The sequence below is a fragment of the Candidatus Pristimantibacillus lignocellulolyticus genome (assembly GCA_023639215.1).
GTDB classification, from domain to species: domain Bacteria; phylum Bacillota; class Bacilli; order Paenibacillales; family Paenibacillaceae; genus Pristimantibacillus; species Pristimantibacillus lignocellulolyticus.
On record CP097899.1, the window covers coordinates 2677059 to 2734729 of the forward strand.

A 57671-nucleotide genomic window follows, 5' to 3' on the forward strand; every position below is an offset into this window, starting at 1 on the left:
GAGATTTAATGTACCTGTCAGAATAGGAAATGATGCTAATGTGGCTGCGGTAGCAGAATATGTCTGGGGTGCTAAGAAAGAAATGAAAGATCTTATTTATATTACGGTGAGCACTGGTATTGGAGCTGGTATTATTAATGGTGGTCAACTCTTGAAGGGCGAGTCATATAGTGCTGGAGAATTTGGACATATAACGATAGACGTAATGGGTCAACAGTGCCGATGTGGAAACTATGGTTGTCTTGAAAATTATTGTTCAGGTACAGCTATCGCTAATATCGCGAACAGACGATTAGGTAAACTTAAAGGTCGTTCTTGGACTACGAAAGATGTATTTGATGCTGCGCGTAATGGAAATGGAATAGCACTTGATATCGTAAAAGTAGCTGGAATATATCTTGGCAATTCGATAGTTTCATTAATTCATTTATTTAATCCTACTAAGGTTATATTAGGTGGCGGAATAATAAATAATGATAATTTACTATTCGAGGAAGCTTATAAGACGATCAATAATCGATGCTTACCGACGATGCGCAATCAAGTTACAGTACAAAAAACATCGTTTGGTAGAGAGATCGGAGTACTTGGTGCAGCAGGTATTTTCTTTATGGACGCAGCAAATTCTCAATGATTAGGATGTATTTATTAGTTACGATGTTTAAGGATTATTCTATTCTTTAAAATACACCACCAATGGTTAGAATTAACTAACATTGGTGGTGTATTTATTAGTTATTTATTTCAGCATAATCTTTTAATTGTTGTTCATAATCATAGATCACCATCTCAAAATCAGGTGCCCAATCTTTAAGCGCTTTATCAAGGATACGTTGCTGCACATCGTTGGATGGCTTAATCTTGATCATTTTGTTATATGCTTCAAGTTGATAAGTATACTCATATTCAACCATGTCTAATTCATACTGCCAATTGTCAAATGCATTTTTCATAATGATATTTTTAACTTCAGAGTCGATGACAACAGTTAATAAGTTTTGATAACTTTCAGTTTGTTCATCGATGATGTACTTTTGCATAGAATAGTCGTCTTCCCATTCTTGAATTGCGTAGTCTTTTATTTTGTTTGCTACTACTATTGGATCTAGTTCAGAAATAATATTAATATATTCGTTGTTAGTTTTGTCTTTAATAGGTTTGGGTTTAATTGATGGTTTTGGTTTGTCAATGTTACTTTCAAATTCTGTAGTTGTATCTTGTGTCTCAATCTCTGGTGTTGGCTTCGCTGTTTCTATAGGAATATCAGCTCTAGAGGATTCATCTCGATCAACCTTTTTGGGAGTTCTAGTAGGCGTAACGATTTCATCGATGGTATTATTCTTGGATGGTAATGGAGAAGGTAATAAGCTACTACATGCGATAAGTAAAGTAAGTGCTAATAACATAATACTAGTGAATAATGTCTTTTTCATATTCGCCTCCAAATTCATATAATTAAACTATTATATATTAAAATTAACAATAATTGTATACCTACAATAATAATACAATTTATGGTGCGCTCACGTAAAATCCACTTCTTACAAAAAGAGGTGTATTTTTTTGTTGTGCCTATTTACAAACTGGAAATACTAGTGTACTATTTAACTCATACAGCGGTACACGAAAGGTGGTATATTGTGAGTCAGACTCCAAACAACAAAGACAATATTATATTATCGTTAGATCAATTGACTAAGAAAATTGGTCAACAAACATTGGTAGATCAGTTGAGTTTTCAAGTTCGTAAAGGTGAAATTGTAGGGTTACTTGGTCCGAATGGTGCAGGTAAAACGACGACGATTCGAATGATCGTTGGATTGATCAAAATGACAAGTGGAGATGTATTCATTCAAGGTAAAAGTATTCGCAGTCAATTTACAGAAGCGATTAGACATGTTGGAGCAATCGTTGAGAATCCAGAATTCTATTCGTTCATGACAGGACTAGATAACTTGAAGCAATACCAAAGAATGTCTGAAGGTGTTACCGAAGAAAGATTGCAACAGGTCGTTAAGTTAGTTGGTCTATCGGATGCGATGAACAAGAAAGTAAAAGCATATTCATTAGGGATGCGACAACGTCTCGGTATTGCACAAGCGTTATTGCATAATCCAAGTATTCTTATCCTTGATGAACCAACGAATGGCCTTGACCCAGCAGGTATTCGTGAAATGCGTGATTATTTGAAGAAAATTGCAACTGTCGAAGGCATCGCAATTCTCGTATCCAGTCATCTGCTTTCTGAGATGGAGCTTATGTGTAGTCGTGTTGTAGTAATTCAACAAGGAAAATTTGTAACTGAGCAATTACTAGGTGATAGTGCGAGTAATATTGCAACTAATGAGGGTGTTAAGCTAATGTTTATTGTTGATAACGCACAATTAGCTGCTTCAACGATTCAGACTTTACCATCGGTTAATGTTTTAACTGTTAATGTCGAAGCAAAACGTGTAATTTTACAAACGAAGAATGAGGATGTGCCAAGTATCGTAAGTGCTCTGAGTAAGCAAGGTGTGGGGATATATCGGATCGTTGAAGAAAAACAAACACTTGAAGATGAGTTCTTGAAATGGACTGGAGGTGGCCAAATTGTCTAATTTCATGAAATTGGTACAAAATGAAGCGCAGAAGCTGTATAAGAAAAAAAGCTTTTTCATCGCTTATGCGATTATGGCAATTATGGCAATCGCAGCAGCAATTATCATTAATCAGACCGTATTGCGTGAAAATATGGGTGCAACCGATTATGTGAATCTCATATTAGGTCTAGATGGATTTGGCTCAATTTTTGTATTGATTGCTATTATTTTTACGGCAAGTATTGTAACGATAGAGCATCAACTTGGTACGATTAAGTTTCTATTAATACGTGCACATTCACGCTCTACCATTCTTGCTTCAAAATATGTCACATTAATTTTGTATATTATTGCACTGATGCTGTTTACTGCAATCATTGCATTAGTGATGGGGGTATTGCTACTTGATACGTCCAATCTTTCTATGACGCTTGTTTTGAAAAATATCGGAAATACATTACTATACACCACTGTATATGCAACGCTGATGTTTATGTTTGGGGTGTTAACAAGATCGATGGGTGCTACGATTGGTATTGGTCTAGTACTCAACTTCACAGAAGGAATTTTCGTTATGTTGTTATCACGATATGAATGGGCAAAGTATACGTTATTTCTAAATACTAATTTATCAGCTTATAGTAATGGCGGAGCACCTATGGAAGGTATGACAATAGGTTTTTCAAGTATTATGATTGTATTGTATATGGCTCTGTTCCTAGCCATTTCATTCACTGTATTCAACAAACGTGATATTTAATCAATGACGGCTTTCCATAAGCAGAGAAGGGAGTGCGACGTATATGGCAATCGAATTTGATAATAATTTACCCATTTACATCCAGATCATGAATTATATTAAGAAGCAAATAATTACTGGACATCTAAAACCAGGCGATAAAATTTTGTCTGTTCGTGAATTGGCTACGGAGTTGCAAATTAACCCAAATACGATCCAAAGGACATTTCAAGAACTTGAACGAGAAATGATTGTTGAGACGAAGCGTGGATTAGGTAGATATGTGACAAGTGAGGAGACGAAAATTATGGAGATCAAAAAAGATATGGCACGAGATCTTTTAGATCATTTCATTCAAGGCATGCAAGAGTTAGGGTTTGATAATGTAGATATTGTTAAGATTGTAACCCATGCAGTGGATGAGTCCAAAGAAGAACAGGAGTGAGATACTAATGGAACCTTTATTAGAGTTTCGTGATGTCGTGAAGAAATATGGAGCGAAGTCGGCAGTAGATCATGTTTCTTTTCAAATACAACCTGGGAAAATTGTTGGACTTCTCGGTAGTAATGGTAGTGGAAAAAGCACGATAATGAAGATTGCTGCAGGAATTACTCATCCTACTTCAGGTCAAGTCCTCATTGATGGCACAGGTGTTGGTATTAAGACGAAGGCGATCACTTCTTTCATGCCTGACAGTACGCTTACAGATGAATGGATGAGGGTAAAAGATGCGATTGCTTTCTACCAAGATAACTATGCTGATTTTGATTCTTCAAAAGCTAAAGATATGTTAGATTTTATGAAATTGAACAATCAAGATCGAGTAAATACATTATCCAAAGGGATGAAAGAACGTTTGCAATTGACATTAACTTTATCCCGTAATGCAAAGTTGTATATGCTCGATGAACCAATTGGTGGGGTTGATCCTGTCGCAAGAGGAAAAATATTAGATGCAATCGTGGAATATTATAATGAAGAGAGCAGTATTATTGTTTCTACGCACTTACTCCAAGATATTGAACGGATATTTGATGAAGTGATTCTTGTGAAGAACGGTAAGCTTCTATTGCAAGATGAAGTTGAGAACATTCGCATCAATAAGAAGAAAAGTATTGATGAACTGTTCAAGGAGGTGTACGCTGAATGTTAAAACTGTTTAAGTATAATTGGTTACGAAACAGTACGATTTTCTATGCGACGATCACCGTACTTCTTCTATTGCAAGTAGCATTAATTATTGCCGATAGCTACTGGGAAAATATTGATGGATTAATACTAGGCTTAAGTGTTTTTGTCTTTTCTATTGGGGCCTTAATTCTGTTCACGCAAATTTGTAGTACGTACAATAACAATTTAAAATCATATAATCGAAGATTGTTGCCTGTCGCACCAATTAAAGAAATAGGAGCATTAGTGTTATTACAGATCATCTATGTTCTGATCATGACAGCTCTAATTGTTATAGTGAACTTGATTCTACTTCCGAAGATATCATTTGTCGATATGGAACTTATTCATACTTTCTTTGACAGACCTTCCCTTGTTATATTCACGTTTGTCTCTGGACTATGGTTTGCAGTAAGTATGCTAATATTTATTATGCTTTCTATCGCTATCGCTGCCTGCTTTAAGGTAAAAAATCGTGTCTGGATCGGAATAGCTTCGGCTATAATCATTACTATTGTCATTGCTTATATTTCTGAGTTGCTCTTTGGTGCTGGTGTTAGTGCGGGAATTGAAATGACTACTGGAGAAGAAGGATTTCGTTTGCTAGTACCTAGTAATAAATTAATGGGTTTATCCGGAGAAATAGCTTTTGATGTCATAACGGTATTGTTAGCATTATTCGCTATGACCTATCTAATGAACAAGAAAATAGAACTATAAACTCTAATCCTTCCATTAAAATGAAATGCCCCCCATAGAATATTATTGGAATTATCCAATGAAATTCTATGGGGGGCATTAATAATAATTATAATTGTGAGTAATAAGAAGTATCTCACTTTAATTCATCGGGAAACAGTAACTCTGTTTCTGCACTATTCATTAATTCGGATACGGTAACGAGCTCGAATCCACGTTCGATTAAAGCAGGCAAAATAATTTTAAGTGCATTAACCGTTTGCTTCGTTCCAGGATTGAAATCATGCATTAAGACAATATCGCCATTCCTCGCATTTGTAAGTACTTTATTAATAATTTTTTGTGTTCCTGGATGTCTCCAATCATTTGTATCTTGATGCCAAGACCAGAGAATGGTTTTGTAGCCAAGTTGTTTTACTAATTGCACGCTGTTTTCGGTATAGACCCCTCCAGGAGGACGGAATAGTGTAGGGTACTGACCGGTAATATTCATAATTTCATTTCCTGTTTGTTCGATTTCTTCTTGTATAGCGTCTAAGCTAACTTGTCGATTCATGTGGAGATGTTTATATGTATGATTACCAATTTCATGCCCCTCATTGTATTCTCGTCTTAATAGCTCAGGGTTATTTTTCACTTTGTTACCAACGACAAAAAAAGTTGCCTTTGCCCCATATTGTTCTAATAGATCTAATATCTCAGAAGTCGAATTCTGATCAGGACCATCATCAAAGGTAAGAGCAATTTTCTTCTGGTCTGTTTTTACTTCCCAAATAATATAACCTGTTTTCTCATAGTAGGCTCGATCTTTTCGATCGATTGTTTCAAACGCTGTTAATACATTTGAACATAGAAAAGCTAGTAGTAATAATGACCACTTTTTCATGATGTACCACCTTTCATTCATAATATCTTTTACGAAAAACATTCATTTTATGTAAATAGGGAAAGGAAATAAAGATATAAATTGGAGAAGTGACACATAAAGTGTGAATTGCTAAAACAATTAAAGCCTCCAAGGTATGCTATCGCATACCTTGGAGGCTTTAATATATGTTTCTTATAAAAGTTTTCTGGTTAGTTTTTTAATGTTGGTAAAGGCAGGAACAGAAGATTTAGTGGCATATTACTGCCTGGTGACACTAAGAACATTAAATTTACCGTTTCTTGAGTATTACCAGTGCGGTGTAAGAAACCAGCTTCTGTAGGTCCTTGAATAATACTATTGCTTAGTAGCTCTACCACTTTATCGTTAACGATAAAGGATCCACCATAATGTCCACCACGAGGGTTTAATACAATGGCAGTGTTTGGAGCAACTTCAAGCTGAAGTTTGTATAATACGCCACCATTACCCCAGTTCGTTACAGCTTCGCCTGTAATAGCGTCAATTCCTTGTAGCAACTGATCATATGCTTTCTCACCTTTGTCACCCAAGATCAATTTATCAGCAACACCATCAGCACCTAATACTTTATCTGTTGTAATCATACGGTTACCATGTGCAAAAGTACCACGAACATGCTTTGTATCATGTTCACTTTGTTGCAATGTAGGAAGTGTAGCGATTGGATCAGCATCTTTTTCAGTAACTATTAAATTGAATTTAAGTGGAAGTTCTTCAGCAACTGTATATTCAGCGAAAATAGTTCTTGTTTGATTCGTTTTCAACGCTTTTGATCCATCATCAAAAAGATCGTAAGATTCGCCTGGTTGAAGAGCAATTCGTTGTACAGGTTCATTGTCTAATAATTGTTGAAGATAGCGTTTAACTGCTGTTTTACCACTTGTCGTAACATAAGTTGCAGGTCCAGCTGCTGCGTAATTATTAATATCGATATAGGCAGTTTCGGAATTTTCATTCGTTACGATTAGGTGTAATTCAAGTTCTTGTTGTGCGCCACTTTGCTTGTGTACATTAAATCTCACTTTCCCACTAAGAGTATCCGTATAATCGATAGCTGGCCCCAAAAGTTTCTCAGGACTATTTGTACGCGTAATTGTAATATCTTCAGGTGTTATCGTATAAGGATTCGCAGGTATTTGTAAAGCTAGACTAGAATCGATAGGGAACTTGTTACCGATACTTGTGAAATTTAGATAGAATTGATCTTTTGTATACAATACTTCATCTAAAACTGTAATTTCTTTGCTAGTCGTGGAAGTAAGACCTCCGCCGTCTAGAACAGTTAACGTTACTGTATATTTACCTGGAGTAAAGAAAGCAGGCTCGTTGCCAGTCCAAGTGTTACGAGTAATTCCTGCATCGTCAGTACTTAGATTCGTATATACAACAGGTTCACCTAATTTATACGTATCTTTATCGGTTGTGAAAGCTGCAATAGGTGCTTCATTTGCTTTTAATACGTTAATTGTTACAGTGTACGGATCACTCCAAACGCCGCGTTCATCTTTAACTTTATGTGAGACATTGTATTGACCAGGCTCGTTATAGATCGATTGTTTACCAATCCATTCCTCGGCTACAATTTTAAAACCTAATTTGCTCGAAGATCGATCAGTTGTTGTAATTGTCGTTTCGCCAGCGATAATTTTCTTTTCATTAACTACAAAAGTAGCTGATGGTGCAGAATTCCAGTCCAGTGTAACTTGTTTTCCTTTTACTGATATTTTACTACCAGTCATATCAGCCCAAGTTCTAATAGGGACCATTAAGTTACCACTCTTTGTGTATGTAGCTCCAGTAGCTCTAATATTTTTACCGTTAAAATTAACAATAGCAGAATCTTGTTTGAATGAAATCTTGTTGTTTTTGAGAGAAGCAACAGAAGATTTTGTTGTTGAATCGTAACTTACACTGAAACCGTATAACTTGGCAATTGTTTTGAACTGAATATAAGATACACCTTTAACGACAGATATAGGAACGTCAGTCGTGCTCTTCGCACCATTAAAGGTAATTACTTTACTATCCATCGTGAAAACAATTTTGTCTTTTCCAGTAACTGTAAAATTACTACTAGCATTAACTACCTGTGGGTTTAACCAACTTGTAGCGCCTGTTAACATTAGTGATATCATGCCGAGTAGTGCTAATCGTGTTGTCATTGCTTTGAGGAATTTTCTCATATAGTTTCTCCTTTGTGTTGGGCTAGCAGAATATATCTATCTACCAAATTTTTCATCCATAAAGTATAACGCCATTAACTAACAAATAGTTGCGGTTTGAGTTCATAAATTTTAGAAGTAAAGTATAATATTCGTGAAACATCAATTGAGATAGGTAAATAACACAAATAGAGCCTGAATAGTTAGCTAATGCTAACCATTCAGGCTTTAATAATCTGTCCACTAAACATAGAAGATTAACTGCTTGTTAGTTGAGGTATAGGAATGAATAAAAGATTAAGTGGCATATTACTACCAGGTGGCGCTAGAAACATTAAAAACACTGATTCTTGCTTACTACCAGTACGGTACAGAATACTTGCTTCTGTTGGGCCTTCTAAATAACTATTCCTCGGCATTATATCTACTATTTCATCGTTAACGAGAAAGGCTCCACCATATTGACCACCTCGAGGATTCAATACAATAGCAGTATTTGGAGCAACTTGAAGCTGGAGTTTATATAATACCCCACCATTATCCGAATTAGTTACCGCGTTATCCGTTACAGCGTCAATTCCTTGTAGCAACTGATCAAAAGCTTTGTCACCTTTGTCGCCAAAAATTAGTTTGTCAGAACCTTTTGCACCTAACACTTTATTTGTTGTAATGTTGCGGTTACCATTTTCAAATGTCCCACGAACCTGTTTCGGATCATTAGCACTTTGTTGTAATATTTTAATTGCAGCGAGTTCATCTGTGCGTTGTTCAGTAACCATCAATGTGAATTTCAATGGAAGATCTTCAGGTATCGTATATTCAGCATAAAAGGACATCGTTTGATTTGTATGCATTGCACTATTTCCGGCACCAACAAGTTCGTAAGTTTTTCCAGGTAAAAGTGCTATTTGAGTTGGAGTTAAATTATTCGCTATACTTTGTAGGTAGGATTTAGTAGCTTGTTTACCACCTATTGATACATAAGATGAGGGACCGGCTCCAGCGTAATAATTTTGATCCATATAAACAGTTTCTTTATTTTCATTCGTTACCATGAGATGCAACTCTAGATCTTGCTTTGCACCATTTTGCTTGTGAACATTAAACCTAACTCTCCCACTGAGTGTATCTGAATAATCAATTGCTGGTCCCATAACAAGCCCTGGACTATTCGTGCGTACAATCGTAACATCTTCTGGCGTTATCGTATAAGAAGTAGGAGCAATACGTAAAGCAAGAGCCGAATCGATAGGGAACTTGTTACCGATATCCGTGAAATTTAGATAGAATTGATCTTTTGTATACAATACTTCATCCAATACAGTAATTTCTTTACTAGCTGTGGAAGTAACGCCGTCTTCATCTACAACGGTTAAAGTAACTGTTTTTTCACCAGGAGTAAAGAAAGCGGGCTCGTTACCGGTCCAATTGTTAACTTTAATGGGCGTATCGTCTTTACTTTTATTCGTATATATGACAGGTTCCCCTAGTTTATAAGTGTTTTTATCTGTCGTGAAAGCAGCGATAGGAGCTTCATTAGGTTTAACTACATATATTTGCACAGAATATGGAAGACTCCAAACTCCACGCTCATCTTTTACCCTGCGAGTAAGTGTGTGAAATCCTAGTTCATTATATACCGTTTGTTTGCCAATCCATTCTTCAGCGACAATATCAAAACCATAAAGGCTTGATGATAGATCAGAGATTGTGACTACTGTTTGCCCTGCAACGATTTTTTGTTCATTAACTCTGAAATAAGCTTGTGGTGCTGTATCCCACGTAAGTGTTATAGTATTTCCACTCACTGATACTTTACTATATGTCATCTCTGCCCAGGTTTTAATAGGTACCATTAAGCTCCCGTCTTTCATGTAGGGCGCTTCAGGATAATATGTGCGATTGTTTACTGTAGCCTCAGTGGATCCTTGCTTGAATATAATCTTATTACTTTTATTAGAAGCAACAGAAGATTTCGACTTCGAATCATAACTTACTTTGAAACCGTATAATGTGGCAATAGTTTTGAACGGAATGTAAGAGGTACCCTTAACAACGGTAATAGGTTCTTTGGTTGTTGTCTTCTCACCATTAAAGAATATATCTTTATTACCTACAGTAAGTACAATTTTGTTTTTTCCTGTTATTACATTATTGGTATCAGCGATAGCTAGCTGAGGATTCAACCAACTTGTTGAGCTAGTAAACATTAAGAATATGATTCCGAATAATACTAATCGCCTTGCGCTAGCTTTGAGGGATTTCTTCATACTGTCACTCCTTTTTCATACAGTTAGGAATTATATAAATTTACCAATTAACCTTTATCCTTACAGTAAGACGATTCAATCTACACAATAGTTGCGGCGTTATGACTTCAATACAAAAAATATAATATTGGTCTGAATATTGCTGACGTTGAAGGCGGATTCTTGTAGACTAAACAATAACGACTTTCTGTAGAGTGGATTGCACTCAAATAAATATTGATCTATACTGTGTTATTAGTGATGATGTGAAGGGAAAGAGGTACTAGATGATTAGACGATTTTTCAGTTACTATAAGCCTTATACCCGTCTATTTCTAATCGATTTTGGATGTGCAGTTATAGCAGGTTTACTAGAGTTAGCTTTTCCGCTAGCGATTAATGTATTTATTGATGAATTATTGCCCAATGAAGACTGGAATCTCATAGTCTGGGTTTCTATTGCGTTATTATTGCTTTATGCACTTAATACGTTTTTAAATTATATTGTGAATTATTGGGGACACATGCTTGGCATTAGCATTGAAACGGATATGAGGCGAAAGTTATTTGCTCATATTCAGAAATTATCATTCCGCTTTTTTGATAATACGAAGACAGGTCATCTGATTGGAAGATTGACCAACGATATGAACATGATTGGTGAAGTCGCCCATCATGGACCTGAGGATTTATTTATTGCTGTGATGACACTAGTAGGTGCATTTATTTTTATGCTATTTCTTAACTGGAAACTAGCGTTGCTTACCTTTATTATTGTGCCATTTATTATTGTTGTTGTGATCTATTTCAATAAGAAAATGACAAAAGCAATTCAGCAACTCTATAACGATATTGGTGACTTTAATGCGCGCATTGAAGAAAATGTAGGTGGTATACGAGTAGTTAAAGCTTTCTCCAATGAGAAGTTTGAAGAAGAACAATTTGAAGTAAATAATAAGCGTTTCCGGTTGACAAAATTATCGTCGTACAAGCTTATTGCCAAAAATGGTTCTATTAGTTATATGATGATGAGATTAGTTACATTATTCGTTTTGGTGTTTGGAACTTGGTTTGTTTTAAGGGGAGAAATGTCCAATGGTGATTTTGTTGGATTTATTTTATTGACAAATGTATTCTTCAAACCTATTGAAAAAATTAATGCTATTATCGAGAGTTATCCGCAAGGAATAGCTGGATTCAAGCGGTATATCGAACTACTAGATACGAATCCCGATGTAGCAGATGCACCTGATGCCATAACACTCTACAAGATGAACGAGAAAATAGAATTCAATGATGTGTCATTTGGTTACGATGGGAAGCAAACGATACTTAACCATATAGATCTAACGATCACTAAAGGAGAGACGATCGCTTTTGTTGGACCATCTGGCGCAGGGAAAACAACAATCTGTAGCTTACTTCCGAGATTCTACGATGTAGATAATGGTTCAATTTGTATCGATGGAATAGATATTCGTCAGTTTACACAAGATTCATTACGCAAACAAATCGGAATTGTACAACAAGACGTATTTCTATTTTCAGGTACGATTAGGGAAAATATTAAGTATGGTCAATTAGATGCTGATGATGATGCAGTGTGGGAAGCGGCGCGTCGTGCTAAGTTAGAACAATTGATCGAAGGACAAGAGCATGGATTAGATACTATTATTGGTGAACGTGGAGTGAAACTTTCAGGTGGTCAGAAGCAAAGATTAGCGATTGCACGTATGTTCCTCAAAAATCCACCAATATTAATATTAGATGAAGCAACGTCGGCGCTAGATACGGAAACCGAATTAGCAATTCAAGAATCGTTAGCGGAGTTATCGAAAGGTAGAACGACGCTTATTATTGCTCATAGATTAGCTACCATTAAGGATGCAGACCGTATTGTTGTTGTAACGGAAGAAGGAATAACTGAACAAGGTAGTCATGAGGCACTTGTTGCTCAAGATGGAGTATATCGTCGCTTGCATCTCGCTCAATTCGGTGGATAATATCAAACTAATAAAAGGCTGTTACTTAGTAGTTATTTGCTACTAGATAACAGCCTTTTATATTAATAAATATGATTCAAAAAGTGCTAATTTCTTTTTAATTGGACCCTTACTGTCTCTTAATAAGTTTCAACAAATCTTCGCCACTAATTCTAGATAAACCAGCGTTAACGCGATGATATACAGCTGTTTCTTCCTGTTTAGAGCCCTTAGATTGATTGATGCCCTTTTTAATATTGAATGTGTGATCAATTCCAAGTTCTTTGGTTATTACAAGTAATTCATCGTCGTAGCGTCCGTAAGGGAATGCGACAATATTGGGTTGTTCACCTAATTCTTTTACAAGTAGTTTATGTGCAGCGGTTAGATCACTTTTTATGCGACCGATATATTGTTCTTCGGTTTCATTTTCCTTCAAACTAGTTAAAGCTGCGTGATTATTCTCTCCCGGATCAAGATAGAGGTGATGATTATATGTATGGCTATAGAAACTTTGGCCATATTGCTCCATCTCACGCATTTGATCCCAAGTGAGATGTGGAAGTGCTCGTTCATTTGGTTCGTCTGTTAGTTTTACAATAATAAAGTTAGTAGCAGGCAAGTTGTGTTTCTTCAATATAGGATATGCGATGCTATAATAATCCTCATATCCATCATCAAAGGTAATGAGGACGGATTTCTTATCAAGTACAAGATTACCTTCCATGTAATCTACATACTGGTCCATTGATATGACATCATAATCTGAAGCGGCTAATGCTGCCATCTGCTCTTCGAATACTTCTGCATTAATAATTTTCGGGTCCTTACTATAACCAAAATCATGATACATTAAGACGACGACACCTTCATCATGCCCCCGGAAATATTTATAAACTGATATTGCTGAAATGGCTACGAAAATAAGCAATAAAATAATGATATATCTGTACTTTCTCAACGGTCTTCCCCCATACATATGATGATTTATAGATAAGTAAGTTAGTAAATAAAATACATATACACTATAAGACGATTAAAGCTATAAAAAAGTTACATTGCTATTGTACTACAGTTAGATTGCGATTCAATATAGAAATAAGGAAAATTATGCACAAAATATAGAATATGATTTTAACAAACAAAAAGGTAAGTTTTGGTGCTACACCCCAAAACTTACCTTTTTGTTTACTTACTAATGACTCCACATGCAATACGAGCTCCAGAATTACCTGCTGGATCGGTAACATAGTCATCTGCATCTGCATGTATAACAAGTGAAGTGCCTTTCTTTTTAAGTAAGGAGTTGGCTTCGCCTTTTTTTAATGTAACAACGCTAGTAACGAGTTCTACATCGATTGTGCCATCGCTGGATACTTCGATATTTGGTAAATCACCATTATGAAATCCTTTTGGATTGTCGAATCCATGTTGATGATTAATCGGATTGAAGTGTCCTCCAGCAGATTTGAAGTCAGGCGGATCACATTGTCCATTTTCATGAATATGAATACCATGTACACCAGGAGTTAATTGAGTTGCTTGTACATGAATTCTTACGTTTTCATTATCTTGAACAAAGCTTGCTGTCCCGATATTCTTTCCTTCTGTATTAATGATGGATACGATAATTTTTTTATCCTTCGCACTGACGATTGTGGCATTGAGATTCAGACTCATCATAAGAAATGAGAGCCCAATTAATAGCATTTTCATATAACCCTCCATGTATATAGAAAATCTTAAGTTGTTTACTTATTTTACCCAATGAGACAACTAATATTCGTAATAGACTTGGAATGATGACTCGGAATGATTAGCTATGAATATTATGTTATAAACAGGTAGTTTTAATGATTAATAACTTGTGAATGTCAGTAAATTAATAATCTGAACAAGTTGTATTTCAACTTACTCCCCTCTATTTACTTTGTGTTAGATAATTTGACGATGTAAGCGCTAAAACGAACGTTTTTTCTGAAGTTGATTGGAATATTCGGGAATTAGCAGGAATAAAGTAAGATTAGTTGACATACTTTGGTTAAAAGTAGTAAAATCTAGGTAATTAATTAAATGATCTGAATATTTTGTTAAGTTAAATAACATAAAACTTACATGTTAAGGATCGTTCAGGTTGGAAACTTCAGGAGGTGGTCGATATGTCGATGGCCAAAAAGCAAGATCAGTTTTCTTATGATGCAAAATCGTTTTATGATGAGATGTTCGAAGCCAATGGAAAGGTGAGATCACATTATAAATCCATCTTCGAGCAGTTTTCGAGTATGAGCTTAACCAATCAAGCTGCTAGACAGCAAGCATTACAACAACGAATGGTTGAGGAAGGAATCACTTTCACACTGTATCAAACTGATCAGAAAGAACCTCTTGAACGAACGATTCCATTTGATTATATTCCCAGAGTTATTGCAAAATCAGAGTGGGATGTTGTAGATCGAGGATTACGTCAAAGAGTGCAGGCATTAAATGCATTCATTCACGATATATATCACGATATGAACATTATTAAAGATGGTATTATCCCACGTCGATTAGTTGTATCGAATACGTATTATCGTCCTGAGATGGTTGGAATAGATGTGCCAGGAGGAGTATATATTACTTCATCAGGCATTGATCTCATTCGAGATGAAAAGGGAGAATATTTTGTGCTTGAGGATAATCTACGATCTCCATCGGGCTTTTCTTACTTGTTCAAAGGCAGAGCATTAATGAGAGAATTATTTCATGATCTCTACTTGAAAAATTCGGTGGTCGATATTGAGCGAAGCTTAAATGCTTTTCTTAGCTCACTTCGTAGTATCTCGCCTAATGGTAAGAAGGATCCCGTTATTGCCTTGCTAAGTCCAGGAGCATTCAATTCAGCATACTTTGAACATACCTTTCTAGCTCAGCAAATGGGTATTCATCTTGTCGAAGGTCGCGATCTAGTTTACAAAGATCATAAGATCTATATTAGAAATCTAGATGGATTGAAGCAAGTTGACGTCATCTATAGACGCATTGATGATGATTATCTTGATCCGCTTGCATTCAATGCTGATTCTGTCCTTGGCGTACCTGGATTGATGAATGCTTACCGCGCAGGGAACATAGGTATAGCCAATGCACCAGGCACAGGGGTTGCAGATGATAAGGCGATATACGCTTATGTACCTGATATGATTCGCTATTACCTACATGAAGAGCCGATCATTCGCAATGTACCTACGTATATATTAAGCCGTAAAGAAGACCGAGAGTATGTGTTGGATCATTTGAAAGAGCTTGTCGTAAAAGAAACTTCACTCTCAGGTGGTTATGGCATGTTGATCGGTCCTGCGGCGAGTCAATCAGAGATCGACTGTTTTGCTAAAGCGATCAAAGAAAATCCAGATCGATATGTTGCACAAACGACAATGAATCTATCTCGATCGCCCATTATGAAAGATGGCATCATGACTCCGAGACACATTGATTTGCGAGGATTCGTGTTGAAAGGAACGGAGTCACATGTTATACCAGGTGGATTGACGAGGGTGGCGCTAGTAGAAGGCTCATTGGTCGTTAACTCTTCGCAAGGAGGAGGAGTCAAGGATACATGGGTACTCAGCAAGTAGGCTTACGATGTAACTTTTCATTGCGGGGAAGTACATCTAAAAAGTCATGAAAAGTTAGGTTAATGCTTACGATGTAACTTTTCATTGCGGGGAAGTACATCTAAAAAGTCATGAAAAGTTAGGTTAATGCTTTCGATGTAACTTTTCATTGCGGGGAAGTACATCTAAGCAGTTATGAAAAGTTTTGGGAGGGATTATTATGCTTAATCGGACGGCAGAGGCTTTGTTTTGGATTGGAAGATATATGGAGCGGGTAGAAAATCATGCGAGGCTGATTGATGTTTACTACCATCTGCAACAAGATGAATTTAATAAGGGAAGTAATCACTCCAACGATAATGATAAATGGATGCGTATTGTTGATGCATTAGGTAGCCGCACTATGTATGAGCAAAGTTATAAGGAATACAATGAGCAACTTGTGCTGTTCTATGCAACATTGGATCGCGACAACATGAATTCATTAGTTTCATGTGTTAGTCATGCACGTAACAATTTACGGACATTACGTGAGCAAGCTCCAACAGAAATGTGGGATGTCATGAATAGCTTCTATTTGTGGCTAAGGGAACAGCAAGCGGATGGTTTATTGCATGAGTCCCCTCATCAATTTCTTGGACAAATCAAAAATTGGAGCAATATGTTCGCTGGCTGTATTCACTCCGTAATGTCGAGACAGAATGAATGGTACTTTATTGAGTGCGGCCGCTATTTGGAACGTTCAGAAAATACGCTTCGTATTCTTTGTACAGTTGAAGGATACGCATGTAAAGCAAACGCCCTCCAAACAGATAGTTATTCTTATTTACAAGCAGTATTAAAATCAGTAAGTGGGTATCAGACTTATAGACGTCAATATGCAGATCGAATTACTGTACCTGAAATATTTGAATTCGTCATTATGAACCCAACTTTCCCACGCTCCATACACTTCGCTTTTCATCAACTAGTGTTAAATATTCGTTCGTTGGAACTATACGATAAGCCATTAAAGGTAGCGCACGATCGAATCGTTAGAAAGTTAAGTAAGATGATAGCAGAACTTGATTGTCTAGAAGTGAATGAAATATACAATGAGGATGAAGAGAAGCTAACAGCACAATTATTGCAATCCTGTCAGTGGATTGGTGATGAATTTGCGCAAACCTTTTTTCTTATTGGGGAGGTCAGTGCATGAAGCTACGTATCAGCCATATAACGACCTATTATTACGCTCAGCCAGTTACGGACAGTGTCAATGAGATTAGACTTACTCCAGTAACGAATGAACGACAATCATGCTATAACCACAGTATTTCAGTAGAGCCCAATGCACCTTTATTTGCATACGAGGATAGTTTCGGAAATCGTGTGCATGCTTTTTCGGTTAATCAGGCACATAATCATCTTACTATTCGTACTTCTATGACCGTCGTAACGACGGAAGCTTTTCAACCTGAGAGCAAACGTAAAATGCAAAACTTAAAACCTGCGGAAGCTTGGGATCTTTTACAATCTGATGCGATTATTGATCGCTTTATCGAATTTCTTCTACCAACGGCCTATACAGAGGCTACGAAAGAAATCATTCAATTTATGAATGAAGTTCCGAGTATAGGCATTGTTAATGATAATGCAGAGGAGATAGTTCCAATCTATTCTGTCTATGATTGGCTTAAATCGTTAAGCAATCATATTCATACGAATTTCGTCTATGATCCTGAGGCGACAACAGTTAGTACGAAAGCCTTTGAGTTGATAGAGAAACAGCGTGGTGTTTGTCAAGATTTTGCCCATCTAATGATTGCGATATGCCGAGCAAAAGGAATACCTGCACGTTATGTAAGTGGATATCATTTTGTTGGCGATTTGCATGGAGGTACTGCTGATTTTGAGCAAGCATCGCATGCATGGGTAGAAGCGTATATACCTGAATTAGGTTGGTACTCCTTCGATCCGACGAATAAAACAGCATTTGATGATCGGTATGTAAAGCTAGGTCATGGTCGGGATTATATAGACATCGTACCTGTAAAGGGGATATACCGCGGAACTAGTGAACAGAAATTAGTAGTTACAGTCGATGTTCAAAAACTTCAAACGAGATAAGTATTTCTTAATTGCAAATCAGCAATATCACTACAGAGGTAGCGATATTGCTGATTTTTTAGGTAACTTTATTATTTTTATTTCAACTATGGATAATTATATTGTATGTATATTTATGGCAAATTGTAAACGCTATCGAATTTTAGTATGATAGGAGAAATGAATAAGAGAAAGAGGAGACAACTATTCTTAAACATCGAGTTATTTCACACAGTACGGCAAAAGAATGGATCATTTTACTACATGGTATTGGTGGAAGCTCAGCAATATGGTATAAACAAATTCGAGATTTTAAGAGAGAATATAATTTATTATTAATAGACTTACCAGGGCATGGTGGTAATACGGAAGGCTTATTACATATGCCTGATCATAATAGTCATGCATTGTATGAAACTGCTGGTCAAATATTACATGTACTAGACCACTATAAGATTCAACGTGCACATTTTTTAGGACTATCTCTCGGTACCATTGTCATTCATGTTATAGAAGAGATTGAGCCAGATCGTATTATGTCTAAAGTGCTTGGCGGTTCGGTTGAGTATCTCTATATACCTATCGTAAAATTTTTCAAAAGCTTGCGTGGAATATTATCTCTGATGCCTTATATGTGGTTATATAAAATCGTAGCTTTATGTCTTATGCCTCGCAAACGAAACAAAGAGGCAAGATTTTTATTTGTTAATGAAGCAGTGAAACTTGGTAAGCAAGAATTTTTTAAGTGGTATGAGTTGTTGTATGCAGAGGTTAATCGCTTTTATGATAATCGTAAGTCGACATGCACAAAGCCAGTTTTATTTATTATGGGGGATGAAGACTATGTGTTTCTTCCCATATTGAGAAATAGAATTCATCGCTATAAAAATGGTACGTTGCATGTGCTAGAGCAGTGTGGGCATGTATGTAATATAGAGAAACATGAACAATTTAACGAATTAGCTTTAGATTTTTTGAAGTCTAATATTAATGTTGAACATACTTACTATGCAACTGAAAAAGTAGTTTAGTCATTATGACTAGAAATGAGTAGAATATTAAACAACTAGGCACGTACACTATTAATAGTGAAGGTATGTCGATATATATTACTTCCGATACAACTTTTCATATGCGAGAAGTTACATTGTGAAGTATATGAAAAGGTTGAGGAGGGAAAATGGTTATGAACCGAATATTGGACGATGATGCAACTGAATTAGCTGAAAAAATCAGAAATGGTCAGTATAGTTCACTAGAAGTTACAAACACGTATATCGAGCATCTGCAGCGAGCGAACAGAAGTGTCAATTGTATTTCCGTTGACCGCTATGATATTGCGAGACAAGAAGCAATAGACGCAGATATAAAATTGAAAAATAATGAACCAGTTGGCAGAATGCATGGTGTCCCGATTAGTATTAAAGACTGTTTCCATGTAGCAGGAATGGCAACAACAGGAGGATTAATACATAGAAAAGACAATATTGAACCTGAAGATGCAGAGGCAGTTGCTTTATTGAAGCGGGAAGGTGCAATTGTCATCGGTAAGACGAATACGCCGACACTTTGTTTCTGTCAGGAAACAGATAATAAGCTACATGGTCGCACGAACAATCCTTGGGATCTTTCGCGTTCTGTAGGTGGTTCCAGTGGTGGAGAGGGTGCGTTAATTGCCCTTGGTGGAGCAGCTGTAGGTTTAGGCGCAGATATTGGTGGCTCTATTCGGTTTCCTAGTCATAACAATGGAATTGTTGGATTCAAATCGGGCAATAAGCAGGTTAGTGCGATCGGTAATTTCCCACATATAACAATTCCAGAACAGGATCGGATGCTAGGAATTGGTGCGATGAGCAAATCAGTACGTGATGCCAGGTTAATGAATGAAATTTTAACGGGGAGTAAGCGTAAATTCGTTGATCTTAATGCTTATGAAATTATTATGCCGCAAAAACAAGAAGGCATTCCACTTCATGAAGCGACAATTGGGCTTATGGAGCAATTACGTGTAAAATTAACTGCTGACTATAAACTAAGTGATGAATTGCCACCGCATTTTGAAGAAGCGGCACTCATTTGGCAAGAGTTAATGAGTATTAATGGGGCGAAACACGTCGTGAAATTATTGACCGATAACGGTGCGAAGAAAAATCCGACATGGGAGTTTGTAAAAGAGAAAGTAACGCGGAAATCGGATTTTCATTCTAATCTTTCATGGGCGTTAATTGGCGCGAGAATGTTCCAACCTTCGGAAGTTCGATTGGCGGAGATTCGTAATCTTCTTGCTGTAGGAGACCAACAGATCGCCCAATATTTCAGCAACAAGTTACTTATTATTCCGGTATATCATGAAGCGGCTCAAAAGCATGGTAAGTTATATAGTGAGATATTCTCGATTCGTAAAACTTATAAGCAATATATGCCATACATCGCCTATGCTAATGTGTGGGGACTTCCATCGCTTACATTGCCAATCGGTACGGATGAAGCGGGTATGCCGATTGGCGTACAGATTATTTGCAATGTAGGTAATGAAGATGCCATCTTCCAACTAGGAGAATGGATAGAGGAAGAAATGTATCGCTACAAGCGTTGTACGACGTACGATGCTTAGTTATAGGTAATATAGAGATTATCTTGTAAAGTAACAATAGACTAGTGCTCATTCGTTCGTTAAGCGTGCCATCTTATGGTGGAGATTAGCTTATAGCGAGTGGTACTAGTCTTTTCTATGTTTAGGCTGTCTATACTAATAAGATGGTAGAAGGGTAAGATTGTTGGTAAGTCATTACGTTGTAATTATCTGAACTTCTCCTGTATGAATATATTTATAGATAGCATGGAGTACATTAAAATTAAATACTGACCTTCACGACTAAATAATAGTCAATCTCAAATCACTGCCCCATGACTACCTTCAATTTGTGTAGTACTGCTATCCTCTCCATGGCTTAAATAATAGATTATGAAATGATTGACAATTTATTGCTATTCTAATATCATATGTTATGAAAACGATTGCATAAAATTATTTAACAACATGTATAACTTCCGAAAACGAGGCAAAAAAGCACGGTATATTTAATATTTTGTGCAAATTATGCCACGTTTTTGTGCAAGCGTTTGCACAAATGACTGAAAAATAGAAATTGGAGGGCATGAGATGTTAAAAAGACAGAAGAGATGGATCTCTATTTTTACAATCGTGGCGTTATTAATGACGCTATGGCCAATGACATTGCCGATTACAGTATCCGCTAATGCAAGTTGTGGAATTGTAGCCGTTGATGGTGTCAAAGATGAACACTGGAATTCAGTTTCCACACTAGGTAGTTCAGCAACAAAAGGGCATAATGATTTCAGAATTGATAATTTAAAAATTACGAATGATGATACTTATTTATATTATTGGATTGATGGCACAACATTAGCCAATTGGGGCGACAACGGTCTATATCTAGATCTTGCTCTAGCTATTAATGGCGGCGATGTCACTGCTAGTAAAGCATCTCCTTGGGGAAGTCAATTTAACTTTGATGGAACAACCGAGGCTCCTAACTATCATGTTGTTCATAGAATCAAAGGGGACGATCAAGTTGCTGGTGCAGCAATATATTCTGGGGCGGATTTCAATACCCCTCTAGCAGCTTCATGGGGTGATCTTAAAGATAGTTCATTTGCTGCAAAGGTCAGCACTGGATTTGAAGGTAAAATCCCATTAGCTCTACTTGGTCTATCGAAAGATGATAGCGTTTCCGCAATTGCTGTACTTAGTGGAAACACTGCTGCAGAACATGGTGCATTTGATGTTATTCCAGAAGCTCCAACTAATCATATTGCTGCTTCATGGAACGAATCAGCTGCTCCAAATGTCCAATCTACTTACTCTAATGCACATACAATTGCTTTTGGACAGACACCAATTGCAATCTGTTCTTCTACGCCAAGTAACGATACAAAAGATGTATCTATTAATCTTGAGGAAGTATCAATTAAGTTCAATCAAGATATTACAGTACTAGATGATTCATTACCTAGTATTGCAGGCGTTGCTACTAATGTTACTGCTTCTTCGGATACAATAACGTTTGAACTAGTAGATAGTTTAGCGTACAACACTTCTTATACTGCGACAATTCCTGTTGGTACGATTCAAGGTGTAACGACAGCACAAAACGTTACATTCCACACTGAGCATGATCCGACGACATTGAATACTTATAATATTCACTATTTCAGATACGATGGTAAACAAAGTGATTGGGATATGTGGTTATGGGGCGACGAATATCCATCTACAGCGGTACCTTTTACAGGTGTAGATGCTAATGGTTTTGCAACAGCATCAGTTAGCGCATACGACAATCAATTGAAAGTAATTACTAGACCAGGAAGTTGGTCCAGTCAAGAAGCTGAAAGATTACTAAAAATGCCGGATGGTCAGCGTTCGGTTGATCTTTGGATGATTCAAGGTGATCCAAAAGTTTACACGCGAGCAGAAGATGCTGATGTATCTGCTAGAGTTAAAGTGGCCTTTGTAGATTCCTTGACGAAGATTAATGTTACGACAACACATGAAGTAGATGCTGATCAAGTTGCTAACTTCAGTCTCTACAATGTTACCGACAATGTTACTGTGCCGACTACAACAACAAAGTTAGGTGCAACCTCTTATCAACTAACTACTGCTACAAATGCGATTGATGTTAAGGATGTATATGAGGTTCAACATACTGCACTTAGTAGCTCCAAAGTAACGATGAGAAAAATATTGGATGATAATAAATTTTTCTATAATGGTTCTGATCTTGGATTAACTTACGGAGCGACTGACCTTACATTCAAAGTATGGGCGCCGACTGCTAAGAAAGTATCTTTAGCACTATACGATAATGAAGGTGTTTACGATGCCGCAGGTGATGTAATCGACCAGTCAAATAGTAATGAAGAAGTAGTAATGACAGAAGGTAGCAATGGCCTATGGTCTATTAATCAACTGAACACTATTGCTGCAAAATATTATATGTATAAAGTAGAATTTGCAGATGGTACGGTCAATTACGCAGTTGACCCATATGCCAAAGCAGTCTCTGCTAATGGTGGAAGAACAGCAATACTAGATCTAGAAACAACAGATCCTACGAATTGGAATAATGATACTAAGCCAGCAATGATTAATCCAACGGATGCAATTCTGTATGAGTTACATGTACGTGACTTCTCCATCGCTGACGATTCAGGAATTAGTACTGCTAACAAAGGAAAATATGCCGCATTTACTGAGGATGGTCTAGTTGATGAAGCTGGTAATAAGCTTGGTGTGGATCATCTAGCTGAACTAGGTATTACGCATCTTCATCTGATGCCAGCTTATGATTTCAAAACGGTGAATGAGTTAACAGTAGATGACCCTAACTCAACTGATCCAAAGTTCAACTGGGGATATGATCCGCAAAACTATAATGTACCAGAAGGTTCATATTCATCTGATGCTACTAAACCGGCTGTAAGAATTACAGAATTCAAACAAATGGTTCAAGCGCTTCATAAAAAAGGAATTAGAGTGGTAATGGATGTTGTATATAATCATACGTATGACATTGACAATGGCCCATTCGATAACATTGTTCCAGGCTACTACTATCGTACAAATAGTGATGGTACTGTCTCCAATGGTTCAGGTGTAGGCAATGAAATTGCTACAGAACGACCAATGGTTCGTAAATTCATTAAAGATTCTGTGCGTTATTGGGCAGAAGAATATAATGTAGATGGTTTCCGATTTGACTTAATGGGAATTATCGATACGACTACGATGGCTGAAATTACTGAAGAACTTAAAAACGAAGTTGATCCTACACTTCTTGTGTATGGCGAGCCTTGGATGGGTGGTAGCACTCCACTTGCAGGTAGCGATCAAACATTGAAGGGATCACAGAAAGATCTTAACTTCGCAGTATTCAATGATAATTTCCGTTCTGCAATTAAAGGTGATAGCGATGGAGCAAGTAAAGGTTTTGCAACTGGTGAATTAACATCTATCGCTGGCATTATGAATGGCATTAATGGTGCGATCAACGATTTTACAAATAGCCCTTCTGAAACGATTAACTATGTAACAGCACATGATAATTTAAATCTATGGGATAAAGTAGCCCGTACTCAAGAATTATTCGATGAGATGAATATGATCAATATTGTTAATGGTGTGCTAGTAGGTGGCGGTAATATTGATGATGCCGTTGCTGCAGCAAATCCTTACTATGATATCGATGAAACAGATGTACTAAGTAATGAAACGGTGAAACGCTCCCTACTTGCGAATGGTATCGTATTAACTTCGCAAGGGATACCGTTCATTCATGCAGGAGATGAAATGCTTCGTTCCAAATACGGAGACCACAACAGCTATCGCAGCCCAGATTCTGTGAATCAAATTAACTGGAGTAATAAAGCAAGCTTTACTGTGGTTAATGATTATTATAGCGGTCTTATTGAATTACGTAAGGCACATCCTGCTTTCCGTATGACAACAAAAGCCGACATTAATAACAATCTTAAAGTTCTTAAAAATGATTCTGGTGTAGTTGCCTATCAATTGAAAAACAATGCCAATCATGATGAATGGAAAAATATTATCGTTATTTATAACGGTAATAAAACTGATGCATCAGTGAACTTACCTGTAGCAGCTAATGGTTGGAATGTCGTTGTCAATGATAAACAGGCAGGAACAACTACAATTAATACAATTACGGGCCAAGCAACAGTTGCTGGATTATCAATGATGGTGCTTTATGATGAAGCTTCTTCGTATACACCAGAAGTAACAAGTATTCATGTGACTTTACCAAAAGTAGCTATTGAAGCAGGTAAGCAAATTATTGCTTCCGCTCAAGTAAAAGATCAGAATGGTCGCACGATGACTGGTGAAACGGTCGTATGGACTTCATCTAATGAAGTAGTAGCAACAATTGACGCTAGTGGTAAAGTTAAGGCACTATCTGATGGTGTAACAACGATTACAGCAAAAGTAGGCAATGTAGTAAAAACAGCTACGCTTAATGTAGCTACATTAGTTCCAACGTCGATCAAGCTTAGTGGTGGCACATTAGTATACACGGATTACACAACGAAGTTATCCGCAGTTGTGAAAGATCAATTCAATCAAGTCATGACGAATCAAGCGATCCAATGGACAACAAGTAATAATCTCATTGCAATTGTTGATGGAACGGGTATCGTTAATGGTATTGCACCAGGTAACGTGACGATTACAGCTACAATTGGTAGTGTGTCTGCAACACATTCACTAGAGGTGAAAGCTTACGAACGTCGCTATATCCAATTTGAATATACTCGTCCTGATAAGGATTATACAGATTGGAGCTTATGGTTGTGGAATACGGGAATTATTAACGACCAAATCGAATTTACTGTTGATAATGATATAGCAATTGCTAAAGTAGAGATTGCACCTAACGTTACACAAGTTGGTTTTATCGTTAAAAAAGGTGCATGGGTTGAGAAAGATCCGGATATGGATCGCTTTGTAAATGTTCAGTTAGATGAGACCTTTGTAAAAGTTCAGCTAACGAGCGGGCAAGCAGCATTTACGCAAACGGCTAAAGTTAATGGTCCAGTCATTAATGGTGATGATGTAACCTTCTATTATCGTAATGATGATTTATATCGCCAAAATGCGCATCATATGATTCAAGGTGTGAAATTAAACTTTGCAGGTCAAGTTTATACGATGCAGTATGATGCTATTGGTCAGTTCTATCATTACACGGTTGAAAATATTGCTGAAGGTGAGTATGAATATACGTTCGATGTAACGCTGAATGATGTTACGACAACGATATCAGACCCGAAAAATACAGTAGATGGCGTATCCAAAATCAAATATGAGGTAGTCAATGTTTCGGCGCAAGCAACAGTATCACCAGTTTCCTTCAATTATGCACAGCATACGATATTGAAAGTTGAAACAGATACTCCAAATGAACTAATTAGTGGGATTTACGCGGATCTAACAGCTTTAGGTGGAATTAGTCGAGTACCTGTAGATAAGACTTTGAAGGAGTTAACACTTTCAGTAGTCGATAGTATTCAACCAGGAACGAAAAACATTCCAATTATTATTGTAGATATTAATAATGTCGAGCATAAATTTACAACTACAGTTAACGTGGCGGCTCGTACTAATGTATCGGATAAAGATTTTGACTGGGATGAAGCTCGTATTTACTTTATGTTGACGGATCGTTTCAATGATGGGGATAGTAGCAATAATGATCCTAATGGAGAATCCTATGATACTGAGCATCTTGAAACATATCATGGTGGTGACTTCCAAGGCGTCATCGATAAGTTAGATTATCTTGATGATCTAGGTATTAATACGATTTGGGTAACACCAATCGTTGATAATATCGATTGGAATTTAGGCTATGGTCAGCCATGGTTAGAGCAATATGGTTATCATGGTTATTGGGCGAAAGACTTCACGAAGATCGATGAACATCTAGGTGACTTGGATACATTCAAGGAACTAATTGATAAAGCACATGATCGTGGTATGAAGATTATGGTTGACGTCGTATTGAATCATACAGGTTATGGTATGGATGGAACGAAAGCACCGATAGAGACAAGTAATTATCCAACGGCTGCGGAGCAAGCTGTATTCGATGGGTTAATTAGAACAAATCCAATCGAAGGAGATGAAATACTCGGTGAACTTGCTTTCCTACCTGATCTAAGAACAGAAGATGCTGCGGTACGTGATCAAATCGTGCAGTGGCAAGTAGATTGGTTAGAAAAAGCTCGTACAGATCGTGGAGATTCTATCGACTTCTATCGTGTTGATACCGTTAAACATGTGGATACAACAACGTGGTCTCAATTCAAAAATGAGCTGACTAAAGTAGATAATGAATTTAAATTAATCGGTGAAGTTTTTGGTGCATCTGTTGATGATCAACGCGGATACTTAGGTTCTGGGCAGATGGATTCATTGTTAGACTTTGGATTCAACGACATCGCGGATAGATTTATTGATGGACAAATTGATGCAGTGGAAACATCTTTACAAGCTCGTAATGAAAAGCTCAACAGTGCAGCTACACTTGGTCAATTCCTAAGCAGTCATGATGAAAATGGTTTCTTAGTTGCTCATGCTGATGGTGACGAAGGTAAGATGAAGGTTGCTGCGGCTCTACAAATTACAGCAAAAGGTCAGCCTGTCATCTACTATGGTGAAGAGCTTGGTATGTCAGGACTTAACGCTAACTTTGATGAAAATCGCTTTGGTGAAAATCGTTATGATATGCCTTGGGATGAGCTTGATGAGAGATCAGAAATGCTTACACATTATCAGAAACTACTCAATGCTCGCGATCAGTATTCAAAAGTGTTCTCCAAAGGGGATCGTACGAAAGTAGCGGGTAGTGACTCGGATCAATACGTAGTATTCAAACGTAGCTATAAAGGCGATGCAGTATATGTTGGTTTGAATACGACGGATGTGCAGAAAGATATCAGCTTTACGGTAACTGCAGCTGCTGGTACGACGCTAACTGAGTTGTACAGCGGACTTAAGTATACGGTAAGTAATGATCGCAAAGTAACATTACCATTACCAGCACGTTCAGCCGGAGGTACTATTCTATTAGCTGAAAATGCTCCAACTAACAATACAGGTAATGGTACTACTGTTGTATCATCAAAAGTCATTGTAAATAGTGGTCATGTTGTTAATGGGCAATATGTTATTAACTTGCCAGCTGGTGCTACAGAAGTAGAATTTGATCTAACACTAGCAAATCTACCACTAGTAATTACATCAGGCGATGCGACAGCAGTATTGTCAGCTCAGCAATTACAAGAACTACAGAAACAGGGTCTAACATCAATTACGATTACTGTGAAAGCAACTAATAATGCACAGGAAGCTACAATTAATAGCTATGGCGAGCAACATCACGTGAATCTAGAACGTCAAAGTGCTACGATTAGTTATTCAGTAAAAGGTAAAAATGCTCAAGGGAATACAGTTCCAGTTGATCAATTTACAAGTGGAGTTACTTTATCATTTAAAGCACCTAAACAGAGTGCAGAGCATTGGCTAGGTATCTATCGTATTAATGAAGATGGATCTTTAAGTTATGTGCCAACTTCTCTAGTTAATGGTCAGTATGTAGCAACCGTGCATAATAGTGGTGATTATGTGTTGTTGAATTACAATAAACAGTTTAATGATGTACCGACATCATTCTGGGCATATGATCTCATTAAACGTGCAGCGGCTATGCAAATCATATTAGGCACGACAGAGGAAACATTCTCCCCTAATGGCAATATTACAAGAGCAGAATTTACAACAATATTAGCAAGAGTGTTAAATCTTAAAGAAGGTTCAGCATCACCGTTTAGTGATGTAGGTTCCGATAAATGGTACAGTCAATCGATAAATGCTGCTTATGCGGCAGGTCTAGTGAACGGTCGTTCAGATACGCAATTTGTACCGAATGGAACGATTACTAGAGAAGAAATGGCGGCATTAATTGTTCGTGCACTTGAATTCAAGCTTGGACGCGAATTAGAAGCTGGAACAGCTAAAACGTTTTCTGATGAAGCAAGTATCGCTCAGTGGGCGATTGAAGCGATTGAGAAAGCGACGGCAGCTGGCATCATAGATGGCAAAGGTAACAATAATTTTGATCCGAAGGGCTTACTCACACGAGCAGAAGCGGTTAAAGTTTTGTTACTAATGGCTGAGAACAATAATTAAATAGTACATCTAAATATTTAGAGGGTTCGCAGTTACATGCATATGTAGCTGCGAACCCTTTGTTTTGTAATCCACATTACAGAAAAAGAAGAAAATGATCAAAATCTATACAAAATGGCTTTAGAAATATATCTTAAAAATTGTCATGATGTTACTATTAATGGAAAGAAGCTTTTTAAATAGTAACTAGTAATGGAAGGAAGTGTGAGAGTTGAGTAAGAGATTGGCTTGGAGTGTTATTTTATTACTTGTTATGGCTAGTATTGGACTGCTAGGGAACTTTTATATCAAGGATGCTTATGCCGCAAATGTTGCTCCGTCACATATTTATGCGGTAGAAGACACCACAATTATTTATGAGGGTACTGGTGGATCGAAGATTATGTATGAGGATGGAAACCTCGGATATCTTGATGTTGGTTATCAAGGAACATTTGGCGTGCCTTTGGAGGTTCAAGTGTTGCTGAAATATAACTTACCTGAAATTCCAGAAGGGTACGAAGTAGAGTCTGCCAATCTTTATTTCCCCATGATTGGTGGTAATATTCAAGGAGCAGCCAGCTTTTCATTGAAGGCTTCATCTAGCTTGAATCACGATTGGACTCAAAATGAAGTATCTAATGCTACTTTACCAGCTCCAATTTCTGGGTCTACAATCGCTAGATCTGTAGCTACGAATGCCCCAATTGCTAAGCCTGTTATTGGTCCCTTTGATTTTACAAGCTACGTCTCAGACGAAATATACAAGTCTAATCCTCGAGCAACATTTATATTGTCTGCATTTACTGCTGAGCAAGCAGCAGCTGCAAATATAACATTTCTTGATCATTATATCCAATCAACTGAAACTCATATGGGAGGGAATGAACGTCCTTATTTAATTATTACCTATACTGAGATGGTCAATATTGAGATAACAGGTGTAACGGATGGCAGTTTTTATAGAAATAACGTAACGCCTCATTTTAATGTTGGAACAGCGACTTTGAATGGAGCTCCTTACACGCTAGGTACGACTATTACAAATGAAGGTACATATACGTTAACGGTAACGCAAGGCAATCAAACACAAACGATTCAATTTACAATAGACAAAACGCGACCTACTGCAAATGTTGTAATAAATAATGGTAGCTCCTTCACGAATCATGAATATGTAGATGTAAGGATTACACCAGATTCAGGCGTTAACGATATTGTTAGTATGCGGTATTCAGTTAATGACTCTCCTGTATCAACGACTCAAGCATACCAATCACAATTTTCAATTGGGGTAGGATCTGAAAATGGTGAGAAATCAGTTAGAGTTGAATTAATAGATGCAGCGGGCAATATATCTCCGCTTTATTCTTGGGATTTTGCATTAAATACCACAATACCTACAGGGAATTTAACGATTAATAACGGTGCTCTGTATACAACGGACCGAGCTGTAAATCTACTTATTGTACCTACTGCAGGTTCTAATGAAATTGTTAGTATGAGATTTTCGAATGATAATATTTATTGGTCTTCATTAGAAAGCTATAACCCGAGTAAAACATATACATTGTCGTCAGGGGATGGAAATAAAACGGTTTATGTGCAGCTTCTTGATCGTTTTGGCAACGTTGGCGTTTTGCAAAGCAGCATTTTGTTGGATATGACAGCTCCTACAGCTTCGGTTCTCATTAATAATGGAGAACAGTATTCGAATAATACGAATGTAGCCGTGAAAATAACTCCGGATGCAGGCGTGAACGATATCGCATATATTAGATACACAATTAATGGCTTGCCACCAACGACGATTGCATATACAAACAGTTTTGGGATTAATTTAGGAAGCACGAATGGAGAGAAAGAGATTACGATTACGCTATTTGATGCTGCATGGCACAGCTCTACAGTATATAGCGCAACCGTAACACTAGATACGTTACCTCCAACAGGCACAGTTGTCATTAATGAAGGAGCTGCCTACGCAACGGATGCTGAAGTCACGCTTGATTTCACACTGGGAGCAGGCGTGGATGATGTTGTGAGCGTACAGTTCTCTAATGATAATTTAACGTGGTCAGCGGTACAGACATACAGTGCAAGCAGGAGCTACACACTGCAGACAGGAGATGGCAGCAAAACTGTTTATGTTCGCTTCATTGACCGAGCAGGTAACATTGGCACAGCGCAAGCTAGCATTGTACTGGACACAACAGCACCGACAGGCACGTTAACGCTGTTAACACCAATCATTACGAATTCAATCGAAGTATCCTTCACGGTTACAGGAAGTGACGCTGCTTACATGGAGCTAGGTGAGACAGGTCAGGCTTACGGTGTACGAGTGACTTATAGTGCAACTCCGCAAGCTTACACCTTGAAGGATATAGCGGAGGATGGCGTGAAAACGATACAAGTTCGCTTGACTGACTTGGCAGGAAATACAACAGTACTGACACAAACGGTTACGCTGGATCGCTTGGATCCAACAGGCACAGTGGTTGTGAATAATGGTGAAGCCTATACGAATGATTCAGACGTAGTTGTCAATGTGACGCCAGCAGCAGGTGTAACGGATATCACGAGTATTCGCTATAGCGTCAACGGAGGAACACCAACGACGATTGCGTATACGAGTAGCTTCCAGATCGATGTAGGCGGCACCAATGAAGCGAAGGCAATTACCGTTCGTCTCATTGACGGTGCTGGAAATGAATCACCTGTATATAGTTTTAGTATGACGTTAGACACCCAATCGCCAACAGGAACCGTTACCATTAATGAAGGAGCTGACTATGCAACCAATCGTGACGTAGCGCTTGATTTTACACTAGGAGCAGGTGTAAATGATGTTGTGAGCGTACAGTTCTCTAATGACGGTACGACGTGGTCATCTGAACTGGAGTATAGTGCAAGCATGCGCTATACACTGCCGACAGGTGACGGAAACAAGACGGTCTATGTAAAGCTTATCGACCGAGCAGGCAATACGGGCACGGCTCAAGCAAGTATTATAGTGGATACAACTCCGCCAACAGGAACAATGGTTATCAAAAATAATGATCAATTTTCAAATTCACTTGAGCTAGAACTAACATTAACGACTTCAGATCCAAGTGATTTAGCAGGTATTCAGTTCTCATCTAATGGAACAACATGGTCAGCGCTGGAATCTTACACGAATTCCAAGCAATGGCTCGTAGTAGGAAATGGTGAAAAGACTGTTCATGTTAAATTTGTTGATAAGGCTGGAAATGAATTCACGACATCAAGTTCTATCTATGTCGATACAGTTAAACCAATCGTATCCATTTCTGTTCAAGACGATGCATTAATTACATTGGATGAAAATGTATCGCTAACGATTAACGCTTCAGACCCAGGTCGTGAGCTAGAAAGCGCAATGCTTGTCATGGAGTTATCGCATGATGGCATCAGCTGGTTACCTGTGGAGAACTACAGTCAAAATAAAGCTTGGACAGTAAGTAGTGGCTTTGGCACTAAGCAAGTATATGTGCGAATTACTGATGAAGCTCAAAATGTATCCAATATTGCAAGTGCATCTATTGTATATCGCTCAGTTCCTCAGCTAGTAGATAGTACAGTAAATGCTACAGAGGATACGCAATATTCCTTTGCAATAACAGATTTTCAATATACAAATGCAGATGCTATTACATTAGATTCATATACGTTAGTTTCAGTGCCTCAGCATGGTTTATTAACACTTGAAGGAACTGAAATTGAGGCGGGTGCAGTGCTTACTGCTACAGAACTTGCTGAACTTGTATATGTACCAGAATTAGATTGGTTCGGATCAGATCAACTTGTATGGCATGCAAGTGCAGATGGATTGGCTGCAAGTGCAAATGCTGTCCTTACTATATTAGTGGCATCAGTCAACGATGTGCCTGTAGCAGATAATATGGAAGTAACTAAAAATAATTTTAGCCCGGTTGAAGGGACGCTTGTTGCCAAGGATGTAGAAGGTGATACGTTAACTTACTATATCGTTGATGCTCCTCTACATGGTAAAGTTGTACTGAATGAACTTACAGGAGAGTTTGAATATAATCTTGATCAAAATATAAACGGCACTTATACATTTACTTATCGTGTCTATGACGGTACGGATTATTCTAATACGGCTACAGTAACTATTAAATATGAAGTAAGCTCACCAATCACTACTCCAACAGGCTTTAAGCTTAAGTTAGGAGAAAGTGGGACGGAAGTTTATTTTACTGGTCAATTCAGTATTCAAGGGAAATCTATTTCGATTCATCTATCAGAAAATCAGCTTACTGAGTTAAATGCAAAGCATCAAAATCAGCCAGTAGTATTGAATGTATCTGCGACCTATCCGAATGCTCAGCTTGTACTAGAGCAAAAAGCGATAGAGATGCTTGTTGCAAATGGTAATAGCCTTGTATTTTCGACAATAGGGGTTCAATTCACACTTAGTAATCAGGAATTGAAACAGATGTTAACGAATAATCGCAGCAGTTTTATCATTAACATTCAGCAAGCATCAGCGGAGTTAATTGCCAAAGCACAGAGTCAAGCCGTGAAAGGTGCTTATCAAATCATAGGAACACCGATTACGATTGAACTGTTAGCGCAAAATGAGCAGGCAAGTGCTCTATATTTACAAGGATTAGGTCACATTGTGTTGAACTCATTGTATGTAGGCGATAAGATCTCGCCAACAGCCTTGTTAAAGCTTCTACCTAATGGAGAGCTAACACCGATATTAGCAGCCATTTCTATCAATGGTCAAAGTTATCACGTCGATGTAACGAACTATGGAGCAGGTACTTATACTGTTATTAGCAAGCAACCTCAATTTACCGATGTATCCGGCTGGTCTAAGGAAGCAATTGAGTTATTGGCTTCTAAGCTTATTCTGAACGGCGTAGATGCGACGACTTTTGAACCGGATCGTGCCATAACAAGAGCTGAATTTGCTAGCATTATTAGTAAGGCACTTGGGTTAGTGAATACGTCGAATTCATCGAATTTTACTGATATTACAGCTGATGCTTGGTATTCAGATGCAATAGCAACAGTCGCAGGACTTGGTTTTATGAATGGTTATACTGACGGTACTTATCGACCATCTCAGCAACTTACAAGAGAAGAAGCTATGGTTATTGTTGCTAGAATATTAAGCTACCTAGAATCAAATCTTGTATTATCTTCAGACGAGATTGATTACATTCTTGCTCAGTATGGTGATCAAGATCAACTGGGAAATTGGTCAAGATTAGATATTGCTTTAACAGTGCGTGAAGGTATTATTATCGGTAACAACGGGCAGTTGAACGCAAAAGATAATATCACGAGAGAGCAGATTGCTGCTATTATCGTTCGTTTACTAGAGAGAACGGACCTATTATAGTATGATCAATACAATTCAATTGATTGAACTTATAGACGAAAATCAAATACAACACGAATTTCTTTTCTCTTTGTTTGTTTCAACCCGTGCAGTCGAAATGGCTGCATGGGGCTGGAGCAACCCTCAAGCCTTACTATTTCTTTCCTCACAATATGACATACAACAAAGATCATACAAACAGCAATTTGATAATTTGAAGACCTATATGATATATCAAGCTGAGCAACCAATTGGTGTTATTCAATTAGATGAGCAAACCAGTAGCATTAGAATTGTAAATCTCATTATTACGTCTAATATGCAGGGACTAGGTATTGGAACCTCAGTATTGCGATTTCTACAGAGGAATGCTGGGCAACAGCATAAATCGATTGAGCTTTCTGTTGAAAATACGAATCATGCGAAGCAATGGTATATACATTTGGGGTTTGCCTTAGTATCCGTTCAAGACTGGAATAGCAGTATGATCTGGTGTCCTGAACAGTTAGCAACCAACTGTTTTATTGAGGAAAGGTATGAGGTGAGTTGGAATAATTTTTAGGACGAAGTGTCCGTTTTATTAGATAAAGGGATTTTAGAATGGTGGAGGTCAGCCATACAACACAACAGTAAAAATAAATAAGGTGGATATTCGGGAGCTGTTCTGTTTTCGAATATCCACCTTATTTTAATGTTCATAGAATTGCAGACTAAACTTTAAGGGGCTCATGACTAAAGGATGGCGTCTCAATTTGTATCGTTGAGTGCTCAATGGCAAATTTACTAGCAATAAGAGCTAATGCTTGTTGTAGTACAGCTTGTTGATCAGCATGCTCTTCAATTACGAGATGACAACTTAATGCTTCGAGATTAGAAGTTATAGTCCATATATGCAAGTCATGTACTTCTAATACATGAGGGATTTGACCTAATGATTCAAGCACTTTGGCTTGATCAATGTGATAGGGAGTACCTTCCATTAAGATATGCACAGCTTGCTTCAATACTCCCCAAGCACCGCGAAGAATAAGGAGTGCAACGATGACACTAATAATCGGATCTGCATAATACCATTTGAATGCTAACATAATTACTCCTGCCACAATGGCACCTACTGAACCGAGTGCATCTCCAATGACATGTAGATACGCACTACGCATATTAATGTTATTTTTCACATCGCCTTTTCTCATTAGGAAATATGCTGATAGTAAGTTAGCTAATAAACCAATACAAGCGATGAGAATCATGGAACCACTAGCAACGGTTGGTGGCTCAACAAACCTTTTAAATGCTTCTACGATAATAATGCCAGCAACAAAGAATAGTGTTGCACCGTTTAATAGTGCTGCTAATATTTCAAAACGATGAAATCCATACGTGCGTTTGGGAGATGCGGCTTTAGCTGCAAAATAAAATGCGATTAAGCTGAACAATAGTGAGCTAGCGTCACTAAGCATATGTCCACTATCTGATAATAAGGCGAGGCTATTCGTTATTAATCCTCCGAAAAATTCAAGTACCATAATACTTGCTGTAATAATAAGTGCGATGATGAGACCTTTACGATTACCTTCGATATCGCCGTGATGATGATGTAGTCCATGACTGTGATCATGGTCATGGTGGTGATCGTGTGTATGAGCATTAGTTTGATTATGATCGTAACTACTATGAGAATCTGATTTTTTAGTACTCATGTTATATCCCTCCTAAAACTTTTCATTAACTTCTCGAGTTACTACTTCTGAGGTGAAAAGTAACCCCGAAAGTATGGATCTAACTTTTAATTTGATTTTATTAGTGGTGTTCTGCATGCTCAATGGCTTGCTTCAAGAGTGATATTACGTGCTCATCATCACAGGAATAGATGATTGATGTACCTTCGCGACGAGTTTTCACTAATCTTAAAGTTTTCAAAAGGCTAAGTTGGTGAGACACGGCTGATTGTGAAATGGATAGTATTTCTGTAATATGACTAACGGAACATTCTTCTTGAGATAACATATATAATATTTTGATGCGAGTTGGATCGGAAATGGCTTTAAATATTTGGGCGACTTTGTCTATCGAATCCTCGTGCAAGTATTTATGATGTTGACTGTCCATAGGGCACCTCATTCCAATGTTTTACTATATATGAGCATATGCTCATATATAGTAAAACACAGTTATATCAGCAAGTCAATCATTATTTGACCTAACAATTCAGCCATAGTGTTCACGAGTAGATGTGATATTATTCCAATCATTCCAATGTGTAAAAGTAATGAAAAGCTACAATAACGAATTGACATATTTACTTTTGAGTATTAACATAAGTAATCATAGTGAATAAGTCGGAAAAATAATGTTTAGTATCTACTGGACAGCCAGAGATGCCTAATCGGCATGTTCTAGTTGTCCTTATTTTTAGGTTTATGAAAAGATATGCTCTATGCTTTCGAAGTGACTTTTCATAGCTGGAGAAGTGATTTAGAGCGTTTATGAAAAGATTTAGGAGGAGATCATCAATGAGTAAAATTGTAATTATTTCAGGTAGTCCAACAGATAATTCACGTTTATTTGCATTAACAGATCATGTTACGAATCAGCTTGAAGTTGAGGGACATGAAGTTAAACATATTAATGTATCCGAATTACCTGCGGATGCTTTGGTTAGAGCGAACTTTAGAAATAGTGAAATAATTGCTGCAAATGAGTTAGTTGCACAAGCTGATGCTATCATTATCGCAAGTCCAGTCTATAAAGCTGCATATACTGGAATTTTGAAAGCTTATCTTGATTTATTACCGCAAAAAGGGTTCGAGAACAAGATCACGCTTCCGTTATTTATTGGAGGCACACTTGCTCATCTGTTAGCGATAGAATATTCGTTAAAACCACTAGTGCATATACTTGGAGGATATACAATTCTACCTGGTGTGTTTGCGATCGATGAATGGGTAGACCGATTAGAAGAAGGTGGTTACCATTTGAAGGAGTCTTTAGTGGATCGATTAACATTGGCTACTAATCAGTTGCATGAACAATTATTAAAGCTACAACTAAATGTAACCGTCTTGCAATAGTAATATCTTAGTGAAAGAATCCAATGATTTTATTACAATAAAGAGCGCATCATGATAACCATGATGCGCTCTTTATTGTAGTTACTTAGACTTTAATGTCTAAACTTTTACCTAAATTAGGATCAAGGCTACCTTCAAGAACTTTAGTGAATAGCTGAGAAGTAAGGTCTTTACTAAGGTTTAATGACTTTTTTAGCAATCCAACTTGTAGCTGAGATTGCACATTAGCAAGACTGTTAGCGGTTGATGCTGCTGCAATATCCAATAAAATCCCCTCCTAAAACTTTTCGTTGACATCTCGATTTACTTCACGCGAACGAAAAGTAACACCGAAAGCAATGCTTATCATGTTTATCGGATAATAAATTGTATTTAGTTAGAATAAATTGTCGAATTAGCTTTCAAATAACACACATCAACTAAATATTATGGTAAGTATGATACCGTCCAAATTTCGTATAAGGTATAGTTTTATGTTAGAATATGTATGATCTTCGAGACTGAATTTGAATTAAGTCCGATTGAAATTAGAAACTTAGCCCTTATAAAATTTGGAGGAATTCATTATGTTAAAACGAAGTAAGATTGGTTCTATTTCCTCAAGAGTGAAAGATAATAAGCTACATCTAGAGCAACTATTTCCAGCATCGCCGGATGTTGTCTATAAGGCATTTACCGATAGAGATATATTGTCACAATGGTGGGGACCAAATGGTTGGGGATTAACCTTCTGTGAGGTGGATTTACAACCAGGTGGAGCTTGGCATTTCTGTATGACGTGTCAGGATGAAAGTAAGGAGTATTTCGGACAAGAATCTTGGGGAAAAGCAATCTATGTTGAGATAGATGCACCTAATAAACTTGTATATCGAGATTGTTTCTCAGATGCAGAAGGTAATATTGATCCGAATCTACCCGAAACATTAGTTACACTTACTTTTGAGCCACAAGCCAAATACACTAAAGTTCGTAGTGTGGCAGAGTTTACATCGAAAGAAGAATTAGATCAAGTGATGCAGATGGGGGTTGTGGTGGGGATTACTGAGACATGGAGTAAGCTTAATAATTACTTGAAGAAGTAGTTCAATAAGCGGAATTTGATAACGATGACGATGCTGACGTAGCATATTCGACATCGAATATGAAGCGAACTTGGGAACACTAGCGTAAGCTTCCGATGTATGTTTCTTGCAGAAACATTGTAGGTACGCGTGTACCAACCACGTACACTTGCGTTTCCTCCTTCCGCAAGTAGCGCTTCATCTTCTCGATTCTGAAATTCCGCTTTTTGAACTTTTATTATAAGAAGTAGTTCAAAAAGCGGACTTTGATAACGATGACGATGCTAACGTAGCTTAATCGGCGTCGAATATGAAGCGAACTTGGGAACACTAGCGCTCCATTTTCTCAGATTGCGAAAGCAGGCTTAAAAAAAGTGAAGTACATTAAAAAAGTCATCCCTAGAAAAGAGTAGAATACTAGCTATACCATCGTATAACTAGTATTCTACTCTTTTTTTATTGCCTGCGAAGCTGAACGAAAAGGCTCGAAGCTTTACTATCATATGCTACAAAGTAGAGCGGAGGGGACTGATCGCTCGTGGAAAAGCGAAAGCGGTCGTTTTTGCACACGGATTTATACCTCTATAAGTAATACAATAAATCCGAGTGCAACGGCGATTGGAACAGCGATAGTCCGCCAGCGTTAACTGCACACTCCCTGGATTGAAACTGCGATAGTGCTCGCATCGTTACTTGCATGATAATAGGTTACAAACTATTACATATATAGTAAAATGTAATATAATGCATAAAATTGAATGCGATTACATTTGTATTTTGATTAACAACAATGTATATTATTAATATAATCGTTATTGATAGGGTGGTATTTAATGAAAATAGATATTTCACAACATTCATTGCCTGTATATGAGGCTCTAGCTAGTAATGTACGAATTGAAATGATTCGACATCTGGCTGTGAAGTCCATGAATATTAAAGAACTTGCAGATGCTATGCATCTAAGTAGTGCAATTATGACGATGCACGTTAAGAAACTTGAGCGTGCAGGTATTATCAAATCTTCTATGCAACCGGGTAAAGGAGGAGCCAAAAAAGTATGTACACTTGTTACTGACTCTATCGAGATCATTTTCCCTCCTAAGATTGAAAGTGTTTTCCGTGATTGTCATGTGACAGAAGTATCAGTAGGACACTATACAGACTTTGAGGTGACTCCAACTTGTGGTTTGGCAACAAGTGTTAAAGTACTAGGGATGTTTGATGAGCCTCGTGCTTTTCTTGAACCTGAAAGAGTAAATGCCAAAATATTATGGTTCGGACAGGGGTTTGTTGAATACCGTTTAGCTAATTATTTGAATAAAAATGAAAATCCACTTGAGTTAGAGATTTCAATGGAAATTTCATCGGAAGCGCCATTTGCCAATGAGAATTGGCCATCAGATATTACCTTTACATTGAATGGTATAGATATTGGAAAATGGACAAGTCCTGGTGACTTTGGTGGTGACAAACAACGTGGTCGCTACACACCTGACTGGTGGTGGGATGAAATTAATCAGTATGGATTACTGAAGATGTTGAAAATTAATGAGGAAGGTACCTTTATTGATGGTACCCAAATTTCAGATGTTAAATTATCAAGCCTTGATCTTGACTTGAAGCAGTGGAAATTCCGTATTTCTGTACTAGAAGATGCAGAAAATGTAGGAGGAGTAACGCTGTTTGGTAGCGGTTTTGGTAACTATAATCAGGACATAGTGTTTAAGCTTTATTATGATCGTCGTTTGACGGAAGCAGAAATAGTTGAAGTGACGAAAAGTTAGTAATCGAAGTGTACTCATGTGAATAGATTGATAGATTATTAGATTTATATGAGAATTTAGAAGCAAACAAAAAACGCATCTTTTCCACTTGAACTGTGGTTAAGGATGCGTTTTTTGTGTAGGGCACAAATTTTATTACTAATTACTTTTATTAGAGAGCTAGTTTAGTATCATTAACTGGAAGAAAAGATTTCTGAACTGGTCTACCTAGGTCTGGAAAACCAGAAGGTGTCCACGTAATAGGTTGAACGCAAGCATGACGATTAGGATCATACAATGGATCCCCGACTATTTCCTTATAATTACGTGCATGGTATACGATCAAATCAGTAACGCCATCTTCTGCTACGGTGAAACTATTATGTCCTGGTCCAAAGATAGACAATTTCTCATGCGTACCGAAGATAGGTGCAGGTGACTTGTTCCATGAACGTGGATCAAGCAAATTACTATCCTCATCTGCCCAAAGCAATCCCATGCAATAATGATGGTCAGTTGCACTAGCAGAATAAGTCATAAAGATTTTACCGTTACGTTTCAATATAGCAGCGCCTTCATTAACTAAGAATCCGATTTTTTCCCATTCATATTCAGGAATAGAGATACAAACTTGATTAGTTGAAAGAGTCCAAGGATTAATCATTGGTGCTATATATAGATTAGAGTTACCTGCAATTTTAGGGTCTTTTTGAGCCCATACATAGTATTGTTGTCCACGATGTTCAAAGGATGTGGCATCTAATGAAAACGATTCCCAATTCGTTGTCACTTGTCCCTTTTCTACCCAAGGACCTTCTAGTGGGTTACTTGCTTCACATTCTAATGCGAACATACGATGATCAAATAATCCTTCGTTTGTTTCAGCGGTGCGTGCTGCCGCGAAGTAAATATACCATTTGTTATCAATGTAATGAATTTCTGGGGCCCAAATATTTGCACTCATGGGACCTGTTTCATATTTACGCCAACAAACGATAGGTTCTGCATCAGCAAGACCATTAATGGTTTTTGAACGTCGTAGTTCAATGCAATCATAGCTAGGAACTGATCCAGTAAAGTAATAGTAGTCGTCTGAATGTTTGTAAATCCATGGATCAGCGCGTTGGGGAACGATTGGATTTACATATTCAGTTGTAGAAATGTTAGTCATACAGTCCTCCTTACTATAAAGTTAATAAAAGTATTAAGTATTCACAATAATATTAATATCACATAAACTGTCTCCTTTGTCTAGTGGGTTTTATAAATTTAAGGAAAAAAGGTTTGTAATTATGAGGCCGCGCACTATTTTTTATTAGAAAACTATTGAAATGAAATAGGGTCTGGGTTAAAATAATTCGCATATAGGTTAATTAGTTAGCTTATTTATTAACGATATCATTATAAACTATGGTGGGTGAATATGATGGGAAATACTATTAACAATGAAAAACTACTTGTTCAATACAAGTGTGAAACATCTCAAAAAGTTGGTTATGACAGTTCTATATACAAGAATCATGCAATCGCTTACGGTGAAAATGTAATACCTCAACATGTGACAATTGAAGGTAGAGAAGCAGTTACGCTCGCGGGAGGTAAGCATGGTAGTAGCTATTTACAATTACCATCTACGTTATTATCAACGGTTAATGATTACACGGGTCTGACTGTAACAAGTTGGATCTATCTATTTCCAGGACAAAGTGTATGGGAAAGATTATTTGACTTTGGTGCAGGTCCTCAAGGCCCTTATTTATTCCTAACTCGTAATTTACGAGGTGTTTGCTTTGGTGGATCTGATATCGCGGTTGACCCGAATAAATCATTGGCTACAGGTGAGTGGATTCATATTGCGATGACCGTTTCAGGAACTGAAGGTGCTACCGTTAGTAATGCTGGTCCTATTCTTTACGTGAACGGGGAAATGGTTGCTGATGGTTCAATAAGCCAAACAACTAGTGGAACGTATTTGAAATATAGAGAATGGATTGCTGCTTTTGATCATTCTGATACCTACTGCAATAACTATATTGGGCATTCTCAATTCGATGCAGATCATAATTTTCATGGCGCATTCACAGATTTCCGAGTATATAACTGTGTATTATCACATGCAGAAATTGTAGATATGATGTGCGAATCGTTAAGTGACGAGCAGCTTGTTGATATTGCTGCTGAGCAAGATTTAGCATTGAATGGCCTTATCATTACCAAATCTATAGCGTTGCCAACTTCTATTCTTAACGGTCAAATAACTATTGAATGGACTTCTTCTAATCCGAATGTATTACAACATGACGGTGAAGTAAATGCACATTTATCTGAAGCTTATGGTGTAACACTTACTGCCAAATTAATTCGTGGTCAATCATCGATTGGCAAGACATTCGAACTATCAGTACTGCCAACTTCTACGATTCCATATGAGATAATCGTTGATACTGAAAGTAAAGGTGTTGAAGTAAGTCCGGTTATGTATGGGCTTTTTTATGAAGATATTAATAACGCTGCAGATGGTGGTATATATGCAGAACTTATCCGCAATCGCTCATTTGAATCGTTCACTTTCGATAGTTTCTCTCATGTATGTGGGGAAAATGCTCACTCTACAGGTAGAAAGCGCACACCGCTTGATGGTTGGTATGGTGATCTTAATCTCGTAACAGTTGAACAAAGCGGTGGTCTCAATGAGTATTTTAGTATTACTGATGCAGACGTGAATAACACGTACGTAACGGTATCTGCTAAAGCAAAGTTGTTCAATCGTGGGTTTAATGATAGTAACCATTACTGTGCGATGTCATTCATTAGCGGAGAAAATTATAACTTTACAATATGGGCCAAAGCAGAAGCGGCTGGCTCGATAACAGTTCAATTATTAGATGATGCAGTTCAACCGATTAGTGATGCATTAATGATTGCAATAATTGGAGACGGTCAATGGCATAAATACGGGGTAACACCTCAGCTTGAACTTAAAGCTAAGACAACGACACTCGGTCAAATATCACTTCATTTCGATCAAACCATTGCTATCGATATGATTTCTTTATTCCCTCAAAACGTGTGGGGAGCTACAAGTGAGGTAGGTTCAGCTACTGCACAATTAAATTATAAAGGTAATGCTAACTATCGACTTCGTAAAGATATGGTTGTAGCTCTGCAGAATATGAAGCCAAGTTTCTTACGATTCCCTGGCGGATGCATATCTGAAGGATCTCATGTATGGGATAATGTCTATGATTGGAAACATTCTGTAGGCGATGTTGAAACTCGAAAAGAGAATTTCAATGTTTGGGGATATATGATGACCTTAGGTTTAGGTTATATGGAATACTTCCAATTAGCCGAAGATTTGAATGCAACTCCACTACCAGTTATGGCGTGTGGTGTATTATGCCAAGCTCGCTCAGATTATGCTAATCCCGCTGGTGGAGCTTTGCGAGATTACTATATTAAGAACTTCACAGATCTCATTGATTTTGCGATTAGTGAGGACTTTGAACATAATGAATGGGCGCAAATGCGCAAAGCTATGGGTCATCCAGCGCCGTTTGATCTTCGCTATCTAGGTGTAGGTAACGAGAACTGGGGTACTGAATTCTTTGCTAACTTTGAAAAATTCAAAGTTGCGATAGATCATTATATGCAAGAGAATTATCCATCCCATCCACTGACGATTATATCTACAGTAGGTGCACAAGCTGATGACGATGCTTATCAACAAGGTTGGAAATTTATAAGTGGTGCATATGAAGGGTCAGAGGTGATTGCATTTACCGATGGATGTCGCAGTACAGAAGAGCACATTACATGGTATGAACAACAGGATCATTATATGGATACGATTGTAGATGAGCATTACTATCGTTCGAACGATTATTTGCTTCGTAATGCAGATCGTTACAATTACTATTATCGTGCTATAGATGCAAATGGACAGCTAGATGAAGTGAAGACGTCAAAAGTATTCGTTGGTGAATATGCATCCAATGATAAAAATACATTAGCAGGCGCAATTGCAGAAGCTGCTGTAATGACAGGATTTGAAAATAATGCTGATGTTGTTAGACTTGCAGCATATGCACCGTTATTTAACAAAGTACTAACGGATGGAACGTATCGCTGGACACCGGATTGTATTTGGTTTGACGACGAAAGTATTTGGTTCACGCCTAACTATTATGTACAACAAATGTTTGCAAGTTATCTTGGGACACAAGTCTTGTCTAGTCAGTATCATACGTATCGCAATGGTAAATCTGTTCAACTTGCACCTCAAGGTGGAATTCAGATATCGACGGTTGGGGCGACATTAAGTTTGAAGTATGTAGCTGTCATCTCCAATGAAAGCAACAACATATTGTTTGAACAGGACTTTACGCAACCTATAGACGACAAGTGGCAATGGTTATCTAGTGCTTCTAAGAAACAATGGATAGAAGGCGAAGGCTTGCTTTTAGTTCCATCTGGAAATGGACGAGCAGGTATATATATAGATGAACCAAGTTGGAGTAATTATCGTGTTAAAGTGATCGCCGAAAAAGTAAATGGAAGTGACGGGATCTACGTTGGAGTCGGATTAACAGCTGCCGATACTTCCACTGTTAATGTCATTGAATACGTGATAGGAGAGCATAATCGTTCTACAGGGTTGAAAGTGTTCAAACAAGGTATCGAAGCTTATACGCTTGGAGATTTCTCTTCTAGTACAATGGTTGGTAATATGCGCGCAGCGTATAACGAACAAATGTTGGACGGACAAACTTATCAAATTAGTGTCAACTACGGTGGAAGCAACGGTAAAGAATTAAGCTGTACTCATGCGATTGCATCTAATGAACGGGATCTGCAAGCAAGTCCAGAAATTGCTACATTAAGGTACAAGTTAGAAGCTTATAATAATGAGATTTTCTATTCAATTACGCGTGATGAAAAAGCTATCTATATAAAACTAGTTAATTCAGATGCTACGGCTAAGCCACTTCAAATAGGATTTGGAGAAGCAACACTGAAAACAGAATATTGTTGTATTCAACTGACTGGAGATGCTGTTCTTCTTCATACACCGAATGTGAATAAGAAAGCAGCTGAGCTTATAACTCCATTAGAGCAAACATACGTTATGCAAGACGGTCAAGCAATACTAGAACTTCCAGCTAATTCGGTGCAAGTTCTAATATTGGAGTTTATATAATGCGTACTAGTTGTCGTATTATGATCATCTTGCTAGTACTAACCGTGCTAGCAGGATGTAGCTCAGCATCACAAACAACGGATTACGCCTATTCAACGAGTAATCCGAACTCACTTTACTATAGCAATCCGATCGTGTTAGAAAGGGCAGATCCATGGATATATGAGCATAGCGATGGCTACTACTACATGATTGCTTCTGTACCTGAGTATGATCGATTAGAAGTTCGTCGTGCTTTAACAGTTACTAGCCTAGCCTATGCAGATCCTATAGTAGTTTGGGAGAAAAACGAAACTGGCATTATGAGTAAAAATATATGGGCGCCAGAGATGTATAACATCGATGGAAAATGGTACATCTATTTCTCTGCTGCTAGAGAAGGAAGCGACTTTGACCATCGAATGTACGTGTTAGAGAATAGTTCTGACAACCCACTTGAAGGTGAATGGGAGCTGAAAGGTCAAATTCGGACAGGTCATGAAGTGTTCCAAATTGATGCTTCATTATTCGAACATCAAGGAACTTGGTACATAATGTGGTCAGGTGCGGGAGCAAAAGGTAATTCTTTGTATATGGCACCTCTTGAAAATCCATGGACGATTGCAGAGAGTCGAATCATGCTTACTGAACCCGAATATGACTGGGAAATCATTAATGGTGCTCGTGTGACGGAAGGGCCACAAGTGATTAAGCATAGGGATCGCATATTTATAACTTATTCGGCAAGCTTCTGTGATGCGAATTATAATATGGGAGCGCTAAGCGCTAACGTCAATAGTGATCTGATGGATCCTGCTTCATGGGAGAAGACGCATGAACCTATCTTCGTTTCAAATGCTGATGCTAATGCCTATGGACCAGGTCATGGATCATTTGTCGAGTCACCTGATAGCACAGAGCTTATTCATGTCTATCACGGTGTAGATGGTGTAGGCAAAGGTTTTGGGTGTGACAAAGCTAGAAATATACGGATCCAACCCTATCAATATGATGATCAAGGTCAACCAGATTTAGGAGATCCTGTGTCCAGAGGTTATACAATACCATCTCCTTCTGGAGAAGCTAGATTTGAACTTGAACATTACTGGGATGGAACGGCTGATGTGCTAATTACTAATGAACAAGCTTCCAATGGTATTACATTGCAATGGCAAAAACGTGGACAAGAAGTAACGATCAATGAAGTCATTGCTCCTGCAACGGGAATCTACACATTAACAGTTGCCTACATTAATAATGGAGATGTTACGAAGCAAAAGCTCGAAGTCAATGGTCAAACTTATTCCGTCGATCTATCTCAATCGGAAGTTTTAAATAAGGTAAGTGTTGTCCTTCCACTACAAGGAGGAGTTAATACTGTAGTATTACCATTCAGCCAGAAGCAAGTAGAGCTTGATTATATGGAATTAGCATATGTAGACCTAGCTGCTAGTGATGGTCAATTGTTACAAGGAATGGCGCTTAGTCGTACGTCCTTACTTGATGAGTTAGGTTTAACTGCTAATAATACGGAGTATTCTTATGAATTACCTGTTGAATCGGGTCGTTATACGGTAGCTATTGCTTACAAAAATGCTAATGATAAACAAATTATGAAGCTAGAAACAAGAAAATCTAGTACAATGGTTAATATATTTCATAACAATGTAAATGAATGGAAATATGCTTCAGCTGAAATTGATGTAGAAAAAAATGAACAAATTAAGCTTTATGTTAATGGTTCGGCTGAGATAGCCTATATTCGACTGTTAACGACACTACCAGAGGGTGAAGAGTTATCATTCCGTAATAGACAGACTGGTAATATGCTACAGCCTAATAATGGCTCTAAGAAGCTAGAAGAAGGATATCGTCAATATGTTGAGACTAAAACTCCTGCGCAAGGCTGGTCCTTGGAGTATGCGGAAGATGGTAGTTACTATATTCGTAATTCAATAAGTGGTTATTATATGACGGCTACTTCAGGTGGAGTTGTTCAACTAGAATTGCAGCATTTACCTTCTCAACGTTGGAATTTCCTATACTCTGAAGAAGCTAGTTATGTTTTGAAAAATGTGGAGACAGGTGTCTCTCCAATTGCTATTTCAGCTGATCCTAACAAATATGAGAATCTATCGTTTGAGCAAATTAATAGTAAAGATTGGCAAGTTTGGTTAGTTGAAAGTTTCCAATAAAAAAATGTTAAAAGTTTATCGTTTATGTATTGACTAATCATTAATAAATAAGTAATCTATTAACATAGACATAAACGATAAACGCCAACAAGGTAATAACGCTTCCCTTGAGGCCTGCAAATAAGAAGGTTTTCTTTTTTTGTAGCATATGTAAGCGATTGCATTAATTGTGTAATCCGAATACTGTTGCAAATTAATAAAAGGCGGAAATATTTGCGAAATGTCGAATATCGTTAATGATTATGTTAATCAACTAACATCAGGGGTCACACATCAAAAGCTTCTTAAAAAAGAAATTATAGGAGGTTAAACAATGAAATTTGCAAAATTTAGTAAAATGATGTTTGTACTAATTGCATTAATACTAGTATTGTCAGCTTGTTCAGGTGGAAATGGCGGCAGCAATAACGGCAATACTACTCCTGTAACAAACAATGAAGGTACTACGAATGAAGGTACTACTCCTGAGGGCGGAGAAACTGCTCCTGTAGTAGAAGATTTCGGTAAAGATGTAACTGGTGAAGTAACAATGTGGGTATTTAACGAAAATATTTTCGAAGAAGTAGCAACAGCATTTATGGCTGAGTATCCAAATATTAAAGTAACTCCTGTGTTTGTGCCTTTCGAGGATCTGCACAATAACTTACAAACGGCGTTAGCGAGTGGTACTGGTGCTCCAGATATCGCTGAAGTAGAAGTTGGCAACTTCACTCGTTATGCAACAGGTGGCGTACTAGAAAATCTACTAGCTGAACCATATAACGCTGGTAAATATAAAGAGTTTGTACCTGCATATAACTGGGAGCGCTGGATGAGCCCAGATGGTACTGAATTACTAGGTATGCCTTGGGATTCAACTCCAGGTGTATGGTACTATCGTGCTGATATTATGGAAGAACTTGGTTTCCCAAGTGATCCAACTGAACTTGGAGAATACATCAAGGATCCAGAAAACTTCCTTGCACTTACAAAAGCGGCAACAGCAAATGGGAAGTTTCTATTTGAATGGCGTGACGGCCCTATCCACTGGGCTGGCGATGAAATCGGATATTTCGATGATAGCTTAACTTGGATTCGTGATAATGATAAGTTAGTTAGCATTCTTGATTATACAAAACGTGGTAACCAAATGAACTGGGCACCACATCTTCCTTACGGAACAGATGAGGGTAAACCTCTAGTGCAATCTGGTCAATTAATCGGTTTGGCACTTGGTTCTTGGGGTGCACGTGACCTTGAAACAAACTTCCCTGAACTTTCTGGTAAGTGGAGAGCAACAAACTTACCATTCGGTATTAACTACCCAATCGGTGGTTCAAGCTTCGTAATTCCTTCTCAATCAGAAAATAAAGAAGCAGCATGGGTATACCTACAATGGGCAATGCGTTCTGAAAATGCTTGGAAAATTTGGACGAAACACTCCATCCAACCTGGTTACACAGATATTGCACAAAAAGATTGGTATGCTAGCCACACTAGCGAATTCCTTGGTGGCCAAGAAGATTTCAAATTCTATGAACAACTAGCTTCAGAAACTCCAACAAAACGTCTTAACCCGCTTGATGGAGCTGGTTGGGGGATCTGGGTACCTCGTATTCTTGACGCACTAGATAATAACGTTGACTCTCGTACAACTTTGCAACTTGCTAAGGAAGATGCAGAATCTATCCTTGCTGAAGATATTGCTAAGTTGAAAACAGAGCTAGGAAAATAATGATCGAATAGTAATGTAATCCGAATCAAGTCGCCCCGACTTGATTCGGGCTATTTAACCGAGAAAAGATACGTGATTATGATTGGGGGGACACCGCTTGGTAAGATTTTTGAGAAAATACACAGGAACCATATTGATAGTAGTCGTTTTGACGTTAGTTGCATTGTGGTGGGCTAACAATAGAAGTTTTGATCAAAATGTTATGAACGATGTAACACGCCATACTGAAATAAATGAAGAGACATTGTTAGAAGATGAAAATTCATCTAACTTGTTAGAGCAATCCTACTATAAATACTACTATAGCTATGTTGGTCAAGGATTCTCAGATGTACCAGATGAACATATTACAATTCCTTCAATTGAGTATAGTTCAATTAGTGCAGAAGGAACCAGCATTGAACAGAATTTAGATGGTCAATTTGGAAGTGTTATTGCCCTGCAAGATGAAAAAAGCTGGGTAGAGTATGAAGTAACTATATTGACTGATGGTTTCTATCAGATTGGGATGGATTATTATGCACTTGAAGGTAAACGTTCAGGATTAGTAAGAAGTATTCAAGTTGATGGAGGATATCCATTCTATCAAGCAAAACAAGTGGAATTCCAACGTATGTGGCAAGAGTATGGAGAACCATGGTATGACAATCAAGATAATGAGTACAATCCGAAACGTGAAGAGGTATTCGGATGGCAGTATCGTGATTTTATCGATGCTGAAGCAAAGGTAGCAGAAGGCTTCCGTTTCTTCCTAAGCAAAGGTACACATACAATACGGATTGAAGCAATCCGTGAGCCTGGTGCCATTGGACAGTTGCATATCTACGCACCAAAAGCAGTGTCTAATTATGCAGAGGTATCTGAAACTTATGCGAACAATGGCTATAAAGAAACGACGGGGTTTAACTTGAAGTTTCAAGCTGAGTTATCGACGCTAAGATCAGATCCAACTTTAAAACGAATAGAAGACCGTGAGCCTGATACGGAACCATTTAGTAGTAGCTCGAAAATCCTTAACAGTTTTGGAGGATTGAGCTGGCGTGATGGTGGTCAATGGGCAGAATGGGAAATTGAAGTTCCTGAGAGCGGTTTATACAATATAGGTGCACGGTTTGGACAATGGTTCCTTAACGGATTCCCAGTACAACGTAAAATTTATATTAATGGTGAATTACCATTCAAAGAGATGAATTCGGTTCCATTCCCATATAAGCAAGAATGGCAAATAAGTAATTTGAGTCAATCTAATGAAGAAGATTATTTATTCTATCTCGAAAAGGGTACGAATACGATTCGTATGGAAGTTCAAGTCGGGGAGCTTGGCGAAGTACTTGAGCTAGTAAGTGATACTTCTCAGAAAATGTCATTACTAACTCGCGAAGTTATTCGCGTTACTGGCACTAACCCCGATCCTAATGCGGATTGGAAACTTGAACGTAATATTCCTAACATTATTGAGCGACTAGAAACTATGGCTTGGAATATTGACGATGCTATTACATTATTGACACTATTTGGTGTAGAAGAAGGAAGCTCAGAATTAAGTACATTGTATGAAGCAAGAGGCGTACTTGTCGATATGTCCAAAGATACGCGTTCTATTCCTGCTAGACTGTTGCAGTTCAGAGAGTTGCAATCTGCTCTTGGACTTTGGGTCAACAATCTAAGTAAACAAAGCTTATTACTTGACTACCTTATTGTAAAATCACCAGATCAAGCGTGGCCACGCCCTGCTGCACCAATTATAGTGCGTGTAGGAACTAGTATTAGTGACCTAGCACTTACATTCACAAATAACTATGGTGGCGTTGGTACAGTTTATGACGCGGATGAGGAAGTACTAGATGTATGGATTGCTCGTGGTCGTGATTGGGCTGATATTATCAAGCAGATGATTGATGAAGACTTTACACCTGAAAGTGGTATTAAGGTCAATGTGAATGTTATTCCTGCCAACCAAATGCAGCTATTAATGTTAGCTAATACATCTGGACTTGCACCTGACGTTGCACTTGGTGTTGAGGGAGAAGTTCCAATAGACTTTGCGGTTCGTAACGCATTAGTTGATCTTGGTTCCTTTGACGATTATGAGGAAGTTGCAGCTAGGTTCAGACCTGGGGCATTAATTCCTTATAAATACGATGGTGGTAATTTCGCTTTACCTGAAAATCAAAACTTCTTTATGTTGTTTTATCGTAAAGATATTATGGCAGAGCTTGGTTATTCTGAAGATGAAATGCCAGAAACTTGGGATGATGTGATGGAACTTATTCCAATCCTACAACAGAACGGTATGGATTTCTTCTATCCACATGCTATTAATGATACGAAACAAGCCATTAATGAATTTGCTCCATTCTTGTTCCAAAATGGTGGAGATTTTTATACTGAGAATGGAAGTAAGTCTGCTCTTGATTCACCAGAAGCTTTGAAAGCAATGAAGTTGTGGACTGGTCTTTTCACGAACTACAAGATTGAGAAGCAAGCTGATTTCTATAACCGCTTCCGTTCAGGTGAAATGCCGATAGGGGTAGCAGATTACTCCACATATATTCTATTGTCTACAGCAGCTCCTGAGTTAACCGGTTGGTGGGGAATGAAACCAATGCCTGGTATCAAGCAGGAAAATGGGGAAATTAATCGTTCAACAGGTGGTCTTGCACAGACAGGAATTATATTCAAGAGTTCCGATCGTCAAACAGAAGCTTGGGAGTTCTTGAAATGGTGGACGAGTGCAGATGCACAAGAAAGATTTGGTTCAGAGCTTGAAGCATTGCTTGGTGTTGAGGCACGTTGGAACACTGCTAACGTCGAAGCATTGCAACGATTGCCTTGGCAAGCGCAAGATATTGAAGCGATTCTTGAACAGTGGGAGTGGTTCCGTGAACGTGAAGTTGTTCTAGGAGGATACTATACAACACGCTACATCGCTAATATGTGGAATGAAATTGTACTTAGTGGACGAATTGTTCGTGAGTCAGTTGAAGATGGTGTGAAGGAAATTGATAAAGAGCTATCTAAAAAACGTGAAGAATTTGGACTTGATCTAGCTGGCGAAGGAGGAACAACAGAATGATAACGGAAAAGACAACAACGCATAGTAGTACAATCGCTGTTCGTTCTGAATCTCGCTTTAAGAAAAAGCTTCAGCAATTCTGGGCAGATGTGAAACGTAGTAAAGTATCTCTACTGTTCATGACACCGTTTTTACTATTATTTACTATGTTTATCGTCGTACCTATTATTATTTCGGTAGCTTTAAGCTTCTCATATTACAACATATTAGAATCACCGAAATTTATCGGTTTCTCCAACTATAAACTACTGTTTGTTGAAGATGATATCTTCATGCAAGCAGTAGGAATAACATTAAAATTTGCTGTAATTACCGGGCCAATTGGATACATTATGGCGTTTCTACTAGCATGGCTCATAAGTCAGATCCCAACGAAATACCGCTTTTTCTATACACTTTGTTTCTATGCCCCATCTATTGCGAGTGGTACAGCTATGTCAGTTGTATGGCTTTACCTCTTCGCAGGGGATCGCAAAGGCCTACTGAATAACTGGCTAATTAATCTAGGTATTTTTGATGAACCGTTTCTGTTTCTACAAGATGTAAGGTCGATTGTACCGGTAATTATTATCGTGTCACTTTGGATGAGTATGGGGGTAGGATTCCTAGCCTTTCTTGCCGGTTTGCAAAACGTTCCTAAGGATCTTTATGAAGCGGGTGGGATTGATGGCATTCGAAATCGTTGGCAGCAATTATGGTACATTACGATACCATCTGTAAAACCACAATTATTGTTCGGTGCGGTTATGCAAGTGGTTGCTTCTCTCCAAGTATTTGACGTAAGTATACAGTTGGTAGGTTTACCGAGCCCATTGTATGCAGGGCATACCATTCTTACACACTTATTTGACTACGCATTTATTAGGTTCGAGATGGGTTACGCATCTGCTATCGCGGTTGTGCTGTTCCTTTTAATGATGGGACTGAATAGACTTATCTTCAACATACTAGGGAGGGATTAATGAGTGTCTCGCATTCAATCTATTAGCAGAAGAATAGACTGGGGTGGCATAATACTCTATAGCTTCCTTACAGTATTGGGACTTGTTATGTTATTACCATTAGTATATTTGGCTTCAACCGCTTTGAAGCCAATTAGTGAATTGTTCTTATTTCCACCAAGATTTTTCGTAATGAATCCAACGTTAACTAACTTCCGTGACCTATTGTTAGTTACAGGAACATCTAGTGTTCCATTTATCCGATTCATTCTCAATAGCTTAATAGTTACGGGAGGTATTGTTGGTGGCGGTGTTGTTATTTCCGCCCTTGCAGCTTACCCGCTTGCCAAACACGATATGGTCGGCAAGAAGTTTTTCTTTGATATGATCGTAGCTTCCTTGATGTTCTCTCCTATTGTATTGCAAATACCGCAATACCTGATCATGAGTAAATCAGGACTAATGAATACGTACTTTGCACTTATTCTACCTTACTTGGCAGCTCCAATAGGAATGTTCTTGATGGTTCAATTCCTTCGTCAAATACCTGACGCATTGCTAGAAGCATCGAGAATGGACGGAGCTTCCGAATGGAAGATATTCTGGGTAATTGTTATGCCGATGCTGAAACCAGCGATCTCAACATTTGCATTGTTCAGTTTTATCTCTGCTTGGAACGATCCATACCCAGCGATGGTGTATACGACAAGTGAGAATATGAAATCATTACCGCTTGCCATTCAAACGATTCAAGGTGGAGCAGGGGTTGTTGCCAGAGTTGGTACGTTTGCGGCAGCGAGTTTCTTGATGATTATTCCAACTTTAATTGTATTTATTACTACACAACGAATGGTATTGCAGACAATGGCGCATTCAGGGTTGAAGGAATAGGAGGACAGCTATGAAAAGTTGGAAAAGCTTACGAATCATAGTGCTGACGATGCTAGCCATGTCCTTATTGTCTTCGACTGCCAGTGCGTCAACACCTTATGATAGTTACACGATTAATTCACAAGGTAATGATATTCGTTCTATAGCAGGCTTTGTTTATGAAGAGTCAATTACTGGACTTGATCTAGAATCTGGAGCATTTGAACGCCCAGAATCATTACACATTACATCAGATGGAGACATCTATATTGCAGATGCTGGTAAAAATCGAATTGTACATCTTGATAGTAAACATCAATATGTAAGAACGATTGGTGATACGGAAGGTCCTGGCAAGTTAGGGGAACCGAAAGGTATCTATGTCAAAGAAGACGGTACAATCTATGTTGCTGATACTGCAAATGGACGTATTGTTATCTTTAATAAAGATGGCCAATTTGAAAAAGAGTTTCTTAAGCCAGTAAGTCCACTTATCGGTTCAACATTCTCTTATTCACCATCTAAAATTATTCTTGATAAACGTGACTATATGTATGTTGTCAGTGATGGTAATACACAAGGTTTGATTCAATTAGATCCTAACGGTCAGTTCAAAGGATTCTATGGGGCCAACCATGTTGGGTTCAGCTGGTCAAGAGTATTACTACGCTTACTTGCAACAGAATCTCAACAAGCGAAACAGGTAACGCTTCGTCCAGCAGAATTCTCAAATCTTGATATTGATGATGAAGGATTTATGTATACGACGACGCTTGGTGAAGCAGCGAATCAGTTAAAACGGTTGTCTCCTGTCGGAGTAGATACACTTAATATTGGTATCGAGCGTGAGTATGGTGATTTCTATAGTTCAGGACCGTTTTCTATGCCTTCATTCATCGGTATTTCAGTAGATAAGACAGGAATTATTACTGCACTAGATCTTCAGACAAGTAAAGTATTCCAATATGATAAATTAGGGAATTTCTTGTTCGCATTTGGTGGATTAGGTGAACAACGTGGTTTGTTCACGACACCAGCAGATCTTGCTCAAACTAGCAATGGAGATATTTATGTTGTCGATCGTGGTCGCAACAGTATCGAAGTGTTCCGTAAAACACCTTTTGCTCAGCTTGTTCAACAAGCTTCTACCTTGCATGTTGAAGGTAGATATGAAGAGGCAGAGACGATGTGGCAGGAAGTTATTCGTCAGAACAGTAACTATGAGATGGCTTACCAAGCAATTGGTAAAGCGCTTTACAAAGCCGAGCGCTATAAAGAAGCGATGGGATATTTCGAACTTGCAAGTGCAAGACATGATTATTCATTAGCTTTTAAAGAATATCGTAAGGAATTCATTAAAGAGCATTTCACCATTATTGCTATCTTAGTTGTTATTTTGTTTGTTGCTCTAAGAATATTCATCCCTAGATTACTTCGCTGGGTATCTCGAAAAGTGAAGGAAAAGTCGCAAGTGGGCGTTGCTCATCATGGGAAGGAAGGTGAGACGATATGAATCCATTCGTGATGATGCATCGAATCATTTTCAAACCATTTGATTTCTTTGAAGATATTCAAAGTCCTGGAATAATTCGCATTCGCCAAGCTATAGTTCTTGTTTTATGTGCTTACATTGCTAGAATTATTTCCATCTATTCACTAGGCTTCGCATATGAGACTCGTGAAGCATACCAAATTTCTATTTTGCAAGAAGCGATCTGGATACTTGTTCCTTGGTTAACTTGGTGCATAGCACATTGGGCAGTAAGTGCTATTCTCGATGGAGAAGGTAAGTTCAAAGAGATCGTCTATGGCAGTGCCTTTGCACTTGTTCCATACATTGTGTTCATAATACCTGTAACTTTATTATCTCAAATTCTTGCGTTAGATGAATCCGGGATGATTAATTTCTTCACTTTCGTGATCTATGCATGGGTTATCTGGCTATTTATCTTAAAGGTGAAGATACTGCATAACTTTGATTTGCCTAAAACATTATTTATTGCTTTTCTAAGTATAGTAGCAGTATTTATTTTGTGGTTTATATGTGTATTGCTGTTTGGTTTGGCCAATCAATTCCTCAATTTCTTGCTCGATATGGTTAAGGAATTAAGGCTAAGAGGATAGGAGGAGCGTATTATGAAGCAACGTACCATTCAATGGAAGAAGCCAGTTTCAATTTTGTTACTTGTTATGATGTTGCTTGGTCAGCAGATAATTCCGTCAGCTAGTAGCTTTGCTCCTTCTGTTAAAGCAGAGCAGTTAAGTGGCGAGGAAGTTGTTGAACCAGTCGATAGTCAAGCTGTGATCGAAGAAACTACTAGTGAAGTGTTAACGGTAGAAGCTACTGACGTAGTAGTTGATTCTGTTGATCTAGCGCTAGATGGAGCAGAAGAACTATCAAAAGTAACAGCTATTAAAGAAGTATTAAATGATAGTAAATTCACGTTATATATTGATGAAAAAACAGGTAATGTGCGTCTAGTAAGTAAAGAAACGGGGACGGAATGGTTGGGCTCTCCACAAACACCTTCCTCATTGCCGCCTAACAATAAGAAATTTATCGATTCACCAGTTCATCTTCGTTATACCGTTGGTTCGGACGTAACATCAACGTATTCTCTAAAGGATGCGACAACAACGACAACGTATACTGTGCTCGATGATCAGGTAGTATTAGATATTAATTTTGTTGCTGAGGGAATCTCGCTACAAATGATTTATACACTTAGCGATCGTGGACTTGTCGTGCAAATTCCATTTGAAAGTATTAAGGAAACTGGAGCTGCAAGGCTAACAAGTCTTGAACCACTACCTTTCATGAATGGAGCATTAGAAACAGATGAAGGCGCAATGTTCTTACCAGATGGTTCAGGGTCTCTACTTGAATTCCGTGCTAATCATGAGACTTATCTGAAAGGATATTCCGAATACATTTATGGAAATGATGCTACTTTCAGATCACAAACGAATGATATGTTAGCGGATACTTATACACGTACAAATACACCGCGTGAAAGTATCGCACTTCCAGTGTTCGGTATGTATCGTAATGGGGTTGGTACACTAGCTATCGTATCTGATGGTCAATATGAAGCGAAAATAAATGGTACGCCTGCTGGTATTCGTGCGATTCCAATGTATCGTAGCTCTGTTGAATTTATGTATCGTAAAAACGATGTTATTTTCATCGGTAATTCCGGACAAATTCCATATTTCCAAGGTCAAATGATTGCAGGAAATCGTAAGGTGGAGTACGTGTTACTGGAAGCAGAAGATGCTAACTATGTTGGTTTGGCAAAAGCGTATCGTAACTACTTAATTCAGGATCAAGGGTTGATGCCAGTTGCAGATCAAAAACCTTCACTATCATTAGAATTGTTTGGTGGTATTGAGCGTGAAGAGATTATCGGAGATACGTTTATTAAGATGACGACATTCCAGCAAGCAGAGCAGATCATTGCTGATT

37 protein-coding genes (2 of these 37 cut by a window edge) are annotated in these 57671 nt (G+C 37.9%); 27 read left to right on the forward strand and 10 right to left on the reverse strand.

Annotated elements, in window-relative coordinates; all coding sequences use genetic code 11:
• Positions 1-634: the 3' portion of an ROK family protein gene (locus NAG76_11245; protein URN92476.1), read on the forward strand. The gene continues 311 nt to the left of window position 1, outside the view; only the last 634 of its 945 coding nucleotides appear in the window; the start codon falls outside the window, past its left edge; the stop codon is at positions 632-634.
• Positions 635-731: 97 nt separating this feature from the next.
• Here the strand turns inward: NAG76_11245 and NAG76_11250 are convergent, their stop codons facing one another.
• A complete protein-coding gene (locus tag NAG76_11250; GenBank protein ID URN92477.1) occupies positions 732-1433 on the reverse strand; it encodes a hypothetical protein in 702 nt (233 codons plus the stop codon).
• A gap of 207 nt (positions 1434-1640) precedes the next feature.
• On the opposite strand from NAG76_11250, the gene NAG76_11255 reads away from it, so the two are divergent.
• The 5 genes from NAG76_11255 to NAG76_11275 are packed head-to-tail and all read left to right on the forward strand — an operon-like array spanning position 1641 to position 5212.
• Complete coding sequence (locus tag NAG76_11255; GenBank protein ID URN92478.1) at positions 1641-2600, forward strand: ABC transporter ATP-binding protein; 960 nt, start codon at positions 1641-1643, stop codon at positions 2598-2600.
• Positions 2593-3342 (forward strand): ABC transporter permease, encoded by a 750-nt coding sequence (locus tag NAG76_11260; protein URN92479.1) that lies wholly within the window; start codon positions 2593-2595, stop codon positions 3340-3342. Before NAG76_11255 ends, NAG76_11260 begins: the two co-directional genes overlap by 8 nt.
• A 43-nt stretch (positions 3343-3385) precedes the next feature.
• Positions 3386-3766, forward strand: coding sequence for a GntR family transcriptional regulator (locus NAG76_11265; GenBank protein URN92480.1), 381 nt, complete (start codon positions 3386-3388; stop codon positions 3764-3766).
• Positions 3767-3773: 7 nt separating this feature from the next.
• On the forward strand, positions 3774-4475 hold the full coding sequence (locus tag NAG76_11270) for an ABC transporter ATP-binding protein (GenBank protein ID URN92481.1): 702 nt from the start codon (positions 3774-3776) through the stop codon (positions 4473-4475).
• Positions 4469-5212, forward strand: coding sequence for a hypothetical protein (locus NAG76_11275; GenBank protein ID URN92482.1), 744 nt, complete (start codon positions 4469-4471; stop codon positions 5210-5212). The genes NAG76_11270 and NAG76_11275 overlap by 7 nt, the downstream gene beginning before the upstream one ends.
• Positions 5213-5327: 115 nt before the next feature.
• Here the strand turns inward: NAG76_11275 and NAG76_11280 are convergent, their stop codons facing one another.
• From NAG76_11280 to NAG76_11290, 3 genes are all read right to left on the reverse strand, one after another.
• Positions 5328-6077: a polysaccharide deacetylase family protein gene (locus NAG76_11280; protein URN92483.1), complete on the reverse strand. Its 750-nt coding sequence runs from the start codon at positions 6075-6077 to the stop codon at positions 5328-5330.
• Positions 6078-6268: 191 nt separating this feature from the next.
• Positions 6269-8281: a stalk domain-containing protein gene (locus NAG76_11285; protein URN92484.1), complete on the reverse strand. Its 2013-nt coding sequence runs from the start codon at positions 8279-8281 to the stop codon at positions 6269-6271.
• Between the two features lie 236 nt (positions 8282-8517).
• Entirely contained in the window at positions 8518-10530 is a 2013-nt protein-coding gene (locus NAG76_11290) for a stalk domain-containing protein (protein URN92485.1), read from the reverse strand.
• A 266-nt stretch (positions 10531-10796) separates the two neighbouring features.
• Here NAG76_11290 and NAG76_11295 point away from each other — a divergent pair, with 266 nt between their 5' ends.
• Positions 10797-12512, forward strand: a complete 1716-nt coding sequence (locus NAG76_11295; protein ID URN92486.1) for an ABC transporter ATP-binding protein/permease — start codon at positions 10797-10799, stop codon at positions 12510-12512.
• Between the two features lie 109 nt (positions 12513-12621).
• Here NAG76_11295 and NAG76_11300 read toward each other — a convergent pair whose 3' ends face one another.
• Positions 12622-13452, reverse strand: a complete 831-nt coding sequence (locus NAG76_11300; protein ID URN92487.1) for a polysaccharide deacetylase family protein — start codon at positions 13450-13452, stop codon at positions 12622-12624.
• 227 nt (positions 13453-13679) lie between these two features.
• Complete coding sequence (locus NAG76_11305; GenBank protein ID URN92488.1) at positions 13680-14207, reverse strand: superoxide dismutase family protein; 528 nt, start codon at positions 14205-14207, stop codon at positions 13680-13682.
• A 443-nt stretch (positions 14208-14650) separates the two neighbouring features.
• Here NAG76_11305 and NAG76_11310 point away from each other — a divergent pair, with 443 nt between their 5' ends.
• The 8 genes from NAG76_11310 (at position 14651) to NAG76_11345 (ending at position 34894) form a co-directional block, all read left to right on the forward strand.
• The gene (locus tag NAG76_11310) at positions 14651-16108 is read left to right on the forward strand and encodes a circularly permuted type 2 ATP-grasp protein (protein URN92489.1); all 1458 of its coding nucleotides are present in this window, start codon (positions 14651-14653) and stop codon (positions 16106-16108) included.
• Between the two features lie 199 nt (positions 16109-16307).
• Entirely contained in the window at positions 16308-17285 is a 978-nt protein-coding gene (locus NAG76_11315; GenBank protein URN92490.1) for an alpha-E domain-containing protein, read from the forward strand.
• Entirely contained in the window at positions 17282-18196 is a 915-nt protein-coding gene (locus NAG76_11320) for a transglutaminase family protein (GenBank protein ID URN92491.1), read from the forward strand. Before NAG76_11315 ends, NAG76_11320 begins: the two co-directional genes overlap by 4 nt.
• A 266-nt stretch (positions 18197-18462) precedes the next feature.
• Complete coding sequence (locus tag NAG76_11325) at positions 18463-19206, forward strand: alpha/beta hydrolase (protein URN96817.1); 744 nt, start codon at positions 18463-18465, stop codon at positions 19204-19206.
• A gap of 155 nt (positions 19207-19361) precedes the next feature.
• Complete coding sequence (locus tag NAG76_11330; protein URN92492.1) at positions 19362-20789, forward strand: amidase; 1428 nt, start codon at positions 19362-19364, stop codon at positions 20787-20789.
• A 549-nt stretch (positions 20790-21338) separates the two neighbouring features.
• Positions 21339-28973 (forward strand): type I pullulanase, encoded by a 7635-nt coding sequence (pulA, locus tag NAG76_11335; GenBank protein ID URN92493.1) that lies wholly within the window; start codon positions 21339-21341, stop codon positions 28971-28973.
• 211 nt (positions 28974-29184) lie between these two features.
• Entirely contained in the window at positions 29185-34353 is a 5169-nt protein-coding gene (locus tag NAG76_11340) for an S-layer homology domain-containing protein (GenBank protein ID URN92494.1), read from the forward strand.
• Between the two features lies 1 nt (position 34354).
• Positions 34355-34894: a GNAT family N-acetyltransferase gene (locus NAG76_11345; GenBank protein ID URN92495.1), complete on the forward strand. Its 540-nt coding sequence runs from the start codon at positions 34355-34357 to the stop codon at positions 34892-34894.
• A gap of 148 nt (positions 34895-35042) precedes the next feature.
• Here NAG76_11345 and NAG76_11350 read toward each other — a convergent pair whose 3' ends face one another.
• Both NAG76_11350 and NAG76_11355 read right to left on the reverse strand, forming a co-directional pair.
• Complete coding sequence (locus tag NAG76_11350; GenBank protein URN92496.1) at positions 35043-36032, reverse strand: cation diffusion facilitator family transporter; 990 nt, start codon at positions 36030-36032, stop codon at positions 35043-35045.
• Between the two features lie 100 nt (positions 36033-36132).
• Complete coding sequence (locus NAG76_11355; GenBank protein URN92497.1) at positions 36133-36441, reverse strand: metalloregulator ArsR/SmtB family transcription factor; 309 nt, start codon at positions 36439-36441, stop codon at positions 36133-36135.
• A 404-nt stretch (positions 36442-36845) separates the two neighbouring features.
• Between NAG76_11355 and ssuE the strand changes: the two genes are divergently transcribed.
• Positions 36846-37403, forward strand: a complete 558-nt coding sequence (ssuE, locus tag NAG76_11360) for an NADPH-dependent FMN reductase (GenBank protein URN92498.1) — start codon at positions 36846-36848, stop codon at positions 37401-37403.
• A gap of 85 nt (positions 37404-37488) precedes the next feature.
• Here the strand turns inward: ssuE and NAG76_11365 are convergent, their stop codons facing one another.
• Complete coding sequence (locus tag NAG76_11365; protein ID URN92499.1) at positions 37489-37668, reverse strand: YjfB family protein; 180 nt, start codon at positions 37666-37668, stop codon at positions 37489-37491.
• Positions 37669-37969: 301 nt separating this feature from the next.
• Between NAG76_11365 and NAG76_11370 the strand changes: the two genes are divergently transcribed.
• Positions 37970-38485 (forward strand): SRPBCC domain-containing protein, encoded by a 516-nt coding sequence (locus tag NAG76_11370; GenBank protein ID URN92500.1) that lies wholly within the window; start codon positions 37970-37972, stop codon positions 38483-38485.
• Between the two features lie 812 nt (positions 38486-39297).
• Positions 39298-40251, forward strand: a complete 954-nt coding sequence (locus NAG76_11375; protein ID URN92501.1) for a helix-turn-helix domain-containing protein — start codon at positions 39298-39300, stop codon at positions 40249-40251.
• Between the two features lie 151 nt (positions 40252-40402).
• On the opposite strand, the gene NAG76_11380 is transcribed toward NAG76_11375, so the two are convergent.
• Positions 40403-41401: a family 43 glycosylhydrolase gene (locus tag NAG76_11380; GenBank protein URN92502.1), complete on the reverse strand. Its 999-nt coding sequence runs from the start codon at positions 41399-41401 to the stop codon at positions 40403-40405.
• A 252-nt stretch (positions 41402-41653) separates the two neighbouring features.
• Here NAG76_11380 and NAG76_11385 point away from each other — a divergent pair, with 252 nt between their 5' ends.
• The 9 genes from NAG76_11385 to NAG76_11425 form a co-directional block, all read left to right on the forward strand.
• Positions 41654-45430 carry an alpha-L-arabinofuranosidase gene (locus NAG76_11385; protein ID URN92503.1) on the forward strand — a complete coding sequence of 1259 codons (3777 nt, stop codon included), beginning with the start codon at positions 41654-41656 and terminating at the stop codon, positions 45428-45430.
• On the forward strand, positions 45430-47604 hold the full coding sequence (locus tag NAG76_11390; GenBank protein URN92504.1) for a family 43 glycosylhydrolase: 2175 nt from the start codon (positions 45430-45432) through the stop codon (positions 47602-47604). Before NAG76_11385 ends, NAG76_11390 begins: the two co-directional genes overlap by 1 nt.
• Positions 47605-47917: 313 nt before the next feature.
• Positions 47918-49318 carry an extracellular solute-binding protein gene (locus NAG76_11395; GenBank protein ID URN92505.1) on the forward strand — a complete coding sequence of 467 codons (1401 nt, stop codon included), beginning with the start codon at positions 47918-47920 and terminating at the stop codon, positions 49316-49318.
• A gap of 97 nt (positions 49319-49415) precedes the next feature.
• A complete protein-coding gene (locus tag NAG76_11400; GenBank protein URN92506.1) occupies positions 49416-52394 on the forward strand; it encodes an extracellular solute-binding protein in 2979 nt (992 codons plus the stop codon).
• Positions 52391-53356 (forward strand): sugar ABC transporter permease, encoded by a 966-nt coding sequence (locus NAG76_11405; protein ID URN92507.1) that lies wholly within the window; start codon positions 52391-52393, stop codon positions 53354-53356. The genes NAG76_11400 and NAG76_11405 overlap by 4 nt, the downstream gene beginning before the upstream one ends.
• Positions 53357-53359: 3 nt before the next feature.
• Positions 53360-54226, forward strand: coding sequence for a carbohydrate ABC transporter permease (locus NAG76_11410; GenBank protein URN92508.1), 867 nt, complete (start codon positions 53360-53362; stop codon positions 54224-54226).
• Between the two features lie 10 nt (positions 54227-54236).
• The gene (locus NAG76_11415) at positions 54237-55718 is read left to right on the forward strand and encodes a hypothetical protein (protein URN92509.1); all 1482 of its coding nucleotides are present in this window, start codon (positions 54237-54239) and stop codon (positions 55716-55718) included.
• Positions 55715-56329, forward strand: a complete 615-nt coding sequence (locus NAG76_11420) for a YIP1 family protein (GenBank protein URN92510.1) — start codon at positions 55715-55717, stop codon at positions 56327-56329. The genes NAG76_11415 and NAG76_11420 overlap by 4 nt, the downstream gene beginning before the upstream one ends.
• A 12-nt stretch (positions 56330-56341) precedes the next feature.
• Positions 56342-57671: the 5' portion of a DUF5696 domain-containing protein gene (locus NAG76_11425; GenBank protein URN92511.1), read on the forward strand. It continues 1028 nt past the right edge of the window; 1330 of the gene's 2358 nt are visible here — the first part of the coding sequence; its start codon is at positions 56342-56344; its stop codon lies beyond the right edge, outside the window.

Bases quoted from the DNA above. Each gene is read 5' to 3' on its own strand.
- NAG76_11250 (URN92477.1), bottom strand. From the start codon at position 1,433: ATGAAAAAGACATTATTCACTAGTATTATGTTATTAGCACTTACTTTA.
- NAG76_11265 (URN92480.1), top strand. From the start codon at position 3,386: ATGGCAATCGAATTTGATAATAATTTACCCATTTACATCCAGATCATG.
- NAG76_11270 (URN92481.1), top strand. From the start codon at position 3,774: ATGGAACCTTTATTAGAGTTTCGTGATGTCGTGAAGAAATATGGAGCG.
- NAG76_11275 (URN92482.1), top strand. From the start codon at position 4,469: ATGTTAAAACTGTTTAAGTATAATTGGTTACGAAACAGTACGATTTTC.
- NAG76_11280 (URN92483.1), bottom strand. From the start codon at position 6,077: ATGAAAAAGTGGTCATTATTACTACTAGCTTTTCTATGTTCAAATGTA.
- NAG76_11285 (URN92484.1), bottom strand. From the start codon at position 8,281: ATGAGAAAATTCCTCAAAGCAATGACAACACGATTAGCACTACTCGGC.
- NAG76_11290 (URN92485.1), bottom strand. From the start codon at position 10,530: ATGAAGAAATCCCTCAAAGCTAGCGCAAGGCGATTAGTATTATTCGGA.
- NAG76_11295 (URN92486.1), top strand. From the start codon at position 10,797: ATGATTAGACGATTTTTCAGTTACTATAAGCCTTATACCCGTCTATTT.
- NAG76_11305 (URN92488.1), bottom strand. From the start codon at position 14,207: ATGAAAATGCTATTAATTGGGCTCTCATTTCTTATGATGAGTCTGAAT.
- NAG76_11310 (URN92489.1), top strand. From the start codon at position 14,651: ATGTCGATGGCCAAAAAGCAAGATCAGTTTTCTTATGATGCAAAATCG.
- NAG76_11315 (URN92490.1), top strand. From the start codon at position 16,308: ATGCTTAATCGGACGGCAGAGGCTTTGTTTTGGATTGGAAGATATATG.
- NAG76_11320 (URN92491.1), top strand. From the start codon at position 17,282: ATGAAGCTACGTATCAGCCATATAACGACCTATTATTACGCTCAGCCA.
- NAG76_11330 (URN92492.1), top strand. From the start codon at position 19,362: ATGAACCGAATATTGGACGATGATGCAACTGAATTAGCTGAAAAAATC.
- pulA (URN92493.1), top strand. From the start codon at position 21,339: ATGTTAAAAAGACAGAAGAGATGGATCTCTATTTTTACAATCGTGGCG.
- NAG76_11345 (URN92495.1), top strand. From the start codon at position 34,355: ATGATCAATACAATTCAATTGATTGAACTTATAGACGAAAATCAAATA.
- NAG76_11350 (URN92496.1), bottom strand. From the start codon at position 36,032: ATGAGTACTAAAAAATCAGATTCTCATAGTAGTTACGATCATAATCAA.
- NAG76_11355 (URN92497.1), bottom strand. From the start codon at position 36,441: ATGGACAGTCAACATCATAAATACTTGCACGAGGATTCGATAGACAAA.
- ssuE (URN92498.1), top strand. From the start codon at position 36,846: ATGAGTAAAATTGTAATTATTTCAGGTAGTCCAACAGATAATTCACGT.
- NAG76_11370 (URN92500.1), top strand. From the start codon at position 37,970: ATGTTAAAACGAAGTAAGATTGGTTCTATTTCCTCAAGAGTGAAAGAT.
- NAG76_11375 (URN92501.1), top strand. From the start codon at position 39,298: ATGAAAATAGATATTTCACAACATTCATTGCCTGTATATGAGGCTCTA.
- NAG76_11380 (URN92502.1), bottom strand. From the start codon at position 41,401: ATGACTAACATTTCTACAACTGAATATGTAAATCCAATCGTTCCCCAA.
- NAG76_11385 (URN92503.1), top strand. From the start codon at position 41,654: ATGATGGGAAATACTATTAACAATGAAAAACTACTTGTTCAATACAAG.
- NAG76_11390 (URN92504.1), top strand. From the start codon at position 45,430: ATGCGTACTAGTTGTCGTATTATGATCATCTTGCTAGTACTAACCGTG.
- NAG76_11395 (URN92505.1), top strand. From the start codon at position 47,918: ATGAAATTTGCAAAATTTAGTAAAATGATGTTTGTACTAATTGCATTA.
- NAG76_11405 (URN92507.1), top strand. From the start codon at position 52,391: ATGATAACGGAAAAGACAACAACGCATAGTAGTACAATCGCTGTTCGT.
- NAG76_11415 (URN92509.1), top strand. From the start codon at position 54,237: ATGAAAAGTTGGAAAAGCTTACGAATCATAGTGCTGACGATGCTAGCC.
- NAG76_11420 (URN92510.1), top strand. From the start codon at position 55,715: ATGAATCCATTCGTGATGATGCATCGAATCATTTTCAAACCATTTGAT.